This is a genomic window from Micromonospora lutea, from assembly GCF_016863535.1.
GTDB classification, from domain to species: domain Bacteria; phylum Actinomycetota; class Actinomycetes; order Mycobacteriales; family Micromonosporaceae; genus Micromonospora; species Micromonospora lutea.
In genome coordinates this window covers 1-56,542 of sequence record NZ_BOPB01000003.1, presented here as the reverse complement: position 1 = coordinate 56,542, position 56,542 = coordinate 1, and the positions used below count along the sequence as shown (strand labels likewise).

The 56,542-nt window shown below is 70.3% G+C and carries 54 protein-coding genes and 2 pseudogenes (1 of these 56 cut by a window edge); 24 read left to right on the top strand and 32 right to left on the bottom strand.

The features are described from left to right. From Vlu01_RS04020 to Vlu01_RS03995, 6 genes are all read left to right on the top strand, one after another. On the top strand, positions 1-128 hold the 3' end of the coding sequence (locus Vlu01_RS04020) for a ferritin-like domain-containing protein (protein ID WP_203993887.1). The gene continues 304 nt to the left of window position 1, outside the view; 128 of the gene's 432 nt are visible here — the last part of the coding sequence; its start codon lies beyond the left edge, outside the window; its stop codon occupies positions 126-128. 88 nt (positions 129-216) lie between these two features. Further along, positions 217-798: a PadR family transcriptional regulator gene (locus Vlu01_RS04015; protein ID WP_203993884.1), complete on the top strand. Its 582-nt coding sequence runs from the start codon at positions 217-219 to the stop codon at positions 796-798. Then, complete coding sequence (locus tag Vlu01_RS04010) at positions 795-1,610, top strand: ABC transporter ATP-binding protein (protein WP_239095685.1); 816 nt, start codon at positions 795-797, stop codon at positions 1,608-1,610. Before Vlu01_RS04015 ends, Vlu01_RS04010 begins: the two co-directional genes overlap by 4 nt. After that, positions 1,607-4,333 (top strand): ABC transporter permease, encoded by a 2,727-nt coding sequence (locus tag Vlu01_RS04005; protein ID WP_239095684.1) that lies wholly within the window; start codon positions 1,607-1,609, stop codon positions 4,331-4,333. Before Vlu01_RS04010 ends, Vlu01_RS04005 begins: the two co-directional genes overlap by 4 nt. Before the next feature lie 187 nt (positions 4,334-4,520). Next, a complete protein-coding gene (locus Vlu01_RS04000) occupies positions 4,521-5,030 on the top strand; it encodes a nitroreductase family deazaflavin-dependent oxidoreductase (RefSeq protein ID WP_203993881.1) in 510 nt (169 codons plus the stop codon). A gap of 155 nt (positions 5,031-5,185) precedes the next feature. Then, positions 5,186-5,905 carry a nucleotidyltransferase domain-containing protein gene (locus Vlu01_RS03995; RefSeq protein ID WP_203993878.1) on the top strand — a complete coding sequence of 240 codons (720 nt, stop codon included), beginning with the start codon at positions 5,186-5,188 and terminating at the stop codon, positions 5,903-5,905. A 10-nt stretch (positions 5,906-5,915) separates the two neighbouring features. On the opposite strand, the gene Vlu01_RS03990 is transcribed toward Vlu01_RS03995, so the two are convergent. Together Vlu01_RS03990 and map are read right to left on the bottom strand one after the other, a co-directional pair. Then, entirely contained in the window at positions 5,916-6,617 is a 702-nt protein-coding gene (locus Vlu01_RS03990; RefSeq protein ID WP_203993865.1) for a VIT1/CCC1 transporter family protein, read from the bottom strand. Then, positions 6,614-7,471 (bottom strand): type I methionyl aminopeptidase, encoded by an 858-nt coding sequence (gene map / locus Vlu01_RS03985; protein WP_203993862.1) that lies wholly within the window; start codon positions 7,469-7,471, stop codon positions 6,614-6,616. The genes Vlu01_RS03990 and map overlap by 4 nt, the downstream gene beginning before the upstream one ends. 93 nt (positions 7,472-7,564) lie before the next feature. Here map and Vlu01_RS03980 point away from each other — a divergent pair, with 93 nt between their 5' ends. Further along, the gene (locus Vlu01_RS03980; protein ID WP_239095683.1) at positions 7,565-7,879 is read left to right on the top strand and encodes an STAS domain-containing protein; all 315 of its coding nucleotides are present in this window, start codon (positions 7,565-7,567) and stop codon (positions 7,877-7,879) included. 52 nt (positions 7,880-7,931) lie between these two features. Here the strand turns inward: Vlu01_RS03980 and Vlu01_RS03975 are convergent, their stop codons facing one another. Both Vlu01_RS03975 and Vlu01_RS27445 read right to left on the bottom strand, forming a co-directional pair. Further along, positions 7,932-10,340, bottom strand: a complete 2,409-nt coding sequence (locus Vlu01_RS03975) for a SpoIIE family protein phosphatase (protein ID WP_239095682.1) — start codon at positions 10,338-10,340, stop codon at positions 7,932-7,934. Positions 10,341-10,452: 112 nt separating this feature from the next. After that, a pseudogene (locus Vlu01_RS27445) lies at positions 10,453-10,536 on the bottom strand (hypothetical protein); the annotation flags it as partial. Positions 10,537-10,560: 24 nt separating this feature from the next. On the opposite strand from Vlu01_RS27445, the gene Vlu01_RS27440 reads away from it, so the two are divergent. Then, positions 10,561-11,079 carry a hypothetical protein gene (locus tag Vlu01_RS27440; RefSeq protein WP_239095681.1) on the top strand — a complete coding sequence of 173 codons (519 nt, stop codon included), beginning with the start codon at positions 10,561-10,563 and terminating at the stop codon, positions 11,077-11,079. Between the two features lie 719 nt (positions 11,080-11,798). Here Vlu01_RS27440 and Vlu01_RS03970 read toward each other — a convergent pair. The 3 genes from Vlu01_RS03970 to Vlu01_RS03960 all read right to left on the bottom strand — a co-directional run bounded on the left by Vlu01_RS03970 (position 11,799) and on the right by Vlu01_RS03960 (position 15,465). Beyond that, entirely contained in the window at positions 11,799-12,566 is a 768-nt protein-coding gene (locus tag Vlu01_RS03970) for a 3-oxoacyl-ACP reductase (RefSeq protein WP_203993857.1), read from the bottom strand. 2 nt (positions 12,567-12,568) lie between these two features. Then, a complete protein-coding gene (locus tag Vlu01_RS03965; protein ID WP_203993854.1) occupies positions 12,569-13,924 on the bottom strand; it encodes an aldehyde dehydrogenase family protein in 1,356 nt (451 codons plus the stop codon). Between the two features lie 176 nt (positions 13,925-14,100). Then, the gene (locus Vlu01_RS03960) at positions 14,101-15,465 is read right to left on the bottom strand and encodes a glutamine synthetase family protein (protein ID WP_203993851.1); all 1,365 of its coding nucleotides are present in this window, start codon (positions 15,463-15,465) and stop codon (positions 14,101-14,103) included. Positions 15,466-15,650: 185 nt separating this feature from the next. Here Vlu01_RS03960 and Vlu01_RS03955 point away from each other — a divergent pair, with 185 nt between their 5' ends. After that, complete coding sequence (locus tag Vlu01_RS03955; RefSeq protein ID WP_203993848.1) at positions 15,651-16,058, top strand: nitroreductase family deazaflavin-dependent oxidoreductase; 408 nt, start codon at positions 15,651-15,653, stop codon at positions 16,056-16,058. 286 nt (positions 16,059-16,344) lie between these two features. Here the strand turns inward: Vlu01_RS03955 and Vlu01_RS03950 are convergent, their stop codons facing one another. The 4 genes from Vlu01_RS03950 to pcaF all read right to left on the bottom strand — a co-directional run bounded on the left by Vlu01_RS03950 (position 16,345) and on the right by pcaF (position 21,204). After that, the gene (locus tag Vlu01_RS03950; RefSeq protein ID WP_203993845.1) at positions 16,345-16,845 is read right to left on the bottom strand and encodes a DUF456 domain-containing protein; all 501 of its coding nucleotides are present in this window, start codon (positions 16,843-16,845) and stop codon (positions 16,345-16,347) included. A gap of 55 nt (positions 16,846-16,900) precedes the next feature. Then, complete coding sequence (locus Vlu01_RS03945; protein ID WP_203993842.1) at positions 16,901-19,084, bottom strand: putative bifunctional diguanylate cyclase/phosphodiesterase; 2,184 nt, start codon at positions 19,082-19,084, stop codon at positions 16,901-16,903. Then, entirely contained in the window at positions 19,065-19,883 is an 819-nt protein-coding gene (locus tag Vlu01_RS03940) for an SAM-dependent methyltransferase (protein WP_203993839.1), read from the bottom strand. The genes Vlu01_RS03945 and Vlu01_RS03940 overlap by 20 nt, the downstream gene beginning before the upstream one ends. A 118-nt stretch (positions 19,884-20,001) precedes the next feature. Further along, positions 20,002-21,204 (bottom strand): 3-oxoadipyl-CoA thiolase, encoded by a 1,203-nt coding sequence (gene pcaF, locus Vlu01_RS03935; RefSeq protein WP_203993835.1) that lies wholly within the window; start codon positions 21,202-21,204, stop codon positions 20,002-20,004. Positions 21,205-21,308: 104 nt separating this feature from the next. Between pcaF and Vlu01_RS03930 the strand changes: the two genes are divergently transcribed. The 3 genes from Vlu01_RS03930 to Vlu01_RS03920 are packed head-to-tail and all read left to right on the top strand — an operon-like array spanning position 21,309 to position 24,075. Then, positions 21,309-22,274, top strand: a complete 966-nt coding sequence (locus tag Vlu01_RS03930) for a glutathione S-transferase family protein (protein ID WP_203993832.1) — start codon at positions 21,309-21,311, stop codon at positions 22,272-22,274. Further along, positions 22,267-22,980 carry a DUF998 domain-containing protein gene (locus Vlu01_RS03925; protein WP_239095680.1) on the top strand — a complete coding sequence of 238 codons (714 nt, stop codon included), beginning with the start codon at positions 22,267-22,269 and terminating at the stop codon, positions 22,978-22,980. Before Vlu01_RS03930 ends, Vlu01_RS03925 begins: the two co-directional genes overlap by 8 nt. 27 nt (positions 22,981-23,007) lie before the next feature. Further along, entirely contained in the window at positions 23,008-24,075 is a 1,068-nt protein-coding gene (locus Vlu01_RS03920; protein ID WP_203993826.1) for an NADH:flavin oxidoreductase/NADH oxidase, read from the top strand. 41 nt (positions 24,076-24,116) lie between these two features. Here the strand turns inward: Vlu01_RS03920 and Vlu01_RS03915 are convergent, their stop codons facing one another. Together Vlu01_RS03915 and Vlu01_RS03910 are read right to left on the bottom strand one after the other, a co-directional pair. After that, complete coding sequence (locus tag Vlu01_RS03915) at positions 24,117-27,812, bottom strand: ABC transporter ATP-binding protein (RefSeq protein WP_203993823.1); 3,696 nt, start codon at positions 27,810-27,812, stop codon at positions 24,117-24,119. A 157-nt stretch (positions 27,813-27,969) separates the two neighbouring features. Then, positions 27,970-28,809 (bottom strand): GNAT family N-acetyltransferase, encoded by an 840-nt coding sequence (locus Vlu01_RS03910; RefSeq protein ID WP_203993821.1) that lies wholly within the window; start codon positions 28,807-28,809, stop codon positions 27,970-27,972. A gap of 162 nt (positions 28,810-28,971) precedes the next feature. On the opposite strand from Vlu01_RS03910, the gene Vlu01_RS03905 reads away from it, so the two are divergent. Next, positions 28,972-29,556, top strand: a complete 585-nt coding sequence (locus tag Vlu01_RS03905; protein ID WP_203993808.1) for a PadR family transcriptional regulator — start codon at positions 28,972-28,974, stop codon at positions 29,554-29,556. A gap of 60 nt (positions 29,557-29,616) precedes the next feature. Here the strand turns inward: Vlu01_RS03905 and ispG are convergent, their stop codons facing one another. From ispG to Vlu01_RS03885, 4 genes are all read right to left on the bottom strand, one after another. Further along, a complete protein-coding gene (gene ispG, locus Vlu01_RS03900) occupies positions 29,617-30,789 on the bottom strand; it encodes a flavodoxin-dependent (E)-4-hydroxy-3-methylbut-2-enyl-diphosphate synthase (protein WP_203993805.1) in 1,173 nt (390 codons plus the stop codon). 9 nt (positions 30,790-30,798) lie between these two features. Continuing rightward, positions 30,799-32,049: a M50 family metallopeptidase gene (locus tag Vlu01_RS03895; protein ID WP_203993790.1), complete on the bottom strand. Its 1,251-nt coding sequence runs from the start codon at positions 32,047-32,049 to the stop codon at positions 30,799-30,801. Then, the gene (dxr, locus tag Vlu01_RS03890; protein WP_203993773.1) at positions 32,049-33,260 is read right to left on the bottom strand and encodes a 1-deoxy-D-xylulose-5-phosphate reductoisomerase; all 1,212 of its coding nucleotides are present in this window, start codon (positions 33,258-33,260) and stop codon (positions 32,049-32,051) included. The genes Vlu01_RS03895 and dxr overlap by 1 nt, the downstream gene beginning before the upstream one ends. Positions 33,261-33,358: 98 nt before the next feature. Next, entirely contained in the window at positions 33,359-34,027 is a 669-nt protein-coding gene (locus Vlu01_RS03885) for a Uma2 family endonuclease (RefSeq protein ID WP_203993770.1), read from the bottom strand. A 181-nt stretch (positions 34,028-34,208) separates the two neighbouring features. On the opposite strand from Vlu01_RS03885, the gene Vlu01_RS03880 reads away from it, so the two are divergent. Then, entirely contained in the window at positions 34,209-35,684 is a 1,476-nt protein-coding gene (locus Vlu01_RS03880; protein ID WP_203993769.1) for a hypothetical protein, read from the top strand. A gap of 158 nt (positions 35,685-35,842) precedes the next feature. On the opposite strand, the gene Vlu01_RS03875 is transcribed toward Vlu01_RS03880, so the two are convergent. Together Vlu01_RS03875 and Vlu01_RS03870 are read right to left on the bottom strand one after the other, a co-directional pair. Further along, on the bottom strand, positions 35,843-36,025 hold the full coding sequence (locus Vlu01_RS03875; RefSeq protein WP_203994464.1) for a DUF397 domain-containing protein: 183 nt from the start codon (positions 36,023-36,025) through the stop codon (positions 35,843-35,845). Between the two features lie 4 nt (positions 36,026-36,029). Continuing rightward, positions 36,030-36,911, bottom strand: coding sequence for a helix-turn-helix domain-containing protein (locus tag Vlu01_RS03870; RefSeq protein ID WP_203993766.1), 882 nt, complete (start codon positions 36,909-36,911; stop codon positions 36,030-36,032). Positions 36,912-37,115: 204 nt separating this feature from the next. Here Vlu01_RS03870 and Vlu01_RS03865 point away from each other — a divergent pair, with 204 nt between their 5' ends. The 5 genes from Vlu01_RS03865 (at position 37,116) to Vlu01_RS03845 (ending at position 38,486) form a co-directional block, all read left to right on the top strand. Beyond that, positions 37,116-37,370, top strand: coding sequence for a hypothetical protein (locus Vlu01_RS03865; RefSeq protein ID WP_203993764.1), 255 nt, complete (start codon positions 37,116-37,118; stop codon positions 37,368-37,370). Continuing rightward, the gene (locus Vlu01_RS03860) at positions 37,367-37,612 is read left to right on the top strand and encodes a DivIVA domain-containing protein (protein WP_203993762.1); all 246 of its coding nucleotides are present in this window, start codon (positions 37,367-37,369) and stop codon (positions 37,610-37,612) included. Before Vlu01_RS03865 ends, Vlu01_RS03860 begins: the two co-directional genes overlap by 4 nt. After that, positions 37,609-37,860, top strand: coding sequence for a hypothetical protein (locus Vlu01_RS03855; protein WP_203993760.1), 252 nt, complete (start codon positions 37,609-37,611; stop codon positions 37,858-37,860). The genes Vlu01_RS03860 and Vlu01_RS03855 overlap by 4 nt, the downstream gene beginning before the upstream one ends. Positions 37,861-37,938: 78 nt before the next feature. Beyond that, positions 37,939-38,208 carry a type II toxin-antitoxin system prevent-host-death family antitoxin gene (locus Vlu01_RS03850; RefSeq protein WP_203993758.1) on the top strand — a complete coding sequence of 90 codons (270 nt, stop codon included), beginning with the start codon at positions 37,939-37,941 and terminating at the stop codon, positions 38,206-38,208. After that, positions 38,205-38,486 (top strand): type II toxin-antitoxin system RelE family toxin, encoded by a 282-nt coding sequence (locus Vlu01_RS03845; protein ID WP_203993755.1) that lies wholly within the window; start codon positions 38,205-38,207, stop codon positions 38,484-38,486. Before Vlu01_RS03850 ends, Vlu01_RS03845 begins: the two co-directional genes overlap by 4 nt. 217 nt (positions 38,487-38,703) lie before the next feature. On the opposite strand, the gene Vlu01_RS03840 is transcribed toward Vlu01_RS03845, so the two are convergent. The 4 genes and pseudogenes from Vlu01_RS03840 to Vlu01_RS03825 all read right to left on the bottom strand — a co-directional run. Then, positions 38,704-38,946, bottom strand: a complete 243-nt coding sequence (locus Vlu01_RS03840) for a type II toxin-antitoxin system RelE family toxin (RefSeq protein WP_203993754.1) — start codon at positions 38,944-38,946, stop codon at positions 38,704-38,706. Beyond that, on the bottom strand, positions 38,943-39,242 hold the full coding sequence (locus Vlu01_RS03835) for a type II toxin-antitoxin system Phd/YefM family antitoxin (protein ID WP_203993751.1): 300 nt from the start codon (positions 39,240-39,242) through the stop codon (positions 38,943-38,945). Before Vlu01_RS03835 ends, Vlu01_RS03840 begins: the two co-directional genes overlap by 4 nt. Before the next feature lie 697 nt (positions 39,243-39,939). Continuing rightward, positions 39,940-40,194, bottom strand: coding sequence for a hypothetical protein (locus tag Vlu01_RS03830; RefSeq protein ID WP_203993749.1), 255 nt, complete (start codon positions 40,192-40,194; stop codon positions 39,940-39,942). Next, a pseudogene (locus Vlu01_RS03825) lies at positions 40,163-42,064 on the bottom strand (RHS repeat-associated core domain-containing protein); the annotation flags it as partial. The pseudogene Vlu01_RS03825 and the gene Vlu01_RS03830, both read right to left, overlap by 32 nt. On the opposite strand from Vlu01_RS03825, the gene Vlu01_RS03820 reads away from it, so the two are divergent. The 3 genes from Vlu01_RS03820 (at position 42,057) to Vlu01_RS03810 (ending at position 45,077) form a co-directional block, all read left to right on the top strand. Next, on the top strand, positions 42,057-42,419 hold the full coding sequence (locus Vlu01_RS03820; protein ID WP_203994537.1) for a hypothetical protein: 363 nt from the start codon (positions 42,057-42,059) through the stop codon (positions 42,417-42,419). The pseudogene Vlu01_RS03825 and the gene Vlu01_RS03820 sit on opposite strands and share 8 nt — an antisense overlap. A gap of 210 nt (positions 42,420-42,629) precedes the next feature. After that, positions 42,630-43,469 carry a YhjD/YihY/BrkB family envelope integrity protein gene (locus Vlu01_RS03815; protein ID WP_203993742.1) on the top strand — a complete coding sequence of 280 codons (840 nt, stop codon included), beginning with the start codon at positions 42,630-42,632 and terminating at the stop codon, positions 43,467-43,469. A gap of 9 nt (positions 43,470-43,478) precedes the next feature. Beyond that, the gene (locus Vlu01_RS03810; protein ID WP_203993728.1) at positions 43,479-45,077 is read left to right on the top strand and encodes a phytoene desaturase family protein; all 1,599 of its coding nucleotides are present in this window, start codon (positions 43,479-43,481) and stop codon (positions 45,075-45,077) included. A gap of 77 nt (positions 45,078-45,154) precedes the next feature. Here the strand turns inward: Vlu01_RS03810 and Vlu01_RS03805 are convergent, their stop codons facing one another. Continuing rightward, a complete protein-coding gene (locus tag Vlu01_RS03805; RefSeq protein ID WP_203993725.1) occupies positions 45,155-46,723 on the bottom strand; it encodes a Rieske 2Fe-2S domain-containing protein in 1,569 nt (522 codons plus the stop codon). 189 nt (positions 46,724-46,912) lie between these two features. On the opposite strand from Vlu01_RS03805, the gene Vlu01_RS03800 reads away from it, so the two are divergent. Further along, on the top strand, positions 46,913-47,134 hold the full coding sequence (locus tag Vlu01_RS03800; RefSeq protein WP_203993722.1) for a DUF2631 domain-containing protein: 222 nt from the start codon (positions 46,913-46,915) through the stop codon (positions 47,132-47,134). Between the two features lie 144 nt (positions 47,135-47,278). Here Vlu01_RS03800 and Vlu01_RS03795 read toward each other — a convergent pair whose 3' ends face one another. The 8 genes from Vlu01_RS03795 to Vlu01_RS03760 form a co-directional block, all read right to left on the bottom strand. Continuing rightward, positions 47,279-48,355 (bottom strand): DivIVA domain-containing protein, encoded by a 1,077-nt coding sequence (locus Vlu01_RS03795; RefSeq protein WP_203993719.1) that lies wholly within the window; start codon positions 48,353-48,355, stop codon positions 47,279-47,281. Positions 48,356-48,386: 31 nt separating this feature from the next. After that, positions 48,387-49,538, bottom strand: coding sequence for a dual-specificity RNA methyltransferase RlmN (gene rlmN, locus Vlu01_RS03790; protein WP_203993707.1), 1,152 nt, complete (start codon positions 49,536-49,538; stop codon positions 48,387-48,389). 104 nt (positions 49,539-49,642) lie between these two features. Then, positions 49,643-51,070 (bottom strand): phosphatidate cytidylyltransferase, encoded by a 1,428-nt coding sequence (locus Vlu01_RS03785; RefSeq protein WP_203993704.1) that lies wholly within the window; start codon positions 51,068-51,070, stop codon positions 49,643-49,645. Positions 51,071-51,350: 280 nt separating this feature from the next. Continuing rightward, positions 51,351-51,908, bottom strand: coding sequence for a ribosome recycling factor (gene frr / locus Vlu01_RS03780; RefSeq protein ID WP_203994462.1), 558 nt, complete (start codon positions 51,906-51,908; stop codon positions 51,351-51,353). A gap of 80 nt (positions 51,909-51,988) precedes the next feature. Beyond that, entirely contained in the window at positions 51,989-52,756 is a 768-nt protein-coding gene (gene pyrH / locus Vlu01_RS03775) for a UMP kinase (protein WP_093401681.1), read from the bottom strand. Between the two features lie 154 nt (positions 52,757-52,910). Then, positions 52,911-53,738 carry a translation elongation factor Ts gene (tsf, locus tag Vlu01_RS03770; RefSeq protein ID WP_203993701.1) on the bottom strand — a complete coding sequence of 276 codons (828 nt, stop codon included), beginning with the start codon at positions 53,736-53,738 and terminating at the stop codon, positions 52,911-52,913. A gap of 133 nt (positions 53,739-53,871) precedes the next feature. Continuing rightward, a complete protein-coding gene (gene rpsB, locus Vlu01_RS03765; protein WP_203993698.1) occupies positions 53,872-54,744 on the bottom strand; it encodes a 30S ribosomal protein S2 in 873 nt (290 codons plus the stop codon). 263 nt (positions 54,745-55,007) lie between these two features. Beyond that, positions 55,008-55,964, bottom strand: coding sequence for a hypothetical protein (locus tag Vlu01_RS03760; protein ID WP_203994460.1), 957 nt, complete (start codon positions 55,962-55,964; stop codon positions 55,008-55,010). Positions 55,965-56,109: 145 nt separating this feature from the next. On the opposite strand from Vlu01_RS03760, the gene Vlu01_RS03755 reads away from it, so the two are divergent. Further along, positions 56,110-56,472 carry a YraN family protein gene (locus Vlu01_RS03755; RefSeq protein WP_203993695.1) on the top strand — a complete coding sequence of 121 codons (363 nt, stop codon included), beginning with the start codon at positions 56,110-56,112 and terminating at the stop codon, positions 56,470-56,472. The last annotated feature ends 70 nt before the right edge of the window (positions 56,473-56,542 follow it).

The window sequence follows — 56,542 nt, the reverse complement described above, 5'->3', positions numbered from 1 at the left end:
TCAGCACCGGCGCTGACCGGGACCGCGCCCTGGCCGCCCTGGTGGAGTACGCGGTGCGGGCGACCCGCTGGCGGCGCAGCGCCGGCAGCACCCCGTTGACCGTGCCGTTTCCGGGCCGCCCGGCCTGAGCCGAGCCGGCTTCGCGCACCGGCCCGTAGGCGAACTCACGTCCACTCCGGTTGCGGTCCGCATACCAGGTATGCATACTCCGTTCCCATGTCCATCCGTCACGGGCTGCTCGCCCTGCTCGAACGCGGGCAGATGTACGGCTACCAGCTCAGAGCCGCCTTCGAGGAGTCGACCGGCTCTACCTGGCCGCTGAACATCGGGCAGGTCTACACCACGCTGTCCCGGCTGGAACGGGACGGGCTGGTGAGGTCGCTGCCGGAGAGCGCGTCCGGACAGCGCCCGTACGAGATCACCGACGCCGGGCGGGCGGACCTGGCCCTGTGGTTCGCCACCCCGATCAGCCGTACCGACCGCCCCCGGGACGAGCTGGCGATCAAGCTGGCGCTCGCGTTGACCACCCCCGGTGTGGACGTCCGTTCGGTGGTGCAGACGCAACGGACCGCCACCATGCGCGCGTTGCAGGAACTGACCCGGTTGAAGTACTCCAGCGACAACCCGGACGACCTGCCGTGGCGGCTGGTCCTGGACGCCATGGTGTTCCATGCCGAGGCCGAGGTGCGCTGGTTGGACCACTGCGAGAGCAGCCTGGTGCGGCATCGCCCCCCGGCCGCCGGCCCAACGCCGCTCTCCGAGGCGGTGGGCCACAGCGGTGAGGAGGCACGACGGTGACCACCGGTGACGGGCGGATGCCGGCGACCCCCCAACGGAGAACCCCGTCCTGCTCCCCCGCGACCTCCGAATCCGCTGCCGGCCCGGCCGACGACATCGTGCTGGACCTCCGTGATGTGCATCGCACGCACGGCAGCGGTCCGGCCGCGGTCCACGCCCTGCGCGGGGTGAGCCTGGCCGTGCGTCCCGGCGAACTGATCGCGGTGATGGGTCCCTCCGGTTCCGGCAAGTCGACTCTGCTCACCCTGGCCGGCGGGCTGGACAGCCCGACCGCCGGTGAGGTGCACGTCGAGGGGCAGCCGCTGCACGCCCTGGACCGGCGTGGGCTGGCCCGGCTGCGCCGCCGCCGGATCGGGTACATCTTCCAGAACCTGAACCTCATCGGCAGCCTGACCGCGGTCGAGAACGTCGCCCTCCCCCTCGAACTGGACGGCTCCCGGGTACGCACGGCGCGCCGGTTGGCGCTCGACGCGCTGACCGAGGTTGGTCTGACCGAACTGGGTGACCGGTTCCCGGACCAGCTCTCCGGTGGTCAGCAGCAGCGCGTCGCCATCGCGCGGGCGCTGGTCGGGCAGCGGCGCCTGGTGCTGGCCGACGAGCCGACCGGAGCTCTGGACTCGCAGACCGGGGAGGCGGTGCTGCGACTGCTGCGCCGACGGGTCGACGCCGGGGCCGCCGGTGTGCTGGTCACCCATGAGGCACGGCACGCCGCCTGGGCGGACCGGGTGGTTTTTCTGCGCGACGGCGTGGCGGTCGACTCGACTGCCCCGTTGGCCGGCGTGGAGGCCCTGCTCAGCGGCAGCGGCCGGTGAGCGACGGAAAATCCCGGCTGCTCGGCGGCGCACGGCTGGCCGAGACGATCGGATCGTGGCGGACGGCACTGCGCATCGCCCGGCGCGAGGCGACGCGGGCCCGGGGGCGTACCGCCCTGGTGCTGGCGATGATCATCCTGCCGGTGCTGGCGTTGAGCTTCGTCGCGGTGAGCATGGACATGGCCCAACTCACCCCGAGCGAGCAACTGGAGCGCCGGCTCGGCAGCGCCGACGCGGAACTGCGGGTGGTGGGTCGCAGCCCGATCGAGCAGAACGCCGACGGCAGCAACTGGATCTCCGTCGGTACGGACTACCCGCTCGCCGTACCGGGCACCCGGGAGCACGTCGCCTCGCTGCTGCCCGAGGGCAGCCGGTTGCTGTCGGTGCGCCGCTGGGTGCCGTTCAACGCCTGGCAGGGCGACCGGATCCGCGACGACATCATGGCCACCGTGGTCGACCTGACCGACCCGCTCGGGCACGGCCTCGCCCGGATCCACCGGGGACGGGCACCGGCCACCGCTGACGAGATCGCGGTGAACCCGGCTGCCCGCCGCAGCCTCGGTGTCGACCTCGGGGACCGGATCGACGGCGGGGACAGCACCCGCAGCTGGACGGTCGTCGGCGTGGTTGAACTTCCCGAACAACTGACCCCGATGGTCATCCTGCACCCCGTCGGGGCACCTACGGAGCCGAACCCCGACGAGGTTTACCTGGTTGACCTGCCGGGCCCGCTCACCGCCGACGCCCTCCGGCGGCTCAACGACAACGGCGTCGTGGTCGCCGCCCGGACACCCACGCCACCAGGGGCGCTGCTCCAGCAGCTCGACCCGCCGGTCGACAGGCTGACCATGGAGGAGGTCGGCACCGGCGTACTGATCGGCGGGCTCGGCCTGCTGGAAGTGGTGCTGCTGGTCGGGCCGGCGTTCGCCGTCGGGGTACGTCGGCGGCGGCGGGACCTGGCCCTGGTGGCGGTCGCCGGTGGCGATGCCGCCCACCTGCGCCGAGTGGTGCTCGCCGACGGCGTGGTGCTGGGCGGTGTCGGTGCCGCGACCGGAATAACGCTCGGCGTGGCCGCCGCCTTCGCCGGACGGCCGCTGATCGAACAGTTCATCTTCCAGCAACGGCTCGGCGGCTACCGCGTCTGGCCCACGGCGCTGGTCGTGATCGCGCTGGTCGCGGTGCTGGCCGGGGTCCTGGCCGCGCTGGCGCCGGCGTGGACGGCCGCCCGGCAGGACGTGGTCGCCGGGCTCTCCGGACGGCGCACCCCGCCGGCACACCGACGCCGGTGGCTCACCCTCGGTATCGCGCTGGCCGCCGGTGGGACCGTCGTGGCCGCGATCGGTGCGGTCGTCACCTCACAGTCGGTCATCCTCGCCGGGCTGGTCCTGGGCGAACTCGGGCTGGTGTTCGCCACCCCGACGCTGGTGGGACTGCTGGCCCGGCTCGGTCGCTTCCTCCCACTGGCACCCCGGATCGCGGTACGTGACGCCAGTCGTAACCGTGCGTCGGCCGCGCCGGCCATCTCCGCGGTGATGGCGGCGGTCGCCGGCAGTGTCGCCCTCGGTCTCTTCCTGGCCAGCGACGACGTTCGCACCGATCAGCAACGTCGGGCGTTGCTCCCGGAACACACCGTGCTGGTCACCGCCGGCGACGATCCCGCGTCGGAGGACCGGCTCACCCTCGACGAGTTGAGCGGCCCGGCGCGAACGGTGCTCGGCACCGACACGATCGCCCCGCTGCTGACCGCCGGTTGTCCACCCGACTTCCACACCTGCACGATCACCGCGATCATGCCGCCCGAGCGGGCCTGCCCCTGGCAGCCGTACGAGCCGCTCAGCGAGGCCGACCAACTGCGAGCCCGCGCCGACCCCCGCTGCCAGCAGGTCGACGACGGTGTCCCCGACCCGTACCTGCGGGTCGCCGTGGACGACGGCACCACGCTGCGCCTGCTCACCGGGGTCGCGCCGGCCGAGGTCGCAGCCGCCACCGCCACCCTGCGTTCGGGTGGTGCCGTGGTCACCGATGCCCGTTTCCTCCATGACAACCAGCTGGATCTGCTGGTCGAACACGGTGACGAGACTCGGCAGCCGGACACCACCACGGTGTCCGGACACGCGCTGCACACCGGGCTCGGTGAACAGTGGCTGCTGCTCTCCCCCGCCGCCGCCGACCGGCTCGGGCTCGAGATCCGGCAGATCGGTTGGGCGTTGGACGCCCACCAGCCGCCGGACCGAGAGCAGCAGGACGACTTCGCCGCCGCACTACGCCCGCTTCATCCCGCAGGGATCGGTGTGGAGTGGAACCGGGATTACGACGACACCCAGCCGCTGCTGCTGTTGCTGGCGGGGGTCTCCGCGGTCGTCACCGTCGGCGCCGCCGGCATCGCCACCGGCCTGGCCGCCGCCGAGGGACGGACCGACCTGTCCACACTCGCCGCGGTCGGTGCGGGCCCCGGCGTACGCCGCCTCCTGTCGCTCTGCCAGGCCGGCCTGATCGCGGTGCTCGGCTCCACACTGGGCATCGTCGCCGGACTTGCCTCGGCAGTGATCGTGCTGGTCTTCACCAACCAGCGTTACGCCGACCGCTGGCCGATCGAACCGCCCTACCCGCTGGTGATGCCCTGGCTCACCCTCGGTGTGCTGGTCGCGGTACCACTGGTGGCGATGGTCGGCGCGGCGCTGTTCACCCGGTCGCGGCTACCGGTGGAACGCCGCCTGGACTGACCGCACGCACCGCCGACCAGCCCGCAGTGGCCGCAGCAGCGGCTGATCGGCCCGGTTCGGCCGCAGCTGCGGCTGATCAACCCGGGTCGGCCGCAGCCAGCTGCGGCTGATCGGCCCGGGTCGGCCGCAGCCAGCTGCGGCTGATCGGCCACTGTCGCGGCTCGGTCGGCGACGGCAGACTGGGCGAATGTCCGTTCTGGGAAGCGTCACCCGCCGGGTCGGTCGGCACCGCTGGTTCGGCGCCACCATCCGGCTGCTGGTACCCGTCGACCGCGCCGTCGGTCGACTGACCCGGGGCAGGGTGGTCGCCCTCGGGCTCGTACCGTCCCTGGTGATCACCACAACCGGCCGCAAGTCGGGTCGCCCGCGCAGTAACCCGCTGCTCTACGTGCCCGACGGGAACGGCTACGTGGTGATCGGATCGAACTGGGGCCAAACCCACCAGCCGGCGTGGTCGCTGAACCTGCTCGCCGAACCGAGGGCCGAGGTGGACGTCAAGGGTCGCCGGATCCCGGTACGCGCCGAGGTGGCCACCGGCGCCGAACGCGACCGACTGTGGCGGCTGCTGGTCGACGAGTGGCCGGCCTACGAAACGTACGTGGAGCGGGCCGGCGGCCGGGAGATCCGGATCTTCCGCCTGGTGCCCGACGACAGCCGCGTCACCGGCGAGCCGGCCGGGTCCGACCAGCCGCACTGAGCCAGCCCAGAACGGGTGGGAGATGCCCGGCAGCGCGACCTAGGGTCGACCCGCCTCGGCTCGACCGAGATTCCCGACCCAGGCGTTAGGGTGTGCGGTGACCGGGACGTCGCTGTCGGCGACGGGGTGGCTGGCGCGATCGCGGGGTGATCGGCGTGGACGGTGTCCAGGAACACCGGGACGATCCCCGGTGGGACGTTGCCGAGCGGGTCGCCGCGGCCATCCGGCGGCGGTTCCCGGCCGATGTGCTCGCGGTCGCGGTGCACGGTCCGTTGGCCCACGGCGACGACGATGGCGGTGGCGTCGGTGAGGTCGGGTTGCTGGTGGCCACCTACCGGCCCGGCACCGGACCGCCAGCGGCGACCCGCCGGGTGGATGGCGTACTGGTCGACCTGACCGTCGTCGCCGCCGAGGAACGCCTGCGCCAGGCCCGGCAACTGACCAGCCGGTGGCCGCTGACCGCCGACCGTTACGTGACCACGCGGGCCCTGCACGACCCGACCGGGTGGCTGCCCACGCTGCGCGACGAGCACCTCGGCCGGCTGGCGCGGGCCCGCCCGGCCGAGTTCACCACCGCCGCCCGGACGGCCTGGTACCGGGGCAGCGCGGCGCACGCGCGGGCCGCCCGGCTGGCCGAGTGGTACGAGACGGACCAGGCCCTGCTGATGCTCGGCGAGGCCCGGCTCGCCGCGGCGACGGTGAGCGGCCTGCTCAGCCGCACCTACTTCCGGGACCGGGGCGACGCGGTCCGGCGGACCGGGCTCGCCGGGGCGGACATGACCGAGGTGGGTACCGTGCTGGCCGGCCAGTCGGCGGAGCTGACCGCGCGTGGCCGCCCCGTCGACGGCACCGTCGACGATCTGCTCGACGGGTGACCCGGTCGGGCTACCCGCCGATCAGCATCCCGACCAGGTAGGTCGCCGCCGCCGCGGCGGCACCGAGCAGCAGCTGACGCAGCCCGTTGGTCCACCACCGGCGCTTGGTGAAGCGCGAGACGATCGCACCCGCGGCGAAGAGCCCGAGCCCACCGACCACCAGGGCCAGCGTCAGGCTGGTCGCTCCGAACAGGTACGGCAGCAGCGGCACCAGCGCACCGACGGAGAAGCAGAGGAACGACGACAGCGCCGCCGTCCACGGGTTGGGCTGCTCGTCCGGGTTGACGCCCAACTCCTCCATGACGTGCACCCGCAGCGCCTGCTCCGGATTGTCCCGCAGTGCCTCGGCCACCTGGGTGGCAAGATGCTCCGGCAGTCCCCGGGCAGTCATCATCTGGGCCAGTTCCCGGGCCTCGGCCTCCGGGTGACGCTCCAGCTCGCGGCGTTCCTTGGCCACCTCGGCGGCGAGTTGCTCGTTCGCCGACCGGACGCTGGTGTACTCGCCGAGTGCCATGGAGATGGCACCGGCGACCAGGCCGGCGGTGCCGGTGAGCACGATGTTGCGGGGTGAGACGCCACCGCCGCCGACCCCGGCGATCAGGGCGATGTTGGTGACCAGGCCGTCCATCGCGCCGAACACGGCCGGACGCAGCCAGCCGCCGGAGATGTCCGCGTGGTGGTGCTCGCGCAGCGCCGCCGGGGTCTCGGTCACGGCAGCGTCAGGATCTCGTGGCCGTCCTCGGTCACCAGGACGGTGTGCTCGAACTGGGCAGTCCACTTCCGGTCCTTGGTGACCACCGTCCAGCCGTCCTCCCAGAGGTCGTACTGATGGGTGCCGAGCGTGATCATCGGCTCGATGGTGAAGGTCATTCCCGGCTCCATCACGTCGGTGGGGCGCGGGCTGTCGTAGTGCGGCACGTAGAGCCCGCTGTGGAAGGACTCCCCGATGCCATGGCCGGTGAAATCGCGTACCACGCCGTAGCCGAAACGCTTCGCGTACGACTCGATGACCCGGCCGATCACGTTGATCTGCCGTCCCGGGGCAACCGCCCGGATCCCCCGCATCATCGCCTCATGGGTCCGCTCGACCAGCAGCCGGTTCTCCTCGCTGACCTCACCGACGCAGAAGGTGGCGTCCGTGTCGCCGTGCACCCCACCGATGTACGCGGTGACGTCGACGTTGATGATGTCGCCGTCGACCAGCGCGGTCGAGTCGGGGATGCCGTGGCAGATCACCTCGTTCAGGCTGGTGCAGCAGGACTTCGGGAAGCCCCGGTAACCCAGGGTCGACGGGTAGGCCCCGTGGTCGATGAGGAAGTCGTGCACCACCCGGTCGATCTCGTCGGTGGTCACGCCGGGCTTGCAGTGCTCCCCCGCCAACTGCACCGCCTGGGCGGCGATCCGCCCCGCCAGACGCATCTTCTCGATGGTTTCCGGTGTCTGCACGTGCGACCCCTGCCAGGGTCGGGGAGCCTTCTTACCGACGTACTCCGGTCGGGTGATGTGGGCGGGTACCGGCCGCCACGGAGAGAGCGTGCCGGGGGTCAGCGGCGCACGGACGGTCATGACGCAAGCCTATCGCCGCCCGGCCGGAGACCCCCAGCACCGTCCGTCACGATGGTTGTTGCCCCACCAGAGGCACTGTGTCAAGGTGTCTGCGTGGATCAAGGGGGCGCACCTCCCATCTTCTCCGCCAGCGCGGAAACCGATGGTGATCACTTAAGCGTGGTGGTAACCGGCGAGGTGGACATGGCGACCGCCGACACCATGCTCCAGACCGCACTGCGGGAGCCGGCCTCCCAGGTGACACTCGACCTGCGCGCGGTCACCTTCTTCGACTCGGCAGCCATTCACGCGCTGGTCCGGCTCGCCGGCCACTATCCGCACGCGTTGACGGTACTGCCGTCCCGGCAGGTCAGTCGGGTGCTGGAGATCGCCGGCCTGAGCAGTCAACCCTGGCTGCATCCAGCTTGATCCGAATCTGTCCCTGCCGCCGGCCGGCGTGATCCGCCCGACCGGCGCTCGACTATGCGCTCAACTCCCGGCGCAGGACGACCCGGGTCCCCTGCGGGGTGTGCTCGACCGAGAGATCGCCCAGTGCCCGGATCAGCGACAGTCCGCGCCCCCGGAAGCTCGATCCGGTCGATTCCCGCCACCGCCCGCTGTCGCTCACCGTCGCCACCACCGTGCGGTCCTCCACCCGCACCTCGACGTCGACCACCGGTTCCACCGGGTCGACCGGGTGCTCGATCGCGTTCGCCGCCGCCTCGGAGACCGCGACGGTCAGATCGAACAGGTCGGTGTCGCTCACCCGGTGTGCGACGAGGAAGTCCTCCAACCGCTTGCGCAGCACGCTCAGCTTGGTCGGGTCAGCGGGCAGCCGTAGCTCGAACCGGTCGAGTTCGACCGCCTCCAGAGCCAGTACCGCGACGTCGTCGCGTCGCGGCCGGCCGGCGACCCGCGCCACCACCGCCTCGACCAGGTCGGCCACGTGCTCACCCGACCGGGTCGCGTCGGCGCGCAGCAGGGCCAGCGAGTCGTCGATGCCGATCTGCCGGTCCTCGATCAGGCCGTCGGTGTAGAGCAGCAGTCGATCACCGGCCCGCAGCTCGCCGGAGACGGTCTCGTACTCGGTGCCCGCGATGGCACCGACCGGCGGTCCGAGCGCCCGATCGTGCAGGAACGCCACGTCGTCTTCCCGGATCACCAGCGGCGACGGGTGCCCGGCGCTGGCGTAACGCAGCCGGCCCAGCCGAGGACTGAACCACAGGCAGAAGACCGTCGCGAACGAACGCGACTCGGTGGACCCCACCAACCGGTTCAACCGGGTCAGCGACTCGCCGGGGTCGAAGCCCTCCAGCACGTACGCGCGCAGCGCGTTACGCAGCTGGCCCATGGCCGCTGCCGCTGGCACTCCCTTGCCGACCACGTCGCCGATGACCAGCACCAGTTCGTCGTCATCCCGGGCCACCACGTCGTACCAGTCGCCGCCCACCTCGACATCCGCGCTGCCCGGCAGGTAGCGGCTGGCCACCACGGCTCCGGGCAACTGGGGCAGGGTGCGGGGCAGCAGGCTGTGCTGAAGGGTGGTGGCGATGCGGTGCTCGGCCTCGTAGAGCTGGGCGTTTTCCAACCGCACCCCGACCAGGCGGGCCAGCTCGGTCAGTGCGGCCTCGTCGGCGTCGGCGTTCTCGGCGGCCGGATGCCACACCCGCAGCTCACCGAGCTGCTGGTCGGCCACGCCGGTCAACGGCAGGACGAAGGAGGGCTCGGCGCTGCTGGCTCCACCGGCGTCGGCCTCGTAGCGTGCTTCACCCGCGGAGACCACCACCCGGACAGCCTCGGCGAGACTCAACGCGTGGCGGGCGGCGACCTGGAGCACGTCGGCGGTGGAACGGGCCGTGTTGACCGCGACCGCCGCGTCCGCGAGCGCCCGCAGCCGCCGGATGATCTGGTTACGCAACTGACCAAGAGCCATGTTGGCGCGGACCCGGGCGATCAGCTCCTGCCCCGAGAAGGGCTTGGTGAGGTAGTCGTCGGCACCCACCGACAATCCGGCCACCTCCTCCGCCGAACCGGCACGGGCGGAGAGCAGCACGATCGGCATGTACCGGGTACGCGGGTCCGCGCGCAGCGCGGCGACCAGACCGAAGCCGTCCAGGCGCGGCATCATCACATCGGTCAGCACCAGGTCGAAGGGCTCTTCGGTGGCGAGCCGCATCGCCTCCAACCCGTCGGCGGCGGTACTCACCTCCCAGGTGGGCACGAGCAACTGGGCGACGTGTTCGCGCAGATCGGGATTGTCGTCGACAACCAGCACGTGGCCGGCGGACGCGGTGAGGGGCCGGGGCGCCGAGGCGTCGGAATCCGACCCGGCCGAGACGTCGACCGACGCCGGGTGGGACGCGGCCGCCCCGCCCGTCCACTGCGCGGTCTCGGCGACAAAGAGCGGGGCCTGCCGTGGCTCGCGCCGGGTGTGGTCGGCGTCGGCGACCCGTTCCGCCGGCAGGTGCTCGGCACCGAACGGGATGGTGACCACGAAGGTGCTGCCGACGTCGACCTGGCTCGTGGCACTGACCCGTCCGCCGTGCATCTCGACCAGTTCCCGCACCAGCGCCAGACCGATCCCGGTGCCCTCGTGGCTGCGGGAGCGTACTCCCGGCACCCGGCGGAACCGCTCGAACACGTGCGGCAGCTCGCGCGCGTCGATGCCCACACCGGTGTCGGAGACCTCCAGGCGGACGACGCCGTCGACCTCCCGGATCCGGATGCTGATCTCGCCTTCGAAAGTGAACTTCAGGGCGTTGGAGACCAGATTGAGGACGACCTTCTCCCACATGTCCGGGTCGACGAAGACCGGCTCCGACAACGGCGGACAGTCCACCACCAGCCGCAGCCCGGCGCGCTCGCTGGCGGAGCGGAACGTGCTGGCCACCCGGGAGGTGTAGTCGGCCAGATCGGTGGGGCTCGTAGTGTGCCACCAGCCGCCCGGACTCCAGCCGGGAGAAATCGAGCACCGTGTTGACCAGCTTCAGCAGCCGCAGGGCGTTGCGGTGCATCACGGCCAGCCGCTGCGTGTGGTCCCCACTGAGCTCGGGGTCGGCGAGCAGCTCCTCCAACGGACCCAGCACCAGGGTCAACGGCGTGCGGAACTCGTGACTCACGTTGGCGAAGAAGTTGGTCTTGGCCAGGTCCAGGGCAGCCAGCTCGGCGGCCCGGGCCCGTTCCTGCTCGTACGCCCGCTGCTTGCCGACCGCGCGGGAGATCTGCGCGGCGACCAGCTCGAAGAACGTGCGGTAGTCGTCGGTGAGCGGCAGGCGTCGGCCCGCGCCCAGCACCAGCACCCCGGCCAGGTCGTTGGTCGCGTTGATCGGCAGCACCACCGCCTCGTCGGCGGCATCGGCCGGGACCCGGCCGAGCAGGTCGGCGGTGGCCACCACCGCGCCGTCACCGGTCGCGGCCAGGTCCATCAGCCGGTCGGACGGATCGACCGGTACGGTACCGGCACCGCTGACCCCGGCCAGTCGCAGACGTCCTTCGCTGTCCCGCAGGTAGAGCAGCCCGAACGGCACGTCGGCCCGATGCCGGTCAAGCACCGCCGCCGCGACCGCGCCGAGTTCCTCGCCGCCGGCCGGATCGGCGAGTTCCGAGCCGAGCTCGGCCAGCGCGCGTAGCCGACGCTCGCTGAGGACCCGCCCGGTGGTCTCGCTACAGATGCAGAGCACCCCGCTGATCGCCCCGTCGACGTCGCGGATCGGATCATACGAGACGTCGAAGTAGACATCCTCCACGAAGCCGTGCCGGTTGAGCAGGAAGTGATGGTCCCGGGCCTGGTACGACTCACCTTCGCGCAGTACGCCGGTCAGCAGCGGCCCCAGCACGTTCCAGGTCTCCGCCCAGTGTTCCCGGGCGGGTTCGCCCAGCAGGGTGGGATGTTTGTCGCCGATGGTCGGCCGGTAGGCGTCGTTGTAGAAGGCGCGCAGATCCTCCCCCCAGAACATGGCGATCTGCGCCTTGGAGGCGAGCATCGTGCTGATGGCGTTGCCCAACGTGGCGGGCCAGCGGTCCGGGGGGCCGAGCGGACTGGTCGACCAGTCACGGTCGCGGATCAGCGCGCCCATCTCACCGCCGCCCGTGAATGCTGCCGCGAGCAGCCGGGACGTTCCGTCTTCCGCTGCCAGCGGCTGACTTCCGTCCACGCCCCTCTGGGCCGAGTTCATGCAGCCTCCCGGCCGTTTCCGCACTGCGCCCGATCACCAAGTGCCCTGACCCGCCTTCTACCCAGACGGGTCGGCGACGTAACACTCACGACCCTCCGGACGCTGTTCCGCTCCCGGTGAGCACCGATGGCCGCGCGATCGGTCCAGGTCGCTCACGCTCGGTGTAAGAGGGATCACAACGGGGTGACGTACGCGCCGGTGATCCCACCGTCGACCACGAACTGCGCGGCGGTCATGAACGAGGCGTCGTCGCTGGCCAGGAAGGCCACCGCTGCGGCGATCTCGGTCGGTTCACCGAACCGCCCCATCGGCACGTGCACCAGCCGGCGGGCGGCGCGCTCCGGATCGGCCGCGAACAGCTCACGCAGCAGCGGCGTGGCCACCGGTCCGGGGCAGAGGGCGTTGACCCGGATGCCGTCCCGGGCGAACTGCACGCCCAGTTCCCGGGTGAGTGCCAGCACCCCGCCCTTGCTCGCGGTGTACGCGATCTGGGACGTCGCCGCGCCCATCAACGCCACGAACGAGGCGGTGTTGATGATCGAGCCCCGGCCCTGCCTGCGCATGTGCGGGATGACGTGCTTGCAGCAGAGGTAGACGCTCGTGGTGTTGACCCGCAGCACCCGTTCCCAGGCGTCCAGCCCGGTCTCCAGGATGGAGTCGTCCTCCGGCGGCGAGATGCCGGCGTTGTTGAACGCCACGTCCACCCGCCCGTACCGCTCGACCACCCCGTCATAGAGGTCGCGTACCGCCGTTTCGTCGGCGACGTCGGCCGCGACGAAGCTCCCGCCCACCTCGTCGGCCGCCCGCTGGCCGGCCCCGGTGTCGACGTCGACGCAGACCACCTGGGCACCCTCGGCGGCGAACCGCCGCACGGTGGCCAGTCCGATACCGCTGGCCGCCCCGGTCACCACGGCCACCCGATCCCGCAACCGTCCCTGCATGCTCACTCCTCGGTGCTGACAAAGACGTTCTTGACGTCGGTGAACGCGTGCAGGGCGTCCGGCCCCAGTTCCCGACCGAGACCGGAGCGCTTCATCCCGCCGAACGGCGTCCAGTACCGCACCGAGGAGTGGGAGTTGACGCTGAGGTTGCCGGACTCCACCGCCCGGGCCACCCGCAGCGCCCGGCCCACGTCGCGGGTCCAGATCGAGCCGGAGAGACCGTACTCGGTGTCGTTGGCCAACCGGACGGCGTCCGCCTCGTCGTCGAACGGGAGCACCGAGACGACCGGACCGAAGATCTCCTCCCGCCAGTGCCGGTCGGCGGGTGAGTCGGCGAGCAGCACGGTCGGGGCGTACCAGTAGCCGGTGCCGTCGGGCCGCGAGCCGGTGAACGCCACCCGTGCTCCCTCGACGTACCCGGCGACCCGGTCCCGCTGCCCGGCCGAGATCAGCGGTCCCATCTCGGTGCTCTCGGCGGCCGGGTCACCCACCCGGAAGGCGCGCACCGCCGGTTCGAGCAGTTCGAGGAAGCGGTCGTACACGCTGCGCTGTACCAGCAGCCGGGACCGGGCGCAGCAGTCCTGGCCGGCGTTGTCGAAGACGGCGTACGGCGCACTGGCGGCGGCCCGCTCCAGGTCCGCGTCGGCGAAGACCAGGTTCGCCGACTTGCCCCCCAACTCCAGGGTCAGCCGCTTCACCTGCGTCGCGCAACCCGCCATGATCCGGGTGCCGACCTCGGTGGAGCCGGTGAAGCAGATCTTGCGTACGGCAGGGTGGCTGACGAAGCGGTCACCCACCACCTCGCCGCGTCCGGGCAGCACGGTGAACACGCCTTCGGGCAGGCCCGCCTGATCGGCCAACTCGGCCAGCCGCAGCGCGGTCAACGGAGTCAGCTCGGCGGGTTTGAGCACCACCGTGTTGCCGGCAGCGAGCGCGGGAGCGAAGCCCCAGGCGGCGATGGGCATGGGGAAGTTCCACGGCACGATCACCCCGACCACACCGAGCGGTTCGTGGAAAGTGACGTCCAACCCGCCCGGCACCGGGATCTGCTGCCCGGTGAGTCGCTCCGGCGCACCTGCGTAGTAGTCGAGCACGTCCCGGACGTTGCCCGCCTCCCAGCGGGCGTTGCCGATGGTGTGGCCGGCGTTGGACACCTCCAGCCCGGCCAACTCCTCCAGGTGCTCGTCGACCATCGTCGCGAAGCGCCGCAGCAACCGCCCCCGCTCCCCCGCGCTGACCCCCCGCCACCGCTCGTACGCCCGCGACGCCCGCTCCACCGCCGCATCGACGTCCCCGACGGAGCTGTCCCGCACCTCGCACAACACCCCACCCGTAGCCGGATCCCGCACCTCACCCACCCACCCTCACCCCACCCCACCCGTAGCCGGATCCCGCACCTCACCCACCCACTCCGCGTCCCCACCCCACCCACTCCGCGTCGATCATGCAGTTGTGGCACCTGACAAACGCTGACGTTCTTCGCTTTTCAGGTGCCACAACTGCATGATCGCGGGGGCCTGGGGGGCGGGGAGGGTTAGAGGCGTTCGAAGCCACGGGTTAGTTCCCAGTCGGTGACGGCGGCGTCGAAGGCGGCCAGCTCGACCCGGGCCATGTTGGCGTAGTGGGCTACCACCTCGCCGCCGAAGGCGGCATTGGCGACCTCGGAGGACTCCCAGAGGGTGAGGGCGTCGCGGAGGGTGCCGGGAACGCGTTCGGCCGACGCGTCGTCGTACGCGTTGCCGGTGCACTCCTCAGCCAGTTCCAACCCGTTCTCGATGCCGTGCACCGCACCCGCCACCAGGGCAGCGATCGCCAGGTACGGGTTGACGTCGGCACCCGGCACCCGGTTCTCCACCCGCATCCCCTGACCGTGACCCACCACCCGCAGCGCGCAGGTGCGGTTGTCGGCGCCCCACCTCAGTGCGGTCGGCGCGAACGAGCCCGGCTGGTATCGCTTGTACGAGTTGATGTTCGGCGCGAAGAGCAGGCTCAGCTCCCGCATCGTGGCGAGCAGCCCGGCGAGCACCCGCTGCCCGGTGACGCTCAGCCGCGCCGGGCCGTCGCCCAGCATCGCCGAGCCACCCGCGTCGTCGCGCAGCGAGAAGTGGATGTGGCAGGAGTTACCCTCCCGCTCGTTCGGCTTGGCCATGAAAGTGATCGACATGCCCTCCTGGGCGGCGATCTCCTTCGCCCCGTTCTTGTAGATCACATGGTGGTCGGCGCAGGCCACCGCCTCGTCGTAGCGGAAGGCGATCTCGTGCTGGCCGAGGTTGCACTCCCCTTTCGCACTTTCCGGGACCAGCCCCGCGCCGGCCATCTCGTTGCGGATGCGGCGCAGCAGCGGCTCCACCCGGGCGGTACCGAGCAGCGAATAGTCCACGTTGTACTGATTGGCCGAGGTCAGATCCCGGTAGCCACGCCGCCACGCCTGCTCGTACGAGTCGCGGAACAGCACGAACTCCAACTCCGTGCCGGCGTACGCGGTCAGCCCGTGCGCGGCCAGGCGATCCAGCTGACCGCGCAGGATCTGCCGGGGTGAGGCGACCACCGGACCGCTGCCATCGGGCCACTCCAGATCAGCCAGGAGCATGGCGGTGCCGGGCTGCCACGGCACCCGACGCAGCGTGTCGAAGTCGGGCTTCATCACGAGGTCGCCGTAACCGCGTTCCCAGCTCGACATCGCGTACCCGTCGACGGTGTTCATGTCGACGTCGACGGCCAGCAGGTAGTTGCATCCCTCACTGCCGTGGGCGACCACCTGGTCGAGGAAGTACGGGGCGTGGAACCGCTTGCCCTGCAACCGGCCCTGCATGTCGACCAGCGCCAACGCCACCGTGTCGATCTCGCCCTCGGCGACGGCGACCCGCAGTTGTTCCAGCGTGAGCGGGGGCCTTCTCATCCACGCGTCTCCATCACCAAGGTCTACCGGCCGCAACCGATCACCGTCAATCGGCCGCTCCGCCCATACCCCTCGGTCGCCGTCCTGCTCGGACCCGCGAGGTGCCAATCGGCCCGGTAGGCTGACCACGAGCCCCACCCCATGTTGTTTCAGGGAGCCGGTACTTGCCCGGTTGGAGGGATGTCATGAGCGACTGGAACGACAAGGTCATCGCCGAGTTCCGCGCCAACGGCGGACAGGTGGGCGGCCATTTCGCGGGTGAGCCGCTGCTGCTGTTGCACACGATCGGCGCCAAGAGCGGCCAGCCTCGGGTGAACCCGGTGATGTACCAAAAGGTGGATGGTGGCTACGCCGTGTTCGCCTCCAAGGCAGGGGCACCCACCAATCCCGACTGGTACCACAACCTGCTCGCTCACCCCGGGGCGCGGGTTGAGGTCGGCACCGACACGGTCGAGGTCCTCGCCCGGGTGGTCACCGGGGACGAGCGGGAACGGATCTGGAGCGCGCATAAGGCCGCGTATCCGATCTTCGCCGACTACGAGCGTAAGACCAGCCGCCAGATCCCAGTCCTCGTCCTGGAACCTGTGCGTTAGGCGGTCACTCCTCTGGCGTCGAGCCGGGCCCCGATCTGCTCCGGCAGCGGGCGGGTAGATCTGCTCGACGGTAGCTGAGCGGCGTCCGCTGCGGCGGGAGCGCAATTGCGTTGCCGGACGCGTCTGCGTACCCCATCCTTGGGCTTGTGACCAGGCCCGATCGCGACGGGCCGACCCGGGCCCTCGGAACGGCCCGGCACCGTGGCGGCGCGGGGACACGTCACCTCTCTCTCGGGCACGGCGTCGAGCCGTACCCTCGCTTTGCCCCGCGCCGCTCGGTGTCACGTCAGGTCAGCACCAGACCGGCCACCCAGAGCGCGCCGATCACCACCCCGGAGAGAAACTCGATCAGCATCGACAGCCCGGCCGCGCCGACGGCACGTTTCGTCGCCGGCCAGGCCAGCCGGGTGTCACCCAGCCGCAGCCGCTCCGCCGCGAAGACGCCACCGACGAAACCGATGACCAGGCCGACGACCGGGATGACGAAGAAGCCGACCAGACCGAGCACCGCACCGGCCAGCAGCGAGGTGGTAGGCACCCCGGCCCGTTTGAGGTTGCGGCCGGGCCAGGCGTACTTGACGACGATGCCGCCGAGGGCGACCAGCGTCGCGGCGGCGAGCACCAGCCAGCGGCCGGCTCCGGCGTCACCGAACAGGGCCCACACCAGTACGCCACCCCAGCACAACGGCAGCGCCGGCAGCCCGGGCAGCACCACCCCGGCCAGCCCGGCCAGAATGGCCAGCGCGGCGATGACCGACACCACCGCTCCGGTTTCCGTCAGCCCCACGTCGACTCCCCACCCGCTCGCCACATTCCCCGTCGGCCGCGTCACGCCCTGATCGTCACAGTTCGTCGCCACGCAACCGGGCCGCCACCGCCTCGGCCGGACCGGGCGGACCGAACAGGCGCCCCTGCGCGGAGTCGCAGCGTAACGCCCGCAACCGTTCCGCCTGTGTCTCGGTCTCCACCGCCTCCGCGGTGACCCACAGTTCCAACGCGTGGGCCAGCCGGACCAGCGCGTCGACGATGCGTTCGTCGCGGTGGTCGGCGTCGGCCGACTCGGTGCCCCGGATCCCCTCGACGAACGGACCCGCCAGCTTCAGGCACGTGATCGGCAGCCGGCGCAGATACGCCAGGTTCGAGTACCCGGTACCGAAGTCGTCCACGGCCAACCGCACCCCGAGCGCGGCGAGCCGGTGCAGCGTCCGTAGCGGCTCCCCCGCGGACCCCATCACCGCGCTCTCGGTCAGCTCCAGTTGCAGCAGGGCCGCCGGAAGTCCGGTGCTGGCCAGCGCATCGGCCACGGTGTCCACGATCGCCGGTCGGTCGGCCTGACGGGCGGCCAGATTGACGCTCACCACCAGCCTGGCGTCCGGAAAATCGGCGTGCCATCGCTGGGCGTCATCGCAGGCCTGCCGCAGCACCCACTCACCGAGCCGGACGATCAGGCCGGTCTCCTCGGCGAGCCCGATGAACTGGTCCGGACCGATCAGTCCCAGTTGCGGATGCTGCCAGCGGACCAGCGCCTCGACGGCCAGCATGCGGCCGTCGAGCAGGGACACGATCGGCTGATAGTGCAGCACGAACTCGCCCCGATCCAGGGCCACCGGCAGCCCGGCGGCCAGCGCTGACCGGGCGATGTCCCGGGCGCTGCGTTCGGGGTCGTAGACCGCCCACCGGTCACGGCCCTCCGCCTTAGCCCAGTAGAGCGTGGCGTCGGCCGCCTTCATCAACTCCACGACGCTGGTGCCGGCTACCGCCGAGTCGACGATGCCGATGCTCGCCGAGACCACGAGCTGCTGGTCGCCGACGCACACCGGGGTGGAGACGGCGGCCAGGGCCGACTCGGCCACGGCGATCACGTCCTCGATGGCGGTGACCCCGTCGACCAGGATGACGAACTCGTCGCCGCCCATCCGGGCGACCAGGTAGCCCTGTTCGGCCACGCAGTCGGCCAGCCGTCGGGCGATCATCACGAGCAGCCGGTCGCCGAGGGCGTGCCCGAGGCTGTCGTTGATCGCCTTGAAACCGTCCAGGTCGAGGAAGCAGACACCGACCCGGGCCGCCTCGCCGGGCAGTTCCACCAGGCCGGACAGCGAGTCGAAGAACAGTGTCCGGTTCGGCAGGCCGGTGAGCGGATCATGCAGCGCCTGGAAGCGCAACCGCTGCTGGAGTTCGTACCGTTCGGTGATGTCCTCGACCACGGCCACGGTGAACCGGGGTCGACCGTCGTCGTGGCGGATCAGGGAGACGGCCAGATCCGTCCAGACGGTGCTGCCGTCCTTGCGGTAGTAGCGCTTCTCGACCCGGGCCGCCTCGTGCTTGCCCTCGATCAGTTCCTGGTACAGCTCCCACATGCCGGCCGCGTCGTCGGCGTGGAACAGTGCGGCCACGTTGATCTGCCGCAGTTCGTCGACCGAGTAGCCGAGCATGTCGGCGAAGGCGTGGTTGACGTCGATGATCGTCCCGTCGACCCCGGCGATACCGATGCCGATGGCGGCACCGTCGAAGACCGCCCGGAACCGGGCCTCGCTGTCGCGCAGCGCGTGCTCGGCGTCATCACGCGCCTGCCACATGGCGCGGGCAATGCCCTCCTGCTGGACGAAGGTCCGCTGGCGCAATGCACGCGCGAAACTGGCCGCGAGCGCGCCCTGCACCGTCGCGATCCGCTCGTCGAGCCCCGGCCGCCCGCCCGCGCTGGCGAGCACCTCGGTGCGAAATCGCCCACTGAGCGTACGGATCGACCACTCGATCACGCCCGGATCGGTGAGGTGCGCGTCGACCAGGGCGCGCCCGACCTCCTCGGCTGCCGCTGCCGGCGACTCGGCGCAGAGCAGCGCCTCCGCCAACCGGACGGTGTGCCGGAGCAGCAGTTCCTCGGTCTCCGCCGCGCTCAGCGGCACGAAACCGAGCCGGTGCACGGCCCGCGCCCAGTCGGCGGCGTACCGCTGGACGCCCGCCGGGTCGACGGTGCTCCCGCCGGAGACACCCACGGCGACCCCCCGATCAGCTGGCGGGTCGGTCATTCCGGGCGACACCACCGAAGGCGCCGAAGCGCGGCCCGTCGGCAGCCGCCTCGGACGCCGAGTCGGGACGCCACAGCTCCATGTGCACGACCCCGGGCTCCACAATGGTCCAGTCACCGAAGAATCCGGTGACCTCGGCCCGCGAGCGGAGCGTTATCTCGGTAGCGGTACGCGCCGACAACCGTTGCGCGTCCAGCATCTCCTGCGGCTGATCCTCGAAGGTCGAGTGCGAGATCACCAGGTAGCTGCCGGGGGCGGCAGCCGCGCGCAGGGTGGCCAGGACGTCACCGGGCCGGTCGGTGTCCGGGAGGAAGTGCACCACCCCGGCGAGCAGCACACCCAGCGGTCGGCCGAAGTCGAGCAGGTCCAGCGCGCGGGCCTCGGACAGGATCCGCTCCGGGTCCCGCAGGTCGGCGTGGATGACACCGGTCAGCTCGTTGCCGGCGAGCAGCTCCCGGCTGTGTGCCACCGCCACCGGGTCGATGTCGACGTAGACCACCCGCGCCTTCGGGTTCGCGGCCTGGGCGACCTCGTGCACGTTGCCGACCGTCGGGATGCCGGAGCCGATGTCCAGGAACTGGTCGATGCCGGCGTCGAGCAGGGTACGCATGGCCCGGCGGAGGAACTCCCGCCCGGCCCGCATGGTCGCCGGCAGGTTCGGCGTCATGGCCGCGATCTGCTCGGCCAGTTGCCGGTCGATGTCGAAGTTGTGGGCACCGCCGAGAAAGTAGTCGTAGACCCGTGCCGCGCTGGGCCGGGAGAGGTCGATCTCGGCGGGAAGTCCGTCCGGCTTCTGCACTTGTTGCACCTCACGTCGTCGCCGTGGATCGTGTGATGCTGCCCACTCTAGGCTGGTCCATGGCGCGGAGGGAGATCCACAACGCTCTTTTCCTGATCTCCCTCCGGCACGGGGCAGGTCAGACGGCCTCCAGCAGCAGCGCGATGCCCTGCCCCACCCCGATGCACATGGTGGCCAGCGCCCGCTGTCCGCCGCGTCGACGCAGCTCCAGCGCGGCGGTCAGCGCGAGCCGGGCGCCACTGGCACCGAGCGGGTGTCCCAGCGCGATGGCGCCCCCGTTCGGGTTGACGTGCTCCGCGTCCTCGGGCAGGCCGAGTTCACGCAGCACCGCGACGGACTGGGCGGCGAACGCCTCGTTCAGTTCGATGACGTCGATGTCGGCCAGGGTCAACCCGCGCCGGTCGAGCAGCCGCCGGGTCGCCGGAACCGGCCCGATCCCCATCACCCGGGGCGGTACGCCGGCCGCCGCCGTGCCGGAGACCCGGGCCAACGGAGTGAGGCCGTACGCGGCGACGGCCGCCTCCGACGCGACCAGCAGGGCCACCGCGCCGTCGTTGACACCCGAGGAGTTACCAGCGGTCACCGTGCCGCCGTCGCGGAACGGGGTGGGCAGTGCCGCCAGTTTCTCCAGCGAGGTCTGTCGCGGATGCTCGTCGACCTCGACCAGCTTGGTTTCCCGCCGACCAGCGGGCACGGTCACCGGCACGATCTCCTCGGCCAACCGGCCGTCGGCCTGAGCCTTGGCGGCCCGCAACTGCGAGCGGTACGCGAACTCGTCCTGCGCCGCCCGGTCGACCGCGTACTCGGCGGCCACGTTCTCCGCCGTCTCGGGCATCGAGTCGATGCCCCAGCCGCGCTCCATCAACGGGTTCACCAGCCGCCAACCGATCGTGGTGTCGTACACCTCGGCGGATCGGGAGAACGCGGTGGTGGCCTTCGGCATGACGAACGGCGCCCGGCTCATGCTCTCCACCCCGCCCGCCACGACCAGGTCCGCCTCGCCAGCGACGATCGACCGGGCGGCGGTGGCCAGCGCGTCCAGGCCGGAGCCGCAGAGCCGGTTGACCGTGCTGCCGGGCACCTGCTCGGGCAGCCCGCCGAGCAACGCCGCCATCCGGGCCACGTTGCGGTTGTCCTCGCCAGCCTGGTTGGCGCAGCCGAACACCACGTCGTCGGTACGCGCCCAGTCCACCGACGGGTGCCTCGCGACCAGTTCGCGGATCACGTGGGCGGCCAGGTCGTCGGGGCGTACGCCGGCCAGCGCGCCGGCGTACCGGCCGAACGGGGTGCGGACACCAGCCACCAGGTATGCCACGGTCATCGTGAATCCTTCGGGGGTCGGAAGGGCGGAGCGGCGCGTCCACGGGTCCACGGGGACTCACCGACGGCCAGGATATCCCCGGTGGGTGCCGATAGGTTGTGGGCATGGCACGAGCCCAGTTCAGCGCGGAAACCAGCGGCGGTGGCGCGTTCGTCCGCCAACCCAACCGGTTCACCGGGCGGGTCACCCCGCACTCGACCTCGCCGCCGGGCGGTGGCCCGGACGAGCAGGACCGCTGGCCGCTGGAGCCGGGCCGGTACCGGCTGATCTGGTGCCGGGCCTGCCCGTGGGCCCATCGGGCGCTGATCGTGCGTAACCTGCTCGGGCTGGCCGACGCCATTTCGCTGGGCACCGTCGACCCGATCCGGGACGATCGCGGTTGGCGGTTCACCCTCGACCAGGACGGTTTCGATCCGGTGCTCGGTATCGGCTTCCTCTCCGAGGCGTACCTGGCCACCGATCCGGACTACACCGGCCGGGTCACCGTGCCGGCGCTGACCGACACCCGTACCGGGCGGGTGGTCACCAACGACTACCCGCAACTGACCCTGGACCTGTCCACCGAGTGGCGGCGGCTGCACGCTCCGGGCGCGCCGGACCTCTACCCCGTCGAACTGCGCCCGGAGATGGACGCGCTGATGGCCGAGATCCACCGGGACGTCAACAACGGCGTCTACCGATGCGGCTTCGCGACCTCGCAGCAGGCGTACGACGAGGCGTACGAGGCGCTGTTCACGCGGCTGGACGCGCTGTCGGAGCGGTTGGCCGGCAAGCGTTACCTGATGGGTGACTCGATCACCGAAGCGGACGTGCGCCTGTTCACCACGCTGGTCCGTTTCGACGTGGCCTACCACGGACACTTCAAGTGCAACCGGCAGAAACTCACCGAGATGCCGGTGCTGTGGGCGTACGCCCGGGACCTGTTCCAGACCCCCGGTTTCGGCGAGACCGTCGACTTCGACCACATCAAGCGGCACTACTACGCCACCCATGACGAGATCAACCCGACCGGCATCGTGCCGCTCGGACCGGAGTTGCACGGCTGGACGACGCCGCACGGGCGTGGCTGAGCCGCCGGCAACGGTCCGACGGTCGGTGCGGCGCGGCACCGCGCTGGTTGCCGCGCTCTGCGCCCTGGCTGGCGCCGCCGCGGTGACACTCGCCGTGGTCGCCGGTCCAGGACCGGGCCTGACCGGGTACGTGAGTGAGGCCGGTGTCGTTGACAGTAGCTACGCCTGGACGTACCGGATCGGAGTGTTCGCCCTGGCCGGGGCGCTGCTGCTGCTCGCCGTCGCGTTACGGGTCGGGGCATCGCACTGCCACGACGCGGCACTTCGGGTCGCCGTGACGCTACTCGTGGCGGCGAGTCTGTGCACGGTCCTGTCCGGAGCCGTGACGTGCAGCGCGGGCTGCCCACTGCCGCCGTTCGAGCGGGCCACCGTGGCGGACCTGGTGCACGGTGCGGCCAGTGTCGCCGCGACGGCGGCGGTGGTCTTCGCGATGCTGGCGGTCGCCATCTCGCCGGTGGCTCGACGCCGGCTGCGGCGCACCGGCGTCGTCGCGGCAGCGGTGTCGCTACCGCTCGCGGGCGCGGTCGGTCTGGCGATGCTGCTGGTCGGCCGGAGTCCGTTGGTCGGGGTGCTGGAGCGGCTGCTGCTGACGGTTGCCGTCGGCTGGGCCCTGGCCACCGCCGCGACGTTGGTGGTACGCGACCCCACGGCGCACGAGCACGGGGAACCGACCGTGCGCGAGCCCACAGTCCGCCGTCGGCGCTGAGATCGCGCGCCGGGAGAGGATGGCGCGATGAGTTCGTTGTTCACGCCGCTGACGCTGCGGACGGTCACCCTGCCCAACCGGATCGCGCTGGCACCGATGTGCCAGTACAGCGCCGGCCCCGACGGCCTGCCCACCGACTGGCACCTGGTGCACCTCGGCACCCGGGCGATCGGTGGCGCGGCCCTGGTGATGACCGAGGCGACCGCCGTGCTGCCGGAGGGCCGGATCAGTCCGCAGGACACCGGGTTGTGGTCCGGCCGGCACGTCGACGCCTGGCGACCGGTGACCAGGTTCGTGGCCGCGCACGGCGCGGTGCCCATGGTGCAGCTCGCGCATGCCGGGTTCAAGGCGTCGACGTACCGTCCGTGGGAGCCGCGCCAGGGCGGGGTGCCGGACGCCGAGGGCGGCTGGACGCCGGTCGGGCCCACCGGTGAACCGTTCGTGCCGGAGTACCGGGTGCCGTCGGCCCTGGACGCCACCGGGATCGCCGACGTCGTCGCGGCATTCGCCGAGTCCGCCACGCGGGCGGTGGCGGCCGGCTTCGCCGCCGTGGAGATTCACGCCGCACACGGCTACCTGCTGCACGAATTTCTCTCCCCGCTGACCAACCACCGCACCGACGGCTGGGGCGGTGACCGGGCCGGGCGGATGCGGCTGACGCTGGAGGTGGCCCGGGCGGTGCGCGCCGCCGTCGGTGCGGACGTGCCGGTACTGGCCCGGATCTCGGCCACCGACTGGGTGCCGGGCGGCTGGACGGTGGAGGACAGCGTGGCCCTCGCCACCGAACTCGCTGCCGCCGGGGTGGACCTGATCGACTGCTCCTCCGGCGGGGCGTCGCCAGCCGCCAAGGTCCCGGTCGGGCGCGGCTACCAGGTGCCGCTGGCCGCTCAGGTCCGCCGCGAGGCACAGGTGCCGACCGGCGCGGTCGGCCTGATCGTCGAACCGGAGCAGGCCGAAGCGATCATCGTCGACGGCGAGGCCGACCTGGTGCTGCTCGGCCGGGAACTGCTGCGCAATCCGTACTGGCCGCACCAGGCAGCCGCCAAGCTGGGCGCGGCCCCCAACTGGCCGGACCCGTACCTGAGGGCGGCCTGACCGGCGGTCCGGCTGCCCAGGGCAGCCGGACCGGTGCGGGTCTAGCCCGCCAGGTGTCCCCAGTGTCGCTCCAGGTCGCGCCACGGGCCCTGGGCGGCCACCGTACCGGCGATGAGCACCACCACGTGATCGGCCCGCACCAGCGCGGCCCGCTTCGAGGTGGAGCCGACCACCGTGACGCCGCGCTCCCGCAACGCCTGCCACAGCGCCAGTTCGGTGGTGACGTCCAGCGCGGAGGAGACGTCGTCGGCCACCAACAGCTCGGTACGCGGAGCCAGCGCCCGGGCCAGCGCCAGCCGTTGCAACTGCCCGCCGGACAACCGGGTGCCCTTGTGCCCGATGAGCAGGCCGAGCCCGCTGCCGGTGGCGGCCAGGTCATGTTCGAGCTGGGCGGTGCTGACCGCGTGTGCGGCGTCCACCTGATGCCCGAGGGTGATGTTGTCGGCGACCGTGCCGGAGAGCACCCGGGGCAACTGGCCGACGTAGCCGACCTGGTTGGGGCGCAGGAACAGCTCAGGTTCGGACACCGGCTCGCCGTTCCAGGCCAGCAACCCGGTGTGCGGGGCGATTCCGGCGAGGGCCCGCAGCAGCGACGATTTACCCGAGCCGACCGGCCCGACGACGAGTACCAGTTGGCCGCGGGCCACGGTCAGGTCCACGTCGCGTACGGCGGTGACGCCGTCGGTGTGCCGGACGCCGAAGCCGACCAGTTCCAGCCGCCGCAGCGGGGTACGCGGTGGCGCCGTCGGGGCGGGGGCGGTGCCGGCGTCCAGGTCGACCCCCGGCACCCGCGCCGAGTACGCCTCGATTCCGGTCATCTCCGCCGTCCGCCGGGTCCACACCCGCGCCGACGGCACCTGGGAGATCAACGAGGCGGTGGTCCAGGCGAACCAGCGCGCCGCGCCCAGCGTGGCGACCGCAACCAGTGCCGCCCCGGTGGAGAGTCCACCGACGAGGAACAGTGCCCACACGCCGATCGGAAGCAGTCCGCTGGCCACCGCCGGTGTGGAGCGGGCCCAGACCTGCACGACGATCTCCCGTCGTTGCCGTTCGCTGCGTACGGTGTCGAGGTCGGCGAGGTGGGTCAGCACCGGCCGGGTGGCACCGGCCAGCTTCACCGTGCGGGCCGCCGACAGCGTGGAGACCAGCGCGGTGGCGAAGGCCGCCCGCGCGGCGACGGTGTCCCGCGCCGCCCGCTCCAGCCTCGGCCCGAACATCGTGGCAGCCAACCCGGAGAGCACCATCGTGCCGAGGAAGAACAGCCCGGGCACCACGCTGTCGGTGATCAGGGTCATGGCGATCAGCAGGATCAGGCCGACGGTCTGGTCGAGCACGTTGTCGGCGAGCTGCACCACCCGCTCGGTGTCGCCGCCCTGGGCCACCACCTCGGCGGGGGTGTGTCGACTGACCCGGCGGGGCCCGGTCTGGCCGTGTACGAGGCGGGCGCTGATCCGCAGCATCTGCCGTACCCACCAGGCCGGGAACCACAGGTGGGTCCAGTAGTGCGCCGGGATGGCGAGGATCAGGCCGGCCGCGATACCCAGAGCGGGCAGCCAGGGGTCGCCGGTGCCGTCGACCACGTCGGCCCAGAGCCAGGCGAGCACCGGCCCGTCCAGACCGAGGATCGCCAGTACGGCGAAGATGCCCACCGCCGCCGCGCCGTATCGGGGGTCGTTCAGGCAGAGCCGGAAGATCTCCCGCAGGGTCCGTGCCCGGGACGCGGGTAGCTGATCGCCCTGCCGGCCGACCGTGGCTGCACTCGACTCGGGTCCGCCCACCTCGTGTCCGCCGATTTCCCGGCCCGCCGCCGGCTCGACCGGCTCGGGTCCGACCGCGGGTACGGGCCCACCGGCGACGACCTCGGTCGGCGGGTCCGTCCGGGCGGCTTCGGCCAGCGGATCAGTGCCACCCGACGAGCCTGGTGTCCGGAAGCCCGCCACGACCAGACCCGTCGGACCACCGGCCTCGGCTGCCACCGTCGCCTCCGCCGCGTGGGCCCCGATCAGTACCGGTTCCGCCCGCGTCCAGTCCGCCCCGTCGAGCAGATCGAGGCCGGCGTCACCGCCCGCGTGGCCGGCGGCCACGAGTTCGGCGAAGCGACGCGACTCGGCCAGCGGGGCGGCCTCGACCACCGCGCCGTCGGCCAGCACCACCACCTCGTCGCAGCGGCTCACCGACGACAGCCGGTGGGCGATGACGATGCCGATCCGGTCCCGCAGCAGGCGCTCGGTGGCCTGCTGAACCCGGGTCTCGGTGACCGGGTCGAGTCGGGCGGTGGCCTCGTCGAGAATCACCACGTGTGGATCACGGACCAGGATCCGGGCGAAGGCGACCAACTGTTCCTGACCGGCCGAGAGCACGTGGCCGCCCTCGCCGAGGCGGGTGTCCAGGCCGGCCGGCAGCTCGGCGACCCAGTTGGTCAGCCCCAACTCGTCGAGGGCTCGGGCAGCGGCGTCGAGCAGCTCGGGGTCGAACAGCGCCACGTTCTCGGCGAGTGTGCCGGCGAGGATCTCGGTACGCTGCGGCACCACGGCGATCCACTGGCGCAACTGCTCCACGTCGAGGTCGAGCACGTCGCGCCCACCGAGCAGGACCGTCCCGGGTGGCACGTCGACCGCTCGGGTGAGCACCTTGGCCAACGTTGACTTACCCGACCCGGTCCGGCCGACCAGGGCGTACGAGCGGCCCCGCACGAAGGTCAGGTCGATGTCGCGCAACGCCGGAGGGCGATCGGCGTCCGGACCGGTGCTCGGGTAGCGGTAGGTCAGGTCGCGGATGACCAGGTCGCCGTCGCTGGGGGCGGCACCGCCGCTGGGCTCCTGCGGGGCGGCCGAGAGCAGTTGGACCCGCCCCCACGCGCCGAGTGCGTACTGCACCTCCGGCACCATCCGGCTGACATGTTCGACGGTCATGCCGAGGGAGAGCGCGAGCAGCCAGATCGCGGTCATTCGGGCGGCGTCGACCCGGCCGGTGGTCAGCGCCCACACCCCACCGAGCACGACCAACGCCACCCCGACCCGGGTCACCCCGGCCGCGACGGTGTTGACCCGCGCCGACATCTGCCACACCCGAAAACCACGGCGCAGCACCTCGGCTGCCCGGCGGGCGTACAGCCGCAGCACGTACGGTCGGGCCAGGCTGGTGCGTACGTCGTCCTGGCCGTGGATCGACTCCTCCATCACCGCCGCGAGGTCCGACCAGGCCGCCTCCTCGTACATCCGGGCCGGGGCGATCCGGGAGGCTGGACGCCGCAGCGTGACCGCGAGCAGGATGCAGAGCAGCAGCATGCCGATTCCGGCCGGCCACCAGACGACGACCGCCACGAGCGTGGACAGCAGGCCGACGGCCAACGCCTGGGCCAGCCGCACACCGGGACCCCGCACCCCCGAGGCGACGTCGTACACGTCACCGTCGATCCGGTCGAGCATCTCCCCCACCGGGGTCGTCTCCAGGGCGGGCACGGGCTGTCCCAGGGCCACCCGGCACAGTCGGCGACGCAGGTCGGCGGACCAGTCCGCGGTGACCCCGGCCATCACCAGGCTGATCACCAGATCGCTGCAGACCGACGCGACCAGTGCCACCGACAGCAGCACGAAGAACCCGACGGAGCGATGCAGCAGCACCGGCCCGGCGAGCGCGGCGGTGGCCGCCTGGCCGATGCCGCCGAGCAGGATCAGGACGACCACCAGGGTCATCCGGCGCGACGAGGTGACCCACAGATCACGGAGCAGGCGCATGGGTCGTTCCTCCGGTCTGGTGGCGGTGCCTCCAGCCTGCTGCGCCGGACCGCCCGGCTCAACGCATTTTCGCCGGCCCGACGTCGCCGGATCTTGGTCCGCGAATGCCCCGCCAAGGGCGTTCGCGGACCAAGATCTCTCAGTCGATCAGCACACCTCAGAAGAGCACGGTGGCCAGGGTGCCGACCGGGCGGAAGCCGCAGCGCTCGTAGACGCGCCGGGCGGACAGGTTGAAGTCGTTGACGTACAGGCTGACCGTCGGGGCGACCCGGGCCAGCGCGTCGCGGACCACCGCCGCCATCGCGGACGTGGCGATCCCTCGGCCCCGCCACTCGGGTGCCACCCACACCCCCTGGACCTGCGCGGTGCGTCGGGTGACGACCGCCAGTTCGGCCTTGAAGACCACCTGGTCGTCGACGAACCGGGCGTACGCCCGACCGGAGCGGATCAGGTCGGTGACCCGACGCCGATACCCGCGCCCACCATCGTCGGCCAGCGGTGAGACGCCGACCTCCTCGGTGTACATCGCCACCGCGGCGGGGAAGAGCCGGTCGAGTTCACCGCTACGCACCCGGCGTACCTGCGGGTCGACGGAGACCGGGGGCAGCGCGTCGGTGACCAGCAACGGCTGATTCGGGCGTACGTCCCGGGCCGGTCCCCAGGTGTCGGAGAGGCGATCCCACAGTTGCAGGACGGCATCGGCTCGCCCGACGATCGAGGAGCAGAGCCGCTCCTCGCCCGCGAGCAGGTCGGCGAAGGCGGCGATGGCCTGTGGGCCGGCCAGCACCGGGGTGAGGTTGCCGCCGAGCCAGCAGACCGATTCGAGGTGCCGGCGGGTGCCGTACCCCAGGACCCGGCCCTCGGCCCGCCACCACGCCAGCCCGCGCGCGGCGACCCGCTCCGCGACCTGCGCGCTCGCGAACGGGTCGAGGTCGAGCAGTCGCTCGACCGCACGCCGTTCCGATTCCCCGAGTTGCCGCACCGGCGCCGTCAGCACGGATACCAGCCTGCCAGATCCGTCCCCCGCGTGTCGGCGGACGCCAACCACCACCCGCCCCGCCCCCGACCGGGTAGGGCGTGGGGTATAGCAGGGTTGTCGGCGTTGTGTCGGCGATATATCGTTGATGCATCAGTGATAGTTCTGACGAAGGAGACAGTCGTGAAATTCCATCGACGTGGGCACGCTCCGCACGAGGGCCGGATGCGCGGATTCGGTTTCCCGTCCTTCCCGGCAGGGCCGCCGTTCGGGCCGGGCGGGCACGGCTTCGGTCATGGCCGAGGCGGGCGCGGACGGGGTCGGGGGCGCCGACCGAACGTCCGCAACGCGGTGCTGGCCCTGCTCATCGAGCGGCCGATGCACGGCTACGAGATGATCCAGGAGATCGACTCCCGCACCGGCGGAGGCTGGCGCCCCAGCCCCGGCTCGATCTACCCGACCCTCCAGTTGCTGGAGGACGAGGGCGTCATCGTCGCCACCGACGAGGCCGGTGGAGGCCGCAAGCGGTTCACCCTCACCGAGCAGGGCCGCGCCGAGGCTGGCGAGGCGGCCCAGACGCCACCCTGGGCGGAGGTGGCCGAAGACACCATCAACAGCTGGCACGACATCCGCAACGCCGGCATGCAGGCCATGCACGCGCTGCGCCAGGTGATGATGACCGGCACCGACGACCAGCGGGAACGAGCCGCCCAGGTGCTCGACGAGACCCGCCGCAAGCTGTACGCGATCCTCGCCGAATCGCAGTGAGATCGGTACCGCCGAGGGCGGCCACCCGGTGGGGTGGCCGCCCTCGTGTTCGTCGCGTCGTCAGTGCACGGTGACGGTGGCGCCGGGAACCAGGTCGCGCAGTTCCTCGGGCAGCTCGGCGCCCATCTCGTCGGCGAGCCGCAGCGCCTCCTCGATCAGGGTCTCCACGATCTGGCCCTCGGGCACGGTCTTGATGACCTGGCCCTTGACGAAGATCTGCCCCTTGCCGTTGCCGGAGGCCACCCCCAGGTCGGCCTCGCGGGCCTCACCGGGACCGTTGACCACACAGCCCATCACGGCGACCCGCAGCGGCACCGGCAGCCCTTCCAGGCCGGCGGTGACCTCCTCGGCCAGCTTGTAGACGTCCACCTGGGCCCGCCCGCAGGAGGGGCAGGAGACGATCTCCAGGCCGCGCTCGCGCAGCCCGAGCGACTCCAGGATCTGGTTGCCGACCTTGATCTCCTCGACCGGCGGCGCGGAGAGCGACACCCGGATGGTGTCGCCGATGCCCTCGGCCAGCAGCGCTCCGAAGGCGACCGCCGACTTGATGGTGCCCTGGAACGCCGGCCCGGCCTCGGTCACCCCCAGGTGCAGCGGGTAGTCGCACTCCTCGGCGAGCTGCCGGTACGCCCGGATCATCACCACCGGGTCGTTGTGCTTCACCGAGATCTTGATGTCCCGGAAGCCGTGCTCCTCGAACAGCGAGCACTCCCACAACGCCGACTCGACCAACGCCTCCGCGGTAGCCCTGCCGTACTTGGCCATCAGCCGCTTGTCCAGCGAGCCCGCGTTGACGCCGATCCGGATGGGCGTACCCGTGGCGGAGGCCGCCGCCGCGATCTCCTTGACCTTGTCGTCGAACTGGCGGATGTTGCCCGGGTTGACCCGGACCGCCGCGCAGCCGGCGTCGATCGCGGCGAAGACGTACTTCGGCTGGAAGTGGATGTCCGCGATCACCGGGATCTGCGACTTGCGGGCGATCGCCGGCAGTGCCTCCACATCGTCCTGGCTGGGCACGGCCACCCGGACGATCTGGCACCCGGACGCCGTCAACTCCGCGATCTGCTGAAGGGTGGCGTTGACGTCGGCGGTCAACGTGGTGGTCATCGACTGCACCGACACCGGTGCGCCGCCGCCGACCGGCACGGACCCGACCATGATCTGGCGGCTGGCCCGGCGGGGCGCGAGCGGCGGCGGTGGTACGGGCGGCATACCAAGACTGACAGCGGTCACTTCAGGCACTCACTTTGGGAAGAGGGTGATCGGATTGACCACGTCCGCAGTGATGGTGAGCAGGGTGAACACACCACCGATCAGGATCACCACGTACGTGAAGGGCATCAGCTTGAAGTAGTCCACCCGGCCCGGGTCGGGCCGACGCAGCCGCGCGTAGAGCCAGGAGCGGGCCCGTTCGAACCAGGCGATGGCGATGTGGCCGCCGTCCAGCGGCAGCAGCGGCAGCAGGTTGAACACGCCGATGAAGAAGTTCAGCGAGATGAACAGCATGATGAAGATTTCCCAGGCGTTGTTGGCCACCGCCTCACCGCCGAGGACGCTCGCGCCGACCACGCTGATCGGGGTGTCGATGTCCCGCTCGCCCCCGACGATGGCGTTCCACAGGGCGGGGATCTTCTCCGGCAGCCGCTGCAACGCCTGAGCGGTGGCCACCGCCATGTCGCCGATGAAGGTGCTGGTCGCGCCGACCGCCTCCACCGGACCGTAGGAGACCAGGCCGGGGGTGGAGAGGACCAGGCCCACGCCCAGCGCGGAGACCTCGGTGACCGGCCCGTCCGGGTTGTCGATCGGCGGGCGCTTGGTGGTGGCCAGCGTGGTCGTGGTGGTGCCGGGCTGACCGTCGCGCTCGTACCCGATGGCGGCGGTGCTGCCCGGGGTGGTGGCTCGCAGCGTGGTCAGCAGCTCGCCGTAGTTGTTGATCGGGGTGCCGTTGATCGAGGTGATCCGGTCGCCGTTCTGGAGCCCGGCCGCCCCGGCCGGGCTGGCCGCGTCACTCTCGGTGCACTCCCGGAAGGTGGTGTCCGGCAGGACGCAGTCCTGGATCGCGATCACGGCCGGCTCGGCGCGGATCTGCTGCTCGTCACGGGGGAAGTCCGGGTTGGGCAGGCCGAAGGTCATCGCGGCCAGCCAGGCCGCGAAGATCGCCAACCCGAAGTGGGTGACCGACCCGGCGGACATCACGATGGTGCGCTTCCACACCGGGTAGCGCCACATGGCCCGCTTCTCGTCACCGGGCTCGACATCGTCGTCCTGCGGCGTCATGCCGACGATCTTGCAGAAGCCGCCGAGCGGGATGCCCTTGAGGCCGTACTCGGTCTCGCCCCGCTTGAACGAGAAGATGGTGGGGCCGAAGCCGACGAAGTAGCGGGTGACCTTCATGCCAAAGGCCTTGGCGGTGAGCATGTGCCCGGCCTCGTGCAGGCTCACCGAGACGAGAATGCCGAGGGCGAACAGCACCACCCCGAACGCGAACGACATCAAGCTCCTTCCACCGCAGCAGCGATGATCTCCTGCGCGTGTGCGCGCGCCCACGACTCGGCTTCGAGTACGTCCTCGACGGTACCCGGTTCGCCGAAATCGGGAGCCTCGTCCAGCACCCGCCGTAACGTGTCGACGATGCCGAGAAACGGCAACCGTCCGGCGACGAACGCCGCCACGCACTCCTCGTTGGCCGCGTTGTAGATCGCCGGCCGGCACCGGCCCGCCGCACCGGCCGCCTTGGCCAGCGCCACCGCCGGGAACGCCTCGTCGTCCAGCGGCGCGAACTCCCAGGTGTGGCTGGTCGTCCAGTCGACGGCGGCGGCAGCCTCGGGCACCCGGTCCGGCCAGCCCAACCCGAGGGCGATCGGCAGCCGCATGTCCGGCGGGCTGGCCTGCGCCAGCGTGGAACCGTCGACGAACTCCACCATCGAGTGGATCACCGACTGAGGGTGCACCATCACGGTGATGTCGGCGTACGGCACGTCGAACAGCTCGTGCGCCTCGATCACCTCCAACGCCTTGTTGACCATCGTCGCCGAGTTGATCGTGACGACAGGCCCCATGTTCCAGGTCGGGTGCGCGAGCGCCTGCTCCGGCGTCACGGCCGTCAACTCGTCGCGCCGCTTGCCCCGGAACGGCCCACCACTGGCAGTGACGATCAAGCGGCGTACCTCGTCCCGGGCGCCGCCGCGCAGGCACTGCGCCAGCGCCGAGTGCTCCGAATCCACCGGGACGATCTGCTCCGGTCGGGTCACCGCGGCCTTGACCAGGGAGCCGCCGGCGACGAGGGACTCCTTGTTGGCCAGCGCGAGCGTACGCCCGGCGCGCAGCGCCGCCAGGGTCGGCGCCAGCCCGAGCGACCCCACCACCCCGTTGAGTACGACGTCACACGGCCACTGCGCCAGCTCCGTCATCGCCTCCGGACCAGCCACGATCTTGGGCAGCTTGAACTGGCCGGTGGCCCAGCCCCGGCGGCTCGCCTCGGCGTAGAACGCCAACTGAAGGTCCTGCGCGGCGGACGCCTTGGCCACCCCGACTACGTCGACGCCGAGTTCGAGCGCCTGGGCGGCGAGCAGCCCGATGTTGCCGCCACCGGCGCCCAGCGCCACCACCCGGAACCGGTCCGGGTTGCGCCGCACGATGTCAATGGCCTGCGTACCGATCGACCCGGTACAACCCAGCACCACAAGATCACGGGGGGACGTCACGCCGCCCATTGTTACGCACCGCCGCTGGGTGCAAGGAAGGGCACCTTGTTAACGCCTGAGGTAGAGGAAGGGCCCCCTATTAACACGGGGAGCTACCTTCAGCTCTCTCCGGGCGGAGGGTTCCCCTCTTCCCACGGAGCTTCCTCGCCGAGCAGGGCACCCGGATCGACTGCGAACTCGAATGGCTCCCGCATCACGAAGGTGCTTCCGGCTTCGGCGGCGGCCACCGGTCGGTACTCGCCGTCGGTCAGCTCGAACAGTGCGATGGTGGGGACCCGGTTACGCAGGTCGACCCGGAGGAAGAAGGGTACGCCGGCCGTACCGTACTCGCGCGGACGATCGATGATGTCCTTACGCCGGTTGCCGGGCGACACGACCTCGCCAAGCAGAACGGCATGCTTGATGTCCATGGTTGTGCGCCCCCCTCCGGGAACGCGCAGCACCACAATGTCGGGGATGAACAGATCCGGCCCGGAGACGACGTTCGCCTCCACGTAGAGCCACAGCTTGGCCTTCCGGGCCGCCTGCTTCAACAGGTACGCGAGGTCGAGCTCGGCATCTTGGTGGTCATAACCGGCGTGGGGTGTCACGATCACGCTTCCGCTCAGGACCTCAACCTTGGGGCCGTTGGTCTCCGGCAACAGGTCGAGGGCGAGCTGGGCGGTCCACGGCTCGTCGTGCCACCGCAGCACGTCGAACGACGGCCCGGCGGGACGGGCTTCGACATCGTCGGACGGCGGCTCGGGCACGTACGCGGCCTGGGCCATCCGGGCTCACCCCCTCAGCGTGACATTCTGCTCAGTTCAGCCTAACCAGCGCAGCTCGCAGCACACCCCGTCGCACAGCCGGTCCGATTCCAGGTTCTGTCGCATGTCGTACACCGACCCCGCCCTGCGCTGTCGGATTTCTGGCTCTTCACCGCATTCTCATGATCTAACTTCGTCGATCATGAGAAAGTTTTCTGCGGCCGTCGGAGCGCTCTGTCTCTCCGTCGGCCTGAGCGCGATAGCGCCAGCCCCCGCCTCGGCGAAGGATCGCGAAGGTCCCCGCGCGGTATGCCAGCACCGGCTCTGCCTGTTCATCCTCGACACCGCCTCGGACCGTGACGGCGACGGCGTCACCGACCTCGACGAGAAGAAGCTCGGCACCGACCCGCAGGACGCGCGCAGCTACCCGGAACCTCAGCGGATCTTCGACCTCGCCATCGCCCGCACGTTGCCCTCGTTCGAACGGCACCTGACCGAGCTGGTCGTGCTACCCCGGGACACCCCGGACGGCAAGGCCCTCGCCACCGCGGCCGGTGCGCTCGCCGTCCCGGAGAAGGGGCCGATCGTACATTCGGTCGATGGGTTTCTGGGTACGTTGCGATCCAACGGCTTCGAGCACCTCGGCCGAGGCGTGACCACGGTCCTGACCGGCGAACCGAAGCTGCGCACCGACCAGAAACTGGCGTTCGCGGCGTTCGGCAACGTCGCCGTCTGGGGCCTCAAGGGCGAATCGATCGAGGGAATCGTCGGCGCGACCAACTTCGGCGTCAACGGTCACAAGAGGCCCACCGGCTTCGACGATCGTGGGTTCACCTACGGCGAACGGCCCGGCTCGTTCGGGCGCGACTACTCCGTCGGCTACAGCGACGGCAGCTGGGACAACGTACGGGTCACCAACCAAACGCAGACCACCACGACGACCGGCACCATCGCCACCGACGGGTACGACGCGGAGGGCAACTTCCTGGGGTCGGGCGAGACCACGTACCGCCAGGTCACCGAGACGTTCGAAGATGGCTCGTCACTCGACGACTTCTTCAGTACCACCATCAACTGGGACCAGGGCGGCAATCAGACCGAACGCATCACCGTCACCGTCCTCACCGACACCTACGCCAACGGGTCGACCGAGACCACGACGGTGACGACCCACTACGACGAGAACGACAACCCGACCCTCGTCGTCAAGACCACGACGACCGAGCACGAGGGGACCACGACCACCACCACGACGACCGTCACCTACAAGGACGGTGAGGTCGAGTCCTCGGAGACCGAGGAAACCTGCGAGGGTGCCGACTGTCCGGATGACAGCGCCGACGACGAGACCGGGATGCCCAACCCGGACAATGTCGGCACCGGACCGATCACCGGCGACGACCTGGCCCGCGTCCTCGACCGGCTGAACAGCAACCGTACGCCCTCCCAGGACGACTACGGACAGATCGACATCAGCAACGCCGAGCCGCCGTCGGACGGTCTCGGCCCGCTGATCCTGACCGCCAACCCGGACGGTGTGATGACGCTCGCGGTGGGCGGGCAGACCTTCTTCAACCGCGCCCACCCCGAGTACGACCCGAACCTCCAGGAAGTCATCGACCTCTCGGGGACCACGCCCCCGAGCGACACCGACCCCATCTCCTGGCCCCTGCCCTGATCCCGTTACCGACGCGCACGTGCCGGGGCCGATCTCGGCCCCGGCACGCCGAGTTCCACCGAACCGGTTTCCTGATCATGGTCCGACCGGCGCAGGACCGCGAGGACACCGCCCGGTGCCGACCAGGTTCGGTCGGCACCGGGCGGGTCGCGTCGAGTTCAGGTGCGGGAGGCGAAGCGGCCCGCGCGGGTGGCGGCGACGAACCCGGTCCAGCTGGTCGCGCCGAAGCTCAGCTCCGCGCCCTGCCGGTCCTTGCTGTCGCGTACGCCTACCGCGTCAGCGAAGGCGGCCACCTCGACGCATTCACCGCTACCACCGGACCGGGACGACGTGCGCCACACCCCGTCACGTTTCATGGGTCATCTCCTTCGCGATCGCCGTGATCAGCTCACGGGACTCATCGACATCGAGCGCCCGCTCGTGCAGCGAGCGCCAGACTTCCTCGTAGGTCTGGATCTCGTGCGGCTTGTCAAGGTAGACCGCACCGCACGGACCGTCCATGTAGATCGTGGTCGGCTCCGGTTCCCGCACGTCGGTGGGGAAGTCCAGCATGGTGAAAGTGCCCGTGAACGCCGACCGGAACAGCCCGGCAGCCAGGGGTAGCACTCGGACCTTGATGTTGTGCTGCCGGCTTGCCACCACCAAAGCGTCGAGTTGCCGAACCATCGCTGACCGGTCGCGCAACGGTCGGCGCAGCACCGCCTCGTTGAGGATCACGTCGTAGTAGGGCGCTCGGGGGACCACCCGAGCCAACAGCCGTTGTCTGCGGAGCCGGACGTCCACCTTGGCCTGCTGCTCCGCCCCGCTCATCTGCGGGTGGTCGGTCGCGATGACCTCGGTCATGTACTCGACCGTCTGCAACAGGCCGGGGATCAGGTCGGCCTCGTACTTTCGGATTCTGGTCGCGGCGGCCTCCAGGCCGACGTACAGCTTGAACCAGTCCTCGATCGCCTCCCCGTAGCTGTGCCACCAACCGTGCGCCTTGGTCTCGCGGGCCAGCGACCGCATGGTCTGGATGGTCTCGGAGGTCGCGCCGTACACCCGGCACATGGCCTCCACGTCATTCGGGTGCACGGGGACCTGACCGGTTTCGTACCGCCAGATTCGCGGCGTCGACCATTCCAGTTCCTTCGCGGCCGCGACCACAGTGATGTGCGCATTTTCGCGAAGTTCTCTCAAATACCTGCCGAGTTGCCTACGCGGGACGGTGCTTCCCGGGTCGTCCACGTCATCTCCTCTGCTGTCGTCGCGTAAGGCACCTCATCCCTTTATTCGCATTCTTCCGCAGAACATTGCGCCAGGCCAGTAGTGAAACCACCATCGTGGATGACCAGCCAATCCCCCTGGCAGGTCACGGCTGGAGCGGACGCCTCCCACGAACCTCATCCCGGCGTCCGCTCCGGCCCCGCGACGATTCCACAAGGGAGGACCATGGATTCGATCGACGAAGCCCTCGACGAGATTCCGCTGCCTCCCTACATCAGCGCCGAAGATGTCACATTCGCGCTGCGGGCGATAAGCGTGCACGCCGCAGAACAATGGCCCGACGGCCCGCGCTGCCGCAACGACCGGGCACCCCACCCCTGCCGCCTGCACCGCTGGGGCAGCCGCATCCTCACCATGCGCGGCCTCACCGATCAGCAGATCACCACGATGCTCGCCGAGCAGGAAGCCGCCCGCCCATGATCTACCTGTCCAGGGAGCGCCCGCTCCCCCAGCACTCCCGCGCCGCCACCTTCGAGACCCGCTGGCGCGGCCTCGACCCGGACCAGGTGTACGCCTACCTCAACCGGCTCGCCGACGAACTGGAACGCCTGCACCGCGAACTGACCACCGCCAACACCGAAGCCGAACGCATCCGCCAGGCCCTGCGCCAATGGCACTCCCGCCAGGCCGCCCACCACCACTACGGTCGCGGCTCCCGATGAGCCCACCCCGCTGGGTCATCCACCTACCCACCACCCTGACCAGCCTCGAAGACGCCACCGCGCTCGCCGTGGCCCTCCGCGACTCCCTCGGCCACCTGACGGTCATCGACTTCGGCGAAACCACCCTCAGCGAAGAAGACCGCCAGTCCCTGCGTACCCGAGTCTGGTGCGACACCCCACTCGGCGGCCCCGGACGCTGCCCCCGCCTCAACGCCCACCCGGGCACCTGCGCTCTCGACCGATCTTGACGCCCACGGCCGGGCCCGGCTCGTGTTCTTATGACCTACGTCGACCGTACGATTCGTACGAGTTGTACAATCGGAACCGTGAGTGAGCCCGCAGCCGAACTCCCGATCTCAGACGCCCGCGACAGCCTCGCGGACGTCGTCTCCCGCGCGCACTACGCCGGGAGGATCACCTACGTCACCCGTCGGGGGCAACGCTTGGCCGCCATCGTGCCGGCCGAGGTCGCCGAGGCCATCGAGCGCGCCGAAGACGCCAGCGATGTCGCCGCCGCCCGCGAGGCCCTGACCCGCATTGACGCCGGCGACACCCCGATACCGCTGACCGACCTACGCGATGAGCTCGGCTTGTGACCAGCCCGACTCCACCCGCCTACACCGTCCAGGTCGACCGAGCCGCCGCCAAGCTGCTGCGCAAGCTCGACCGCCCCTTGCAGGCCCGCCTCGTCACCGCGATCGCCAACCTCGCCACCGAACCTCGCCCAGCCGGCGTCAAAGCCCTGACCGGCCACTCCGGCCTGTTCCGTATCCGCGTCGGCGCATACCGCATCATCTACACCGTCCGCGACCAGGAGCTGATCGTGCTCGTCGTCCACCTCGGCCACCGGAGCGACGTCTACGACCTCCTCTGAGGCACCCGGCCCGCCAAGAGAGCCAGGACCTGAGCCTCATCCGTAATACGCAGTCGGCACGCAGGATCGTTCGTCACCACCACACAATGGTGACCAGCCAACCCGCCACAAGCCCAGCTCCTCGCATGCCCAGACGAGCGGTAGCGGGTCGGTCAGGCCCGCTGACCCTCAACCATCAGCTCGTCGCGGTCGAGACAGGTCGCCAGATCCGAGCGGCCTACGAGTAGACGTCCTTGCGATGCCCCACATGGTGGATGGTCAGTTCGTCGTCGTCGAGCCGGTAGAGGACCCGGTAGTCACCGACCCGCAGACGACGCCCAGATCCGTCGCGCATCTCGGTCGAGTTCTGCGGCACAGGATCGGCGACCAAGCCGAGGATCGCGCTCAGGACGGTCAAGAAGACGTTGCGAGGCTGCTTGTGCAGCCAAACCAGCACGTCCCGGTCGATCTGAACCTTCACGCCGCGGCACCGCCGGCCCGGTCAGCCAGCAACGCCTCCACCTCGCGAGGGTCGACCCCTAGCGACTCCAGAGCCGCCGACAGCGGCACGAACTCGCCCTCGGCCCGGGAGCGGGCGATCACGGCAGAGTCCCGGCGGTCCCGAAACGCCTCGATTTCCTCCCACTCGTCGATGCCGATCAGGACGGCCACCGGCCGTTCGTACTTGGTGATGATCACAGGCTCGCCGGTGCGCTCGATCCCCTCCAGCACCCGACCCACGCCATCGCGAAACTCCCGCAGCGTAATCTTCGCCATGTACCGCACCGTACCATGCGGTACCGTTTTGCTCACCCAACACGCCCCCGCCGCTACCTTGGACGTCCGTTGGCAACGCCGCCCCCGCCCGACGACCACTCGGGCACCTACGCGGCAACGGACCGTTGAGCACCACCCGATCAGTCGGTTCGCGGCGCGTCATCGGTCTCCGGCCACGGTGGGTCGGCTGGCGTCCACGGCGGTGTGCCCGTCGATGGGACCCTCGCCTCGGCACCCGGCGTACGGATAGCCCACGGAACGCCGACAACCACCGCGGTCGGCACGACGGCGACCGCCGCGCGTTGCGTTGGCCAACTCGCCAGCAGACGCAGCAGCAACGGCAGTGGCACCATCGCAACTGCGGGGATGCCCGCGACGCAGATCCGGCCGGCCGGTGCCTGCAATGACTCCGTGACGTTGGCAACGAGCACGGCCCCCGGGCCACCACCTCCCACCACGAGCGCTGGAAGACAGCCTGCCCGATACATCCTCAGAACCGACGCATTACACGACCAACGTTCAAAGGCGAAGGCACTAGTCAGCCATGGGCCCAGGCCGGCGGCCAGTCAGAACCGTGACAATCCCTTCACCAACTCTGAGCAGATGGCGGATGCATATGGGAGGATCGGGCAAACAACACTAACCCACACCAAGACAGAAGCGGTACGGTGTAGCCACGACTGCCATGCAATTACTTCTAGTCGTCATCTTCAAGACCGTAGGCATCGATAAACTCGCCTAAGGCGCTCTTTCGTTCAGAATTTAGTTCCAATCGAGTCATATCCCGCACCAAGCGCGCCACTTCGCGCCGCTCATCGTTCGTCATTGCGTCGAATACTGACGCGGCCTGCCCTTGAAGCGACACGGCGAAGTCTGGATCGATTTCAGAATCGGCCGCAACATCAATCGAGACGAGCAGATTAACGAGTACACTTACAACCTGCGAGATCATGCTTCACCACCACTGCCACAATGTTCGTTACGCCAGCATCTCGGAATACCTTGTTGGCCCTACGAAACGCCCTCTCGTTAGGAACCTCCCACCTCCCGGTGTAACCATTCTGCTCAAGAGCCATAGATTGCCGAACTGCCGTATCGACCATCTTGCGCGTGGTGGCAACACCATGCTTTCGATCAATAAGTACACCTGCCGCAGCATCGAAATCATCGAATCTAACCTCAGCAATTTCGAGGGCACCATTCACGTAGTCTAGCGCCGGAACCCGGCCCCCTGAACCGCCCTCATAGTCGGCAGCCTCGGCAGACTTGCTGGCATTCTCCGATACGCGGCTGACTTCGCCGTCACAGTTATGAACCAACAACCGATCCCTGCCCGCAATCACATAGTACGTGTGGGTGTTGGCGACGGTGAGGTTGTGGACGACGGCGCGGGGGACGCTCCAGCGGTCGATGGCGGTGATCTGGACGTAGGTGCCAGCGCTGGTTTGCAGCCACTGCCCGGGCTGGAGGTCGGTGGCGTCGATCCACTCGCCCAGTTCGGGCACCCAGAACGGATGGCCGTCGGTGGCGGTGACCTCGGCGGTTTCGCTGCCGTGGTCGCCGTCGGTGTCGATGACGACCTTCACCAGGTGTTTGACACCGTCGCCGGTGATCGTGGCGGTGACCGTGTCCACCTCGGTACGACCGGTCTCCGGATCGGTGACCACCACCTCGTCGCCGGGCTTGACGTCCTCGATCGCCTTGGTTGAGCCGTCAGCCATGAGGATCTTCGTGCCTGGGACGAAGCTGTTGTTCGGGTTTTTGCACGAGCCACCAGTACTGCCGCCGTTGCTGCGGCTAGAGGCACCCGACGAGCCACCCGGCTTGGAATCGCCCTTGCCGCCACCGGTCTTCTTACCGGCACCGCTGGACGCAGCCGAGGATGCCTTCGGGTTGGAGTTGGCCTGGGCATCCTTCTGGACCCGGTTACCGGTCTTCTTGGCCGTGTTGGTCGCCGCGTTGCTTGTCGTGTTGACCTTGTCGACGGGTTTCTTCTTCGCTGCCTGGGCTGCCTTCCTGGCTCGCTCGATGGCAAGCTTCTTGGCGTTCAGTGCGGCCGTCTGAGCGGCCCGCGCCGCCGCCAACACGACCTCAGCCGCCCGCTTGGCAGCCTGCCACGCCTGGATAGCGTTGATCGTACGGTTGATGGCACCGATGACCTTGGGAGTCTTGGCGACCTTTGTCCAGGGGATCGCGTTGAGAATGAGGCTGCCACACGCCCACAGATCCCCGCCGAAGCAGTTCAGGGCGTCGTTGATGCCGATGAACTCCTTCAGGATGTACCACGCGGAGTCGAGGATGACCGAGATCAACGACCGACCCATGTTGGCCTGCGCCTGAGCTACCATCGCCGACGACAAACCCGCACCGGCCAGCGCCGCCGCCGTCTCCGACGGGGTCAATGCCACCGACAGACCCGACGGGTCGGAGTGGGTGACCGGGTTGTTGTGGGCGTACGTGAAGCCGTTGTTCTGCACCGGATCGGTCAAATCAAGCACCGGGTCCGCGGAGAGGAACCGACCCACCTCCGGGTCATACAGCCGGGCACCCAACGGCACGAAGCCGGAGGCGTCGTCGCGGACCGCGCCGAGGAAGCCCTGGTTGGTCCGGAGATAGCCGCTGACCGCGCCCGTGCGCACGTTGCCGAACGGATCCTGCTTACGGATCCGGGCCTCCATCACACCGGAGAGGTTCACCTCTGCGTACGGGCTGCCCTGATGGTCACCGGCCACCACCGTCAACGGTTGTTGGGCCGTGCCGACGAACTGCCGCAGCACCGCGCCACCGGGAGTCGAGTAGGTGCGCTGAGCGTCGATGAGCGAACGAACTGACCGGGACGGCACTCCGGACCTGCTCTGGCGAAACATGGACGCAGGCACGCTCTACGTCCGGCACGGGCTTCCCGGCACGGGTGCCAACAGCGTGAGCTTGGACTCGCTGAAGCAGGCGGCCAACTCGCGGGACGGCGACGTCCGGATCGGCACGGGTTGGACGGAGGCGGCCTACAACGCGGTGATCGGCATACCGGACGTGAGCGGCGACGGGATACCTGATCTCTGGACCCGCTCCGGCACCGACGGAATGATCCGGCTCCATCGGCCCTCCCTCACCAACATCGACGCGTCAGTTCAGGTCGTTCTGTCGCCTGACTACACCCCCTTCCGTGCCTTCGGCTGACCTTGGCGAGGTCGACATTGCGATGTTGACGGCCCACGGGCAGCTGGGATGCCCGATCCATAGACGCTCTCAGGGCGACAGCGCCGCAGACCCAGGACCTCACCCTGCCGCGTCAGGCTCGCTGACAAGGTTGGAGTGCCCGAACCACCGGCGGTGCGGTTCAGGTAACAGGCACGGTTGTCGGGGCAGCGGACGGGGAACTGAGGCGCGATGGGCGGTGCGTGGGATCGGACGAGACGAATTACCCGGGCGGCTTTCCGCCCGGTACGTGGTCGTGATCTGTCGCTGCACGCCGCCGCGATCACGTTCTACGGGGCGATCGCCGTGGTGCCGGTGGCGCTGCTGGCGATCTGGCTCACCTCACTGCTGGTGGGAGCGTCCAAGGTACGGCGGCTCACCGGGCACGCCGTGGAGACGCTGCCGGACGCGATCGGTGTGCCGCACGCGGTGGTCGCGCTGGTCGAGGCCGGGGTCGGTCTGACGCCCTGGCTGGCGTTGGCCGCGCTGCTGCCGGCCTCGCTGTACGGCGAAGGGCTGCGCCGGGCGTTCGTCTCGGTTGCCGCGCCTCGCTCCGACGAACATCTGATCGGCTGGCGGGGCCGGTTGCTGCTGCTTCCGCTGCTGGCCCCGGCACCGGCGCTGCTGTTGTCGATCCTGCTGGCCCTGCCGACCACCACCGGGCTGGTTCGGCGCGGCGGCTGGGCGGGGGTGCTCGGGGTGGTGCTGTCGTTCCTGGCGGTGTGGCTGGTGCTCACGCCGGTGCTGATGTGGGTGTTCCGGGTGGTCGGACCGGCCTCGCCGGACTGGCTCTCCACGCTGGGGATGGGGTCCTTCACCGCGGCGAATCTCTCCGGCTTCCTGCACGGTTTCGTGCTTTTCGCTTCGCTGCCGCTTGACCTGGGCCTGCCCTTCGGCGGGCTGGACGAGGTGGGGGCCGCCGTGGCGATCCTGCTCTGGCTCTACGTGTTCCACGTGATCGTGCTGGCCGGTTACTCCGCCACTCTGGCCCTGTCCGCTTGGCGCGCCCGCCGCCGGGTCGCGGAGGGTTAGGGTGCGAGGGTGGCGGGTGGTGAGGTGCCGGGGCGCGCGGACGTCGTGATCGTGGGGTCGGGGCACAACGGGTTGGTGTCGGCGATCCTGTTGGCCCGGACCGGGCTGGACGTGCTCGTGCTGGAGGCCGCCGACGTGATCGGCGGCGCGACCCGGACCGAGAACCCCTTCCCGAAGGTGCCCGAACTGCGCCATTCCACCGGGTCGTACCTGCTCGGACTGATGCCGCCGGAGCTGCTGGCCGCGCTCGACGTCCGTATCCCGGTGCTGCGCCGCGACCCGCACTACTTCCTGCCCACCCCCGGCGGGATCGGCTCGCCGTACCTGCTCTTCGGCACCGACGCGGCAGCCAGCCGGGCGCAGCTCGCCGAGGTCTTCTCCCCCGCCGACGCGACCGCCGACGAGGCGTTGCAGGCGGAACTGGCCGCGTTGCGAGAGGACGTCGCGCCGGCCTGGCTGGCCGAGCCGGTGTCGGTGGAGGAGACCGCCGAACGGTACGTCCGTCCCGCGCTGCGACAGGTCTTCGTCGACCTGGTACGCGGCTCCGTCGCCGATTACCTGGCCCGCTTCGACTTTCAGTCCGAGCTGCTGGTCAGCATGTACGCGGTCACCGACGGCCTGTCCGGGCTCAACGCCGGCCCCGACGACCCGGGCACCGGGCACAACTTCCTGGTCCACAACATGTGCCGGCTGCCCGGCTCGGGCGGCACCTGGATGATCGCCGAGGGTGGCATGGGTACGGTGTCGCGGACCTTCGCCGACGCGGCCCGGGCCTCCGGCGCCCGGATCGTCAGCGGCGCCCCGGTCACAGCGATCACCCTCGACGGCGGCGCCGCCAGCGGTGTGGTGCTCGCCGACGGCCGCGAGATCGACGCCGAGGTGGTGCTCGGCGCCTGCGACCCGTACCGGCTGATCGAGCTGTTGCCCGACGGTGCGTTGCCGACCACGCTCACCGGCCGGATGGCGGCGGTCCGGCGCACCGGCAGCACCCTCAAGCTGAACCTGGCGCTGCGTGGTCTGCCCCGTTTCTCCTGCCTGCCCGAGGGCGCGCCGAGCCCGTTCGGCTCGACGATCCACCTGCTGCCCGGGTCGGCGTCGCTGACCGGCGGTGCGGGCGAGTCACCGATGGCGGCGCTACGCGCCATGTGGGCCGACGTGCGGGCCGGGCGGTTGCCGGAGGAGCCGACCATCGAGTGGTACCTGCACACGACCGTCGACCCGTCGCTGGCCGACCCAGCCGGGCACCACTCGTCGGCGCTGTTCGTCCAGTCCGTGCCGTACGAGTTGGCCGACACCACCTGGGACGCGGCGCTGCCCGGTTACGTCGACACGCTGGTCGGCATCTGCGAGCGCTACGCCCCCGGCACCGGCGACCTGATCGCCGACGCGGTGCCGCTGCCGCCGCCCGGCATCGAGGCACATTTCGGCATCACCGGCGGGCACATCCACCACGTGGACAACACCATCTCGTTCGCCGACCGGATGCCCTACGCCACCGGCGTCGACGGGGTGTACGCGGGCAGCGCCGGCTGTCACCCGGCCGGCAGCGTCATCGGGGCCGCCGGCCACAACGCCGCCCAGCGCATCCTCGCCGACCTCGGCCGCTGAGGCGTAAGGAAGGGCACCTTGTTAACGCCTGGCGTACTAAAAGGGGCCCTTCCTAACACTGGGGAAGGCGGCGCGCGTCAGCTGGTGGGTTGAGGGGCCTCTTCGCCGACGCGGTGGGCGCGGACCTTGTGACCGACGCTGGTCAGGCAGCGCCCGCTGGGCAGGTCGAAGCGCCAGCCGTGCAGCTGGCAGGTGAGCTGATCGCCGTCGACGATGCCGAACCGGCTCAGGTCCGCCTTCAGGTGCGGGCAGCGCCGCTGCACCACCCAGTCGCCGATGGTGATGTCCTCGGCGTCCACGGCCCGCTCGTGCTCGTCGTACCAGCCCTCGGCGTACTGGAGGCGCTCGGTGGAGAGGCACTTGAAGAAGGCGTACACGAACTCGTTGTACTGACCGATCCGGGCGGCCGAGAAGCGGCAGGACAGGAAGAGCGAGTTGACCCAGTCCACCTCGCCGATGTGCAGGAGGTGCTCGACCAGCGCCCGCTCGGTACGGAACCGGTAGCGGACCTTCTCGTCGGCGTACGGCCGCACCTGCTTGCCGGGGAAGTCCACCACGATCGACTCGACGCTTTCACCGTCGTAGCCGACCAGGTCGAAGCGGACCGGACCGCCGACACCCTTGGCAAGGTAGATCGACTCGTCGAGCAGCGGCTCGATCCGGCGCTTCAGCTCCTTGAGCACGTCCACCTCGGGGTGCCGCCAGGACGCCTTCTCCGCCTCGATGATCGGCCGCTTACGCTCGCGCATCTCCTCCAGGTGGGCGACCTTGTTGGCGAAGAACTCCGCCACCGGCACCGGGTGGGTGGTGGAGGCGCCGGTCGTGGTGATCTCACTGACGCTGCCCGGCAGCAGCACGATGCCGTTGGTGCCGCCGACCTTGGCGTACTCGGCCAGGAAGACCGACTGGTCGGGGAAGATGTTCCCCTCGTCGCCGAAGATGTCGTTGAACTGCCACAGCTCGTCGTCGAGGAAACACGGCGGGCCGGCGATCGGGAAGACGTGGTCGGCCTTGAGGTCGTCGATGTAGCGCCAGGTGCGGTCGAACTGCCGGTCCCGCTTCTGCTTGCCGAATGCGGTCTTCGCCGCGTTCGGCAGCTCGTAGACCATCGGGTACCAGATCGCGCCGGAGAACTGCAGCAGGTGCGCGTGCACGTGGCCCAGCTCGGCGAAGGTGCTCAGGTCGGTCGGGCGGGCGTCGTTCTGGTTGAGCAGCCGGATGCCGTCGTACTCCACCCAGAGCGAGGAGTCACCGATCGGACCGTCGGTCGGGCTGGTCAGCGCCTGGATCATCACCTTGAGGCCGCCGTCGAGCTCGACGACCTCCTCGTTGCGGGTCTTCAGGAACTTCGTGAAGCCCAGCTCGCGGAACTCGTCCTCCATCTCCGAGGTGGGGAACTCGGGCAGCAGGACGGTGGCCTTCTTCGACACGTACCGCTTGAGGTGCGCCGCGTCGAAGTGGTCCCGGTGCAGGTGGGAGACGTACAGGTAGTCGACGTCGCCGAGGGCTTCCCAGTCGAGTTGCGAGTTGTCGGGGAACGGAAACCAGGAGGCGAAGTAGGCCGGATTGACCCACGGGTCGCACAGGATGCTGCCCGCGGCCGTGTCGATCCGCATGCTCGCGTGCCCCGTACCGGTCACTCGCACCGCAGTTCCCCCTCAAAGAGACAATCAAGGTGTACGCCCCAGAACGCTACCGGAGGCAGTCTGGTCCTCGCCCAGCGACGCCGGTAGTGCCCTACCACCCACCTGAGCGGGCCTATCGGCCCTGGCCGGAAACCCTCGCAGGGGACGTGCCAGACTAGCCGGAGATCCGTTCGCGAGGAAGGACCGACAGTGGCAGGAAGCGAGCCGGTAACGTCGCCAGACCAGCACAAGCCTGGGCACCGTAAGGCCGGGCGGATCGGCGCGGTGCTCACCGCGTTCGCGCTGCTGGCGATGCTCTGCGGCAACCACGAGGGCAGGGTCGAGGATCTCTGGCTGATCGGCCTGGCCGCACTCCTGCTGCTCATCGTGATCGGTGACGCGGTGCTGCGCCGCAACGGCCTGCGCTCCTGACGCATCGGCCTTACCCGCGACGGTTTGCGCTCCCGACGGACCAGCTCCCGGGTGACCGTCGACCCACCCGCCGCACCACCCACACGACGACGCGCGAGGGCCCGCCCCGGTCTCCGGAGGCGGGCCCTCGCGCGTCGATGTGCGTCAGCGGCCGAAGAGAATGTCCTGCACGTTCTTCAGTGCGGCGTCGACCTCGGCCTCGAAGTAACCGCCCTGCACCAGTCCGAAGCGCAGCGTGTCCAGGTCCTTCGGGTTCACCGGCATCTGGTTGCGTCCGGCCATCCCCCCGAGCAGTGTCTCGAAGAACCGGTCCACCTGGTCGGGGTCGTACCCACTGCCGAAGCGGCGGACCTGGAAGCTTCGCCGGATCTGGTCCACCCGGTAGAGGTCACTGCCGGGCGGACCGGCCATCGGCGGGCCGGCCATCGCTGGGGGGCCACCCATCGGAGGCCCGCCAAGGGCCTGCTGCGGCAGGTTGGGAGGGCCAGCCGGGCCGCGGCGCGGGTCCCGGTCCGACAGCCTCATCTCGGCGGTCATGTCGGTACGGCCGTGTCGACCCGCCTCGAACCCGTCGAAGCGCTGCTCGTCCGGCGGCGGGCCATAGCCTCCGGGGGCGTCCGGCGGACCGTAACCACCGGGACCGTCCGGCGGACCGTAGCCGCCGGGGCCCGCGGGCAGACCACGCGGTGGAGGTCCGCCGTGCCCCATGCCGCCCGGAGGGCCCATCGGCGCACCCGGACCCATCGGAGCAGCGCCGCGCGGGCCGTCATAACCACCCCGGGGAGCGTTGTCGTAACCGCCGGCGAAGGCACCGGTCGGCTCGTCATAGCGGCCGTAGGGGGGCCCGGGCTGTGCCGGCATCCCCCGCGGCGGCATCGGCGGCTGCGGCACCGGAGACATGCCACGGTCCTCGCGCATGCCCGGACCCATCCGCTCCACCGGACCCATCCGGCCATCGCCGCGCCCGGGAGCGCCGCCGCGTTCCTCCAGCTCGGCCAACTGCCGTTCGACCCGGTCGAGGTGCAGGTCGACCTGCCACTCGTCATAGCCGTTGAAGCGAACCCGGAAGACGACGTCATGGACCTCCTGCGAGGCCACCGGCGCTCCGACCGGCTGACCGGCGAGTGTCGCCTCGACCCGGTCCAGGAAGGCGTCCACCTCGTCAACCTTGTATCCCCGGCGGAGCGCCTTACGCCGGAAACGCTGACCCTGACTCGCCACTATGTCTCCTGGTCTCGTTCGCCACGCCCGGTCACGCCGTCATCTCCCCGGCCGGGTCGGTGCCACTGTCCTCCGCGGCGGCCAGCTGCCCACACGCTCCGTCGATCTCGCGACCTCGGGTGTCCCGCACCGTGGTGGACACCCCGGCGTCGCGCAACCGCCGGACAAACTCCCGCTCGACCGGCTTCGGGCTCGCATCCCAGCGGCTACCCGGAGTCGGGTTGAGCGGGATCAGGTTCACGTGGGCCAGCTTGCCGGCCAGCAGCCGGCCGAGCAGGTCAGCTCGCCACGGCTGGTCGTTCACGTCCTTGATCATCGCGTACTCGATCGACACACGACGGCCCGTGCGGGCCGCGTAGGCCCAGGCTGCGTCCAGCACCTCGCACACCTTCCAGCGCTGGTTGACCGGCACGAGTTCGTCGCGCAGCTCATCATCGGGGGCATGCAGCGACAACGCAAGAGTCACGGAGAGGTCTTCGCTGGCCAGTCGGTGGATGGCCGGCACCAGCCCGACTGTGGAAACGGTGATGTGACGCTGTGACAGGCCGAGCCCTTCGGGTGCCGGTGCGACCAGGCGGCGGATCGCGGTGACAACCCTGTTGTAGTTCGCCAGCGGCTCGCCCATGCCCATGAAGACCACGTGTGACAGCCTCGGCGGTGACCCGGCGACCTTGCCGGAGGCGGCCACGCCCGCGAGGTAGACCGCCTGGTCGACGATCTCGGCGGTGGAGAGGTTCCGAGTCAGGCCGGCTTGGCCGGTCGCGCAGAACGGGCAGGCCATGCCGCATCCCGCCTGGCTGGAGATGCAGACGGTGACCCGGTCCGGGTAGCCCATCAGCACGCTCTCCACCAGCGACCCGTCGTGCAGCCGCCACAACGCCTTGCGGGTGGCCCCGTCGTCGCAGGCCAGCTCGCGTACCGGCGTGAGCAGCCGGGGCAGCAGCTGGTCGGCGAGACGCTCGCGGGACGACGTCGGCAGGTCGGTCATCAGCGCGGGGTCACGCACCAGCCGGCCGAAGTAGTGGGTGGAGATCTGCCGGGCGCGGAACGACGCCTCGCCCAACTTCGTGACCAGGTCCTTGCGGCCGGCCAGGTCGAGATCGGCGAGGTGTTGCGGTGGCATTGCCGCCCGGCGCGCACCTGGCGCGTCCGGGTCGACCGGGATCAGGGGAAGACTCGTCATGGCACATCCAGTCTGGCACGCTCGGCCGGAGACGCACCCCTGCGGAGGTGCCGGGTCCGCTCCCGCCTCGTCCGCGCCACGGTCCCGCCGGCGTGGGTCATGCCTCAGTTCACCGCCGGAACGAACATCACGAGCAACAGGTACGCCGTCGGCACCGCGAACAGGACGGAATCGAGCCGGTCCATCAGCCCGCCATGGCCGGGCAGCAGGTTGCTCATGTCCTTCACGCCGAGATCCCGCTTGATCATCGATTCGGCGAGGTCGCCGAGGACGGCAGCGCCGGAGACCGCCACCCCGAACACGGCACCCCACCAGGGCGCCACGTCGAACAGCGCCCAGAGCAGCACACCACTGCCCAGCGCCGCAGCGCCCACCGAGCCGGCGAAGCCCTCCCAGGACTTCTTCGGGCTGATCGTCGGGGCCATCGGGTGCTTGCCGAAGTTCGCGCCGGCCGCGTACCCACCGGTGTCGGAGAGCACCACCGCGACCAGCGTCACCAACACCCGCAGCGCCCCGTCATCGGGAGACGACGCGAGCAGGGCGGCGAAGCCGCCGAGGAAGGGCACGTACACCGCGATCAGGGTCGCCGCGGTCATGTCCCGCCGCAGGTTGGCCGTGCCGTCGCCAAGCCGCCAGACGAACGTGCCCGTGATGGTGACCAGGAGGCCGAGCAGGAGCGCGTCCATCCCGGCGAACCACGCCAGCGTGACGGTGAGTACCCCACCGGCGACCAGCGGCACCAGGGGCACCTCGGCACCCTGGCGGCGCACCGCCCGGGACATCTCCCAGATGCCGATGCCGAACGCGGCGGCGAGCACCAGCAGGAATGCCGGGGTGTACAGGAACAGGGGCAGCAGGACCGCCGCGCCCAGGCAGACCCCGACCGTGATGGCCGCCGGCAAGTTCCGACCGGCCCGGCTCGCGCTCTGCCGGGTGGCCGGGCGGCCCGCACCGGCCCGACGCCGACCACGGTGACGCCGGCCCGGCCCGTCCTGCCCGGTCGCCTCGGGGTCAGCGTCCCCGGTCGCAACGGCCGCGAGCTGCGTGGTCGGCGCGTCGTCGTGGCCCACCTGGTCACCGACCCGCACCGGTGCCATCTGGGTGGTGGGCGCGTCGTCGTGGTCCCGACCGTCGCCGACCCGCACCGGCGCGATCTGCGCGGTGGGTGCGTCGCCGTGGTTCAGGTCGCGGGCACCGGTGCGCGTGTTCGGTGGCTGGTCCCAGCCAGCGGGTCCACGCCCGGTCCAGCTCTCCTGGGTCGGCCGGCCGCCACCGTCCGGATCCGCGTCGTACGGCTCGCCGAAGCCGGCACCGACCGGGCCGTCCCGGTCGTCAGGGCGGTCGGCGTACAGGTGATCGGAGTGCGGGCCGGGACGGGTGCGCGGGCTGGCGTACATCTCGGCACCGGGTTTAGGGCCTCGGCCCCACGGACCGGGTTCGACGTCTGGATCCGGCCAGGGCAGGGAGGTGGGTCGGTCCGGGCGATCCCAGTCACGGGCTTCGGCGCCGCCGTAGGGGTCGAGGTGGGACATCACGCACCAGGGGGGAGCGGTACGAGATCCACCACTTGACGCACAGCCACTACCATCCCCTACCCGCGCGAGGCGCTCCGTCTGAAATGCCGGCCTGTCGGCTGGCTGATCCCCGCCGTTCACTGTCGGGTCACCGGGAATCGTGCCGAGCCTACTGCACCCGCCCGTCCGGCAGGACGTGCCGGTGTCCGCTCCCACCAGCTTGATCATGAAGTTGTCACCACGCCACGCCGGACGGGGTGGCAGCATCTTCATGATCAAGCAGGCGGTGACCTCGGCGTCAGACTTCCAGGAGTTCGGACTCCTTGTGCTTGACCAACTCGTCGACGTGCGCCACGTATCGCTGGGTCAGGTCGTCCAGTTCCTTCTCCGCGCGCCGGCCCTCGTCCTCGCCGACCTCGCCGTCCTTGACCATCCGGTCCAGCTCTTCCTTGCCCTTGCGGCGGATGTTACGGATGGCGACCTTCGCCTCCTCACCCTTCTGCCGAGCCACCTTGATCATCTCGCGGCGGCGTTCCTCGGTCATCTGCGGGAGCAGGATGCGCAGCTGATTGCCCTCGTTGTTCGGGTTGACCCCGAGGTCCGAGTCGCGGATCGCCTTCTCCATGGCGTTGGTCTGCGAGTTGTCGTACGGCTTGATGATGGCCATCCGCGGCTCGGGAACAGCCACCGATGCCATCTGCGTCAGGGGGGTCGGACTGCCGTAGTAGTCGATCATGATCTTGGAGAACATGGCCGGAGTCGCGCGACCGGTGCGGATGGCGCCGAACTCCTCCTTGGCGTGCTCGACCGCACGCTCCATCTTCTCCTCGGCCTCGAGGAGGGTGTCGTCGATCACCGGTCTCCTCGCCTCCTTCTTGTGCTCGTCGTGGGCTTGTCGGGTCACCGTGACCGCCGGGGATCGCCTCGGCGGTCGGCTCAGGTGGTGATCAGGGTGCCGATCTTGTCGCCACCCACGGCCCGGACGATGGTGTCGTCGCCCTGCGCGCCGAAGACCAGCATCGGCAGGCCGTTCTCCATGCAGAGGCTGAAGGCAGCCGCGTCGGCGACCCGAAGGTTGCGACGCAGCACCTCGGAGAAGGTGATCGAGTCGAACTTACTGGCGGTCGGATCGATCCGGGGGTCAGCCGTGTAGACGCCGTCCACCCCGTTCTTGCTCATCAGCACGACGTCCGCGTGGATCTCCAACGCGCGCTGGGCGGCCACCGTGTCGGTGGAGAAGTACGGCATTCCCGCGCCGGCGCCGAAGATGACGACCCGGCCCTTCTCCAGATGCCGGATCGCCCGCAGCGGGATGTACGGCTCTGCCACCTGGGCCATCGTGATGGCGCTCTGCACACGGGTCTCGATGCCCTCCTTCTCCAGGAAGTCCTGGAGGGCCAGGCAGTTCATCACCGTGCCGAGCATGCCCATGTAGTCCGCCCGGGCGCGGTCCATGCCCCGCTTCTGCAACTCCGCGCCACGGAAGAAGTTGCCGCCGCCGACCACCACGGAAACCTGCACACCCCGGCGTACCACGGTGGCGATCTGCCGGGCGATGGCCTGCACGACGTCCGGGTCGACGCCGATGGCGCCCCCGCCGAACACCTCGCCGGAGAGCTTCAACACCACCCGCCTGGCCCGGCCGGGCGGTGGTGCTGTCGGATCGTCCGCTGCCAACGTCCGGTCACTCACAACCTGCGTCATCCGCCCGTCCTTCCCCCACTGGCGCGCTCGGGTGCGCGTACCTGCCGCTGCCGACCTTATGGGACGAGGGGGCCGCGGTGTGTATCGCGTACACCGGCGGCCCCCTCGTCTCGTCGTTGCTCCCAGCTCGCGGGCGTCGGACGCCCGAGCCGGCTCAGGCCTGGCCGACCTCGAACCGCACGAAGCCGGTGACCTCGATGCCCGCCTCGGCCAGCACCTGCTTCACGGTCTTCTTGTTGTCGGTGACCGAGGACTGCTCCAGCAGGACGAAGTCCTTGAAGAACGAGTTGACCCGGCCTTCGACGATCTTCGGCAGCGCGGCCTCGGGCTTGTTCTCCTCGCGTGCGGTCTGCTCGGCGATGCGCCGCTCGGAGTCGACGACCTCGGCCGGCACCTCGTCGCGGGTGAGGTACTGCGGCCGCATCGCGGCGATCTGCATCGCCGCGCCGCGCGCGTCGGCATCGCCCGCCTCGTCGGTCTTGCCGGTGTACTGCACCAGCACGCCAACCGCCGGGGGCAGGTCCTGCGCCTTGCGGTGCAGGTAGACCGCGACGGTGCCGTCGAGCTTGGCGAACCGGTTGAGCACCAGCTTCTCGCCGATCTTGGCGGACTGCTCCTGGACCAGGTCGGCCACGGTACGACCGTCGAGCTCGCTGGCCAGCAGCTCCTCGGCGGTGCTGACGCCGGAGCGCTCGCCGTGCTCGACGAGTTGCTGCGCCAGCGCGATGAAGCTGTCGTTCTTGGCGACGAAGTCGGTCTCGCAGTTGAGTTCGAGCAGCGCCTTGCCGGAGTGGGCGACCAGACCGTTCGCGGCGGTCCGGCCGGCCCGCTTGCCGACGTCCTTGGCGCCCTTGACGCGCAGGATCTCGACGGCCTTGTCGAAGTCGCCCTCGGCCTCGGTCAGCGCCTTCTTGCTGTCCATCATGCCGGCGCCGGTCAGGTCGCGGAGCTTCTTGACGTCCGCGGCGGTGATCTGGGACATGGCTCTCTCTTCGATGTTGAGACTGCGTGGAATGGTCTGAGGTGACGGTTACCCGGTTCCGAGAGGTTCGTGCCCGGCCTACCCGCCGCCGGCCACCGTCAGCGGAACGGACGGTGGCCGGACGGCGACACAGTCACTGACCGGAGACGGCGGCCGGCTGCTCGGCTGCGGGCTGCTCGGCGGCCGGCTGCTCGGCTGCGGGCTGCTGCTCATCGGCCTTCTTCGGCTCCTCGAGCAGCTCGCGCTCCCACTCGGCCAACGGCTCGTCGGTGGCGACCCCCGCCTCCGGCTTCTCGTCTCCGCCCCGGCGACGACCGGAGCGAGCGATCAGGCCGTCGGCGACGGCGGCGGCGACGACCCTGGTCAGCAGCTCGGCCGAGCGGATCGCGTCGTCGTTGCCCGGGATCGGGAAGTCGACCTCGTCCGGGTCGCAGTTGGTGTCGAGCACGGCGATCACCGGGATGCCCAGCTTGCGGGCCTCGTCGACGGCGATGTGCTCCTTCTTGGTGTCGACCACCCAGACCGCGGCCGGGAGCTTCTGCATGTCCCGCAGGCCACCCAGGGTGCGAGTCAGCTTGATCTTCTCGCGGGAGAGCTGCAGGGTCTCCTTCTTGGTGTAGCCGGCGGCGGTGCCGCTGAGGTCACCGAGGGCCTCCAGCTCCTTCATCCGCTGCAGCCGCTTGTACACCGTCTGGAAGTTGGTCAGCATGCCGCCCAGCCAGCGGTGGTTGACGAACGGCTGGCCGACGCGGGTTGCCTGCTCGGCGATCGCTTCCTGCGCCTGCTTCTTCGTGCCGACGAAGAGGATGCTGCCGCCCTCGGCCACCGTGTTGCGCACGAAGTCGTACGCCTTCTCGATGTAGTCGAGGGTCTGGCGCAGGTCGATGATGTAGATGCCGTTGCGCTCGGTGAAGATGAAGCGCTTCATCTTCGGGTTCCAGCGCCGGGTCTGGTGCCCGAAGTGAACACCACTCTCCAGCAGCTGACGCATGGTCACGACGGCCATGATTCGTACTCCTTGCGGTCCCTGGTTGTCCCGCCCGGCCAGGCGGCTGGGCGTCCTGGTGCCCGGTCGTCGGCCAGGGTGGGCCCGACGAAATCGGGACCAGGGAGGCCGCCGCCACACGACGACTCGTGAGGAGGGCACGCGAGGTCGACCGCACGAGGCGGTCGCCGGTTGACCAGTGTACGCGCCCTCCCGGCGGATCCACGCCCGGGTGCAACGCGGACCCGCCCGGGGCGATCGACGCCCGCGCGGCGCGAATCCGCTCAGCCGGCAGCGATCGCGGCCACCAGGAAGAGCGCCAGGCCGACCGTCAGGTACGCGGTCGGCGGTCGCAGCCACCCCCGGGCGCCGTCGGTCAGCGAGAACCCGGTCGTCCGCAGCCCGTAGAGGCCGGCCGCGAAGATCGGCAGACCGCAGACCAGGAACGTGCCCGCCAGGACGTCCCCGGCGACCACCGGATCCGCCGTCGCGCCGTGCAGCAGCACCCGCACCGCCGGCAACTCGAAGATCACGACCAGCGCGGCGAAGAGCACCGCGAGCACCGGTCGTCGCGTCCGGTAGACGCCGTCCCCGGCCGGCAGGCTTGGCTGGACGCCACCCGTCTGGATGCCACCCGCCTGAACGCCACTCGTCTGGTAGCCGGAGCCCGGGTGGCCGGTCATGGCCTCGACGTGGCCGGGCGGGACCTCGCCCACCGGCGGTTCCACCCGGGGTGCCACCGACGGCACCGGCCCGGTCGGCTGCTCCAGCGGATTGGTGCCCTCGGGCACACGCTTCGCCTCGACGATCGGATATCCGGCCAGCACGGCGCGGGTCGGATCGGTCGACGACGGCGCCCCGCCACTGGTCGGGCCCACCTCGCGGGCAGCACGTCGGCCCGGACGATCGGCCGGCAACTCACCGGAAACGTCCGGCTCCGTCGGTTCGGCCCGGCGGGAACGCGACGCCCGGTAGCGCTCGGTCTCTGCGGCGACGTCCCCCAGCGGGTCCGTCAGGGCTGCGCGTCGCGGCGAGCCGTACCGGTCGTCGTCGTCACCCCGCTGCTCGGGGACCGCCCTCGGCTCGTCTGCGGGGTAGTGCCCGTCCCCCGTCGGGCGCCACTGCGGTTCGGCGTAACCACGGTCATGATCAGCCGGGTACCAGCGCGACTCCTGGTCGTCGGCGAAACTGCGTCGTCCGTCCACGCCGGCACCGTATGCGACCAGCGGTTCGTACGCCATCCGGCCCGGCACCTGCCCGTCCGGAAACTGCCGCCAATAGCACATCCAGGCCATGATCGTCTGATTGTCCACAACACCCTCGGTTGTCCACAGATCAGCATGGCGGGGTCGCCGCGAGTCCTGGCACGGGAGCAGGGTGCCGGTCATGACCAAGCGGAACCAGGCGGTCGGCGGGTACGGGGAACGCTGCGCCGTACGACACCTCATCGAGGCGGGACTACGCCCGGTGGCCCGCAACTGGCGCTGCCCCGCCGGAGAGATCGACATCATCGCCTGGGACGGGCCGGTGCTCGCCTTCTGCGAGGTGAAGACGCGCCGCACTGTCACCTTCGGCAGCCCCGCCGAGGCGGTGGTGCCCCGCAAGGCCCGTCGCCTGCGAGGGCTTGCCGCCGCCTGGCTGGCCGCCACCGGCACCACCGCCGACGAGGTTCGTTTCGACGTCATCTCGGTGCTGCTGCCCCGCGCCGGTCGGGCAAGCGTCGAGCACGTCAAGGACGCGTTCCGATGAGCGAACGCAGGGAGCGAATCATCGGTGTCGTGGTGGCTCATCGCGACGCCGAGCGCAGCGAGGTGACGCC

What these genes read in the sequence shown, in the direction of transcription:
- Vlu01_RS04015 (WP_203993884.1), top strand. Translation starts at nt 217, where the DNA reads ATGTCCATCCGTCACGGGCTGCTCGCCCTGCTCGAACGCGGGCAGATG.
- Vlu01_RS04000 (WP_203993881.1), top strand. Translation starts at nt 4,521, where the DNA reads ATGTCCGTTCTGGGAAGCGTCACCCGCCGGGTCGGTCGGCACCGCTGG.
- map (WP_203993862.1), bottom strand. Translation starts at nt 7,471, where the DNA reads ATGACCGTCCGTGCGCCGCTGACCCCCGGCACGCTCTCTCCGTGGCGG.
- Vlu01_RS03970 (WP_203993857.1), bottom strand. Translation starts at nt 12,566, where the DNA reads ATGCAGGGACGGTTGCGGGATCGGGTGGCCGTGGTGACCGGGGCGGCC.
- Vlu01_RS03960 (WP_203993851.1), bottom strand. Translation starts at nt 15,465, where the DNA reads ATGAGAAGGCCCCCGCTCACGCTGGAACAACTGCGGGTCGCCGTCGCC.
- Vlu01_RS03955 (WP_203993848.1), top strand. Translation starts at nt 15,651, where the DNA reads ATGAGCGACTGGAACGACAAGGTCATCGCCGAGTTCCGCGCCAACGGC.
- Vlu01_RS03945 (WP_203993842.1), bottom strand. Translation starts at nt 19,084, where the DNA reads ATGACCGACCCGCCAGCTGATCGGGGGGTCGCCGTGGGTGTCTCCGGC.
- pcaF (WP_203993835.1), bottom strand. Translation starts at nt 21,204, where the DNA reads ATGACCGTGGCATACCTGGTGGCTGGTGTCCGCACCCCGTTCGGCCGG.
- Vlu01_RS03930 (WP_203993832.1), top strand. Translation starts at nt 21,309, where the DNA reads ATGGCACGAGCCCAGTTCAGCGCGGAAACCAGCGGCGGTGGCGCGTTC.
- Vlu01_RS03920 (WP_203993826.1), top strand. Translation starts at nt 23,008, where the DNA reads ATGAGTTCGTTGTTCACGCCGCTGACGCTGCGGACGGTCACCCTGCCC.
- Vlu01_RS03915 (WP_203993823.1), bottom strand. Translation starts at nt 27,812, where the DNA reads ATGCGCCTGCTCCGTGATCTGTGGGTCACCTCGTCGCGCCGGATGACC.
- Vlu01_RS03895 (WP_203993790.1), bottom strand. Translation starts at nt 32,049, where the DNA reads ATGTCGTTCGCGTTCGGGGTGGTGCTGTTCGCCCTCGGCATTCTCGTC.
- Vlu01_RS03885 (WP_203993770.1), bottom strand. Translation starts at nt 34,027, where the DNA reads ATGGCCCAGGCCGCGTACGTGCCCGAGCCGCCGTCCGACGATGTCGAA.
- Vlu01_RS03880 (WP_203993769.1), top strand. Translation starts at nt 34,209, where the DNA reads ATGAGAAAGTTTTCTGCGGCCGTCGGAGCGCTCTGTCTCTCCGTCGGC.
- Vlu01_RS03865 (WP_203993764.1), top strand. Translation starts at nt 37,116, where the DNA reads ATGGATTCGATCGACGAAGCCCTCGACGAGATTCCGCTGCCTCCCTAC.
- Vlu01_RS03860 (WP_203993762.1), top strand. Translation starts at nt 37,367, where the DNA reads ATGATCTACCTGTCCAGGGAGCGCCCGCTCCCCCAGCACTCCCGCGCC.
- Vlu01_RS03855 (WP_203993760.1), top strand. Translation starts at nt 37,609, where the DNA reads ATGAGCCCACCCCGCTGGGTCATCCACCTACCCACCACCCTGACCAGC.
- Vlu01_RS03835 (WP_203993751.1), bottom strand. Translation starts at nt 39,242, where the DNA reads ATGGCGAAGATTACGCTGCGGGAGTTTCGCGATGGCGTGGGTCGGGTG.
- Vlu01_RS03830 (WP_203993749.1), bottom strand. Translation starts at nt 40,194, where the DNA reads ATGATCTCGCAGGTTGTAAGTGTACTCGTTAATCTGCTCGTCTCGATT.
- Vlu01_RS03820 (WP_203994537.1), top strand. Translation starts at nt 42,057, where the DNA reads ATGAGCGAACGAACTGACCGGGACGGCACTCCGGACCTGCTCTGGCGA.
- Vlu01_RS03815 (WP_203993742.1), top strand. Translation starts at nt 42,630, where the DNA reads ATGGGCGGTGCGTGGGATCGGACGAGACGAATTACCCGGGCGGCTTTC.
- rlmN (WP_203993707.1), bottom strand. Translation starts at nt 49,538, where the DNA reads ATGACGAGTCTTCCCCTGATCCCGGTCGACCCGGACGCGCCAGGTGCG.
- Vlu01_RS03785 (WP_203993704.1), bottom strand. Translation starts at nt 51,070, where the DNA reads ATGTCCCACCTCGACCCCTACGGCGGCGCCGAAGCCCGTGACTGGGAT.
- pyrH (WP_093401681.1), bottom strand. Translation starts at nt 52,756, where the DNA reads ATGACGCAGGTTGTGAGTGACCGGACGTTGGCAGCGGACGATCCGACA.
- tsf (WP_203993701.1), bottom strand. Translation starts at nt 53,738, where the DNA reads ATGTCCCAGATCACCGCCGCGGACGTCAAGAAGCTCCGCGACCTGACC.
- rpsB (WP_203993698.1), bottom strand. Translation starts at nt 54,744, where the DNA reads ATGGCCGTCGTGACCATGCGTCAGCTGCTGGAGAGTGGTGTTCACTTC.
- Vlu01_RS03760 (WP_203994460.1), bottom strand. Translation starts at nt 55,964, where the DNA reads ATGGCGTACGAACCGCTGGTCGCATACGGTGCCGGCGTGGACGGACGA.
- Vlu01_RS03755 (WP_203993695.1), top strand. Translation starts at nt 56,110, where the DNA reads ATGACCAAGCGGAACCAGGCGGTCGGCGGGTACGGGGAACGCTGCGCC.